Raw genomic sequence first — 56,986 nt, 5'->3', positions numbered from 1 at the left:
GCGCCAGCCACTCGAGCCGCGGCAGCACCTTCCATGCGTCTGCATGTCCGTCGGCGAATGCCGGCCAGTCCTCGCGCGTCGTCCACCAGCCACGCGCATGCGCCGGATCGACTTCCGGCGGATCCTGCGTCGCCTCGCCAGTCCGGTAAAAGAGCCACCCCTTGACGCACATCTGCGGTTCCCACGGACCGCGATGGCCGAGCGTCGCAAACTCTTCGCGCGCGCTGAGCGGCAACTGATGATCGAGCAGATGTGACAGCTTCAGATCGAAGCGATCCTGCAGATTCGGACCGACGTAGTCCGCAAGCCGCGCACGCCCGTCGCCCGCGTGCAGATAGCACTTCACCGCGAGTTCCCAGTGCAGGCGCCGCCCGCTTCCCGTTTCCACCAGAAAGTCGCATTCGCCGAGCGTCACGCCCGCGCGCCGCAGCGCGACGTTGGCTGCCACGAGCCGGGCCGCGGGTCCATTCATCAGAAACCAGCCCAGCAGGCATTCGGCGTAGCGGCCAAGCCGCGTGATGCGCGACGCCGCGATGTGTCGATGCAAGGCCTCCGGCGCGGCGTCGAGTGCGAACAGCCAGTCGATGGCGGCGGCTTCTTCGTCGGTGGTTTCGAACGGAATCGCCAGTCTTCCGACAGGCGGTTGTGCACGCAACAGATCCGGGCTGAACAGCAGCCAGGCCAGATCGCGCACGACCGCGTCGCGCAGGGCGTCGAACCGCGCAGCGGGTGCCACGGCAGGCGCGACCGGAAGAGGCGCGGCGTTCATCAGCTGGCCGGCCCGCCAGCCGCCTTGCGCCACGTATCGCGCGCGAGACACAGATCGGCCCAGGCTTTCGCCTTGTCGGGCAGACTGCGCAGCAGATACGCCGGGTGGTACGTGACGATCACCGGCACGCCTTCGTACTCGTGGACGCGACCACGCAGCGACGAGATGCTCGCGTCCGTCTTCAGCAGGCTTTGCGCGGCAAAGCGCCCGAGCGCGACGATCAGCTTCGGCTTGACGAGCGCCACCTGCCGCTGCAGATAAGGCTCGCAGCGCGCGACTTCGTCGGGCTCCGGATTGCGGTTGCCGGGCGGCCGACACTTGATGACATTCGCGATATAGACGTTGGTGTCGCGCGCGAGCGTCAGCGCGCGCAACATGTTGTCGAGCAGCTTGCCCGCCTGACCGACAAACGGCTCGCCCTGGCGATCTTCGTTTTCGCCAGGCGCTTCTCCGATCAGCATCCAGTCGGCGTTGCGATCGCCCACGCCAAATACCGTGTTGGTGCGTTTCTCGCACAGGCGGCAGCGTTCGCAGGATGCGACGCGCGCGCTCAACGCGTCCCAGTCGAGGGTTGCAATCGACGGTACGTTCGCGTCGACGCTGTTTTCGCGCGCCGCTGCGGGCGCGCCCCCGGGGACGTCGGTTGGGAGATCGTCGAACCATGCGAGATCGTCGGGATCGGGCGTCGTTGCGGGTTGCTCAGGTGCACCGGTTTTGCCCGCTGGCCGCGGCATGTCATGCGGCCCCGTTTCGTCGCGCAGGCGTATCGCGGACTCCCCGCGATCTGTCGATTGCCGCATCACCGGTTGTACGGCAGCGTCAGTTTCCGTAGCCGCTACCGGCTCAGGCTGCCGCCCAATGGCCGGACGCGATGGCTCGCGCGAGGTTTCCTGCGAAATGCTGGCCTCCTGGCGGGCGGGCACGGCTGCCGCCGTCACTGCTTCCGTGGCGGCCGCCGTCGGCTGCCCCATTCCGCGCCGCACCCAGAGCGGCGAGAGTCCGAGCTCTTCCAGAGCGGATTCATGCAGCGCCATCCGCGCCCTCCCTTGCAAACGAAAAACGCATCACGATGGCATCCTCCCGGCCGCGATGCCGCGCCGGATAATAGTTCTTGCGCCGACCGATCGACGAGAAACCGAATTGCTCATAAAGCCGGATGGCGCGGTGATTGGACGGACGCACCTCGAGCAGGAGTCCGTCGAGCTTCTCGGCGCGCGTAATGCGCACCGCCTCGCGCAACAACGCGAGACCCGCGCCCGCACCCTGCGCTTGCGGCGCCACGCACAGATTCAGCAGATGCATTTCGTCGACGACGGGCATCAACACGCAGTAGCCGATCAGCGTACCGGTGACATGCCGCAGACACACGCCGAAATACCCGTTGCGCAACGAGTCGCCGAAATTACCGCGACTCCACGGAAACTCGTAGGCGATTTTCTCGATGGCCGCGACCTCGTCCAGATCGCTTTCTGTCATGGGCGACATGTAGCGGTCGGCCAGTAACACGCCACTCATCGCCCGCCCTCGCCGGCTGCCTGCCGAACCGCGTGCGCGCGCTTCGCAGCCATGCGCTCGGCGGTGGTTTGTGCAACCTTGTCGCGGATGTATTCCGGCGCGGCCTGATCGGCGGGCACGGTGCGGCCCGCACGAAACGCACGAAGCCCGGCCATCGCGACCGGCAGCGCATTCGGCAGCGCTTCTGCGTCGATCACCTGGGCGCGCGCGCCCGCCTCGAGCCGCGCACCAAACGCAGCGGCTGCGTTGCCCGCGAGCGTAAACGGAACATCGGGCAATACGAGCCCGTCGGGAGCATCGAGCGATGCCGGATGAACCACGCGCCAATCGCCCTGTTCGACATCCCAGGCGTAGTCGGCCCAGTAGACTTCGTCCATGCGGGCGTCGAGCGCGGCGAGCACGCGGGTCGTCGACGGAGCGCGCAGCCGCGCGCTCTCGGCGCAGGCGAGCAGCGTGCCGACCGGCACAACCGGCACATCGAGTCCGAATGCGAGCCCCTGCGCGACGCCCGTTGCAGTGCGCAGGCCCGTGAACGAACCGGGGCCCGCACCGAACGCAATCGCATCGCAGTCGGCAAGCGTCAGGCCAGCTTCGGCAAAGAGCTCGCGGATAGCGGGCAAAAGGCGCGTGCTGGACACCGCACCGGTCGCCTCATGGCGCGTCCAGACGCGCGGCGCGGAAGCAGTCGAATCCGTCGGCGACGCGTCGGCGGACAAAAGTGCGACCGAACAGAACTCGGTCGACGTATCAAGGGCAAGCAGCACAGTTTGAGTCATGACCGCTATTGTAATGCGGCGCCCCGTGTTGCCGGACGTGATCCGCGCCGCCCGCCAGCGATGAATTGTCTGGAAGAATCGTTCCAGCCCTGTCACCGGCGTCGCTTGATATGATCACCGGCCAATCTCGAAATGGCATGGAGGATCAAATGAGCGACGTCGACGCGCTGTTCGCGCAAGCCCACGAAGAAGTGCAGCAACTGCCGGAGCGGCCAGGCAACCTGACGCTGCTGCGTCTCTACGCGCTGTACAAGCAGGCGACCAGGGGTGACGTCCACGGCGACAAGCCCGGCTTCACCGACCTCGTCGGCAAATACAAGTACGACGCGTGGGCCGCGCTTAAGGGCACAGCGCAGGACACCGCAAAACAGCAATACGTGGAACTGGTCGAATCGCTAAAGAACGGCACGGCCGCGTGACCAAAAGCGGAGCGGCCGCCTGAACGCGCGGCTTCCTCCCCTCCGCGAGCCACCCTGTGCGGCCTTGACCTCCAGGAATCAGGCAGGACTGGCCGCTGTGCCCGAATCTCTCAAAAACAGTTCTCGAATGTGGCGCAGTGCAGCAAAACCCGATACAATGCTGCCTGCGCTTCACTGCTTTGCCCGGTTTTCAGTCCGGCCGTTGCGGCGCAGCGCCTCGTAGCGTTTTGCTCCAATCCAGTTTAGAACCTGTCCCCTCCTGCCAGCAGGCCTTCTTTCAGGCCGTCAAGTACCAGGCTGGCGACAATGCCAATATCGGCTTGTCGCATCCGATACAGCTTCTAACGAAAAGCTCGCCTTTATTGTTGCGAGCTGCCCCCGTTTTTCGATTTGCTCGCTGCTTCTTTGCTCGCTGAATCCGACGACTTGGGTATGCCGATTGGCGCCGACGTTTTATTCCCTGTGTTTCAAGGATTCTCATGACTTCGAGCAATACCCCCAGCCCGCTGAACGCCATCGCCGATCAAGCCCTCGGTCTCGACACGCCCGCCACCGTTGCTACGCCTGACGCAGCGACCGTTGCAGCCGTTGTCGAAACCGCCGCACCGACCGGCCCGTCGTTCGCGTCGCTTGGCCTGTCGCCGGATATCGTTTCCGCGCTGACGGCCGCCGGCTACTCGGCGCCGACGCCCGTCCAGCAGCGCGCGATTCCCGCTGCCATCGCTGGCCGCGACCTGCTGGTGTCGAGCCCGACCGGCTCAGGCAAGACGGCAGCCTTCATGCTGCCCGCCATCGAGCGCTTCGCGCAGTTGCAAAAGACCCTGGCGGCCCAACCGCGTGAGCCGCGCGCAGCCGACGGCGACCGCCGCGCGCGCCGTCCGCAGCCGGTCGCACGTCCGGCCCTGCTGGTTCTCACGCCGACCCGCGAACTCGCCATGCAGGTGACCACGGCCGCATCGACGTACGGCAAGCACCTCAAGCGCCTGCGCACTGTCAGCATTCTCGGCGGCGTCGCCTATGGCCAGCAATTGATGCTGCTGGCCAAAAACCCTGAAATTCTCGTTGCCACGCCGGGTCGCCTGATCGACCACCTCGAGCGCGGCCGGATCGACCTGTCGCAACTGCAGATGCTCGTCCTCGACGAAGCCGACCGCATGCTCGACATGGGCTTCATCGACGACATCGAAACGATCGTCGCAGCCACGCCTGCTTCGCGTCAGACGATGCTGTTCTCGGCTACGCTCGACGGCAAGATCGGTTCGCTGACGGGCCGTCTGCTGAAGGATCCGGAGCGCATCGAGATCGTCCAGCGCATGGAGCAGCGCACGAACATCGCGCAGACCGTGCACTACGTCGACGACCGCGACCACAAGGATCGTCTGCTCGATCACCTGCTGCGCGATGCCGGTCTCGACCAGGCCATCGTGTTCACGGCGACCAAGATCGACGCCGACCAGCTCGCCGGCCGTCTCGCCGACGCGGGTTTCGAATCGGCTGCCCTGCACGGCGACCTGCCGCAAGGCGCGCGTAACCGCACCATCAAGGCACTGCGCGAGCGTCGCGTGCGCGTGCTCGTGGCCACCGACGTCGCTGCACGCGGCATCGACATCCCGGGCATCACACACGTGTTCAACTACGACCTGCCGAAGTTCGCTGAAGACTACGTGCACCGTATCGGCCGTACCGGCCGCGCCGGCCGCTCGGGTATTGCCGTGAGCCTCGTGCACCACGCCGAACAAGGCGCGTTGAAGCGCATCGAGCGTTTCGTGCGTACCCCGCTGCCAGTCAATGTCGTGGAAGGCTTCGAGCCGCGCAAGTCGGCTCCGTCCGGCAATGGCCGCGGCGGTTTCGGCGGCGGCCGTGGCCGTCCGGCCGGCGGCAACGGCGGCGGCCGTCGCTTTGGCAGCGGCGCTGGCGGCGGCAAGCCGTCAGGTACCGGAAGCGGTGCACGTAGCGGCGGCGGCTGGGCCGGCAAGTCGTCGGGCGGCGGTTCGCGCGAAGGCTACGGCGGTTCGCGTGACGGCGGTTACGGCGCACGCCGCAGCGACGGTCCGCGTACTGCGCGTCGCGGCAGCTAACAGGTTCAACGATAGCTGAGCAGCAGCCGACGGGCGCAGAGGCCGCGGGTCGACCTCGAGCAGAGGTCCTGCGGCACCCACGCCGCCCAGATGGAAGCGTCAGCGGACAGCAGTCTGCAGCCCGCATAAAGAGAACCGGTGCCCGCGCACCGGTTTTTTTTCGTCCTCGTTTTCATCCACGGTTAAATTTCACAATGTGGAAAATTTTTTTGCGTCGTAAAAAATGTTGCTGCGTGGCACAACCAACCCTGTTGCAACAGGGAAAATCTGATTTCTTATTGCGAAATTACATCAATAACACATTGATTAATAACAAATAAAAAACCACGAAAAAGCTTCCTCGACGGCTGTTGCACCGATCCCCATTTGCCTAGACTCTTATATAAGACTTCACGAACAAAGTACCCTGCGAAGAGGGCGTCGCTGAAGACACGAGTTGACTGATCCATTACCCAGGCAATCAAGGAGCACACCATGTCACGTCAAGAGCAAGCACAGCAACTCCAGCAGCAATGGGATACCGATCCGCGCTGGAAAGGTATCAAGCGCACCTACACCGCTGACGATGTGGTGCGCCTGCGTGGTTCCGTGCCCGTCGAGCACACGCTCGCAAAGCGCGGCGCGGAAAAGCTGTGGGAATCGATCCACAACGAGCCGTTCGTCAACGCGTTGGGCGCGCTGACCGGCAATCAGGCGATGCAGCAGGTGAAGGCCGGTCTGAAGGCGATCTATCTGTCGGGCTGGCAGGTGGCGGGCGACGCCAACGTCGCCGGTGAAATGTATCCCGACCAGTCGCTCTATCCGGCGAACTCGGTGCCGCTCGTCGTGAAACGTATCAACAACACGCTGACGCGCGCCGACCAGATCCAGTGGTCCGAAGGCAAGAATCCGGGCGACGAGGGCTACGTCGATTTCTTCGCACCGATCGTCGCTGACGCAGAAGCCGGTTTCGGCGGCGTGCTGAATGCATTCGAACTGATGAAGTCGATGATCGAAGCCGGCGCCGCGGGCGTGCACTTCGAAGATCAGCTCGCATCGGTGAAGAAGTGCGGCCACATGGGCGGCAAGGTGCTCGTGCCGACCCGCGAAAACATCGCGAAGCTCACCGCCGCACGTCTGGCCGCCGATGTGTCCGGCACGCCGACCATCCTGCTCGCCCGTACGGACGCCGAAGCCGCCGACCTCGTGACGTCGGACATCGACGACAACGACAAGCCGTTCCTGACCGGCGAGCGCACGGTCGAAGGCTTCTACCGCACGAAGCCGGGTATCGAGCAGGCCATTTCGCGCGGCCTCGCCTATGCGCCGTACGCCGACATGATCTGGTGCGAAACCGGTAAGCCGGACCTCGAATTCGCGAAGAAATTCGCCGAAGCGATCCACAGGCAGTTCCCGGACAAGCTGCTGTCGTACAACTGCTCGCCCTCGTTCAACTGGAAGAAAAACCTCGACGACGCGACGATCGCCAAGTTCCAGAAAGAACTCGGCGCGATGGGCTACAAGTTCCAGTTCATCACGCTGGCCGGCTTCCACGCGCTGAACTACTCGATGTTCAACCTCGCGCACGGCTATGCACGCACGCAGATGAGCGCGTTCGTCGAAATGCAGCAGGCGGAATTCGCTGCAGCCGAAAAGGGCTTCACGGCTGTCAAGCATCAGCGCGAAGTCGGCACCGGCTACTTCGACGCCGTGACGCAGACGGTCGAGCGCGACGCATCGACGACCGCGCTGCACGGTTCGACGGAAGACGAGCAGTTCTTCGACAAGAAGGTCGCATAACGTCGGGACCGACTGGACAGGCGGCAGAGCGCCTGAGTGGCACGGCAGGCGCAAATCAGGGAGAAGCGGCCCCGCAGAGGGCCGCCGTCAGAACAGAAACGGCAGCGGGTTACGACCTGCTGGCCGGGGCTGAGCTTGTGAGAAACCGTGGCGCAGCATCCCCGCGCCCCGGGTGAGCATAACCCGCGCTGGCCTACCCGCCGGCGCGTTTTACCTTGTCCGTACGAAATCCGTTGTGCGAGGCGCAGGCAACCCCGGTGCCGTCGCGAAACGAACTCATCGGTAGACGATCACTGGAATCTTCGTATGCGTGAGCACCCGTTGCGTCTCGCTGCCGATCAGCAGGCTGCCCAGCCCGCGACGCCCATGCGACGCCATGAAGATCACGTCGCAGCCGTCCCGCTCCGCCGCCTCGATGATGCCGAGATAAGGCGACGGATGCACGCTCGTCCTGCTCGTGAACGCCACGCCGGCGTCGCGCGCGGCCGCTTCGACCTCCTGCAGGTGCAGACGCGCTTCGCGCTCGCTGCGCTCCTGAAAGTCGACGGGCGGCTCGATCACGACCTCGGAAAACGGCGAGTACGGATATTGCGGCAGGCAGGCGTAGGCTGTGACGCGCGCGCCCACCGCTTTAGCCAGGTCGATTGCGCCGTCGATCGCCTTTTTCGACAGGTCTGAACCATCGGTCGGAACCAGGATGTGCTTGAACATCGCGCCCTCCGTCGTCAGCTGCGCCTATCCGGCAGGGCCGTGCGATACGTGCGGATCGGAACGCGCGGCACCTCGAATCGATTGTAGTGCGCCGAAATTGACAGCAAGGCGTGCGTGCGGGTCTGTACCCATATCGAAAACCCGCGCGCGCCACCTTGCCAGCTGGAGCGCTGTACTAGCCCCAGTAGCCCGGATGGCCGTACGTATGTTTCAGAAAATCGAGAAAAAGCCGCACACGCAACGGCAGATGGCGGCGCTGCGGGAATACCGCGTGAATGCCGATCGGCGGCGCGGCGAACTCATCGAGCACCGTGACGAGGCGCCCGGCCGCGATATCCGCGCCAACTTCCCACCACGACCGCCAGGCGAGCCCATAACCTTCGAGACACCATTCATGCAGTACCGCGCCGTCCGAACATTCCATCGTGCCGGAAACCTTGATCGACACGACCTTGTCGCCCTGCTGGAACATCCAGCCGCGCTGCTGGTTGGCACTCGCGCCGAGCGCGAGGCAGTTGTGATGCGTGAGTTCGGCGAGCGTCCTGGGCGCCCCGCGACGGCCAAGATAAGCCGGCGACGCCACAACGACGCGCCGGTTGTCGCCGAGACGAAGCGACACCAGCGACGAGTCCGGCAGCTCACCCAGCCGCACCGCACAGTCGAAGCCTTCGTTCACCAGATCGACCATGCGGTCCGACAAATCGAGCGTGATGGACACGTCCGGGTGCGCGACGGTAAATACCGGCACGAGCGGCGCAACGTGACGCCGTCCGAAGCCGGCAGGCGCCGACACGCGCAGATGCCCGCTCGCCTTCACGCCGCCGGCGGACACGCTCGCCTCGGCGTTCTGCATGTCGTGAATGATGCGCTGGCAGTCTTCGAGGAACGCCGAGCCCTCGAAGGTCAGCGTGATCCTGCGCGTGGTGCGGACCAGCAGTTTCACGCCCAGGCGCTCTTCGAGCGCATCGATGCGCCGGCCGATGATCGCTGGCGCCACACCTTCCGCCTGCGCGGCGGAGGACAGACTGCCACGCGCTGCGACAGTAACGAAGGTTTCGATCTGCTTGAACCGATCCATGGGGTGCCAGCGCAAAAGTTGGGCGCTAAAAACGAAGTTGATCGTCAGATTAGGTATGAGAAAGTAAAAGATCAAGTGATGTTTAGGATCTTTTTAGACCTAAGGCATCACTAATAGAATCGACCCTGACCTCTGAATGGAGCGCACGGCAATGTCGGCCACAACGACACCCTTTCCGAAGGCAGTGATTTTCGACGCGTACGGCACGCTTTTCGACGTGCATTCGGTCGTCGCTGCGGCGGAACAGATGTTCCCGGGCCACGGCGATACGCTTTCGCAGCTGTGGCGGCAAAAGCAGATCGAATACACGCAGTTGCGCTCGCTGTCCGATCTTTCCGGGGCGCATTACGAACCGTTCTGGAACATCACCCTCGACGCGCTGCGTTTCGCCGCACGCAAACTCGGCCTCACCCTCAACAGTGCTGCCGAAAAGCGTCTGATGGACGAATACGCGTGTCTGTCCGCCTTCCCGGACGCGATACCCGCCCTACGGCGGTTGCGCGACAGGCTTGCGCCTGCGGGCGACCTTGCCGATGCGCGCCTCGGCCTCGCGATTCTGTCGAACGGGAATCCGCAGATGCTCGACATCGCCGTGAAAAGCGCCGGCATGACGGGCCTCTTCGACCATGTGCTGTCCGTCGATTCCGTACGCGCCTACAAACCCGCGCCAGCCGCCTACGCGCTCGGCACGCAGGCCTTCGGCGTGAGCCCGCGCGAGATCGTGTTCGTGTCGTCGAACGGCTGGGACGCGGCCGGCGCGAGCTGGTTCGGCTACACGACTTTCTGGGTCAACCGCCTGCGCGCGCCGGCCGAGGAACTCGGCGTCAAACCGCATGCGAGCGGGGCGAGCCTCGCCGACCTGCCCGCTTTTCTGGACACCCTTTAGCCGCCCGACCGAGGTTCAGGCCGCACGCGCCACATCCCTGGCACGTGAGCCCCAGAACCGCACCGTGCCGGGCATTCATTCATCACACATTGCAACGCATCTTTGTAATCCGACCGACCAAGGGAGAAACCATGGCGAATACGCTGTCGCTGCCGCAGGGCATGCAAATCACCGCTGAAATCAAGCCGGGCTTTGAATCGATCCTCACGCCCGACGCGCTCGAACTCGTCGCGACGCTGCATCGCGCATTCGAACCGCGGCGCCAGCAACTGTTGAAGGCGCGTGCCGAACGCACGGCGCGCCTCGACGCGGGCGAGCGCCCCGACTTCCTCGTCGAAACGAAGCACATCCGGGAAAGCGACTGGAAGATTGCGCCGCTGCCGAAGGATCTGGAATGCCGTCGTGTCGAGATCACGGGGCCTGTCGAGCGCAAGATGATCATCAATGCGCTCAACTCGGGGGCGGATTCGTACATGACCGACTTCGAAGATTCGAACGCGCCCAGCTGGGATAACCAGATCACCGGTCATATCAATCTGAAGGATGCGGTGCGCCGGACGATCTCGCTCGAACAGAACGGCAAGTCGTACCGCCTCAACGACAAGGTGGCCACGCTGATCGTGCGCCCGCGTGGCTGGCATCTCGACGAAAAGCACGTCACGGTGGACGGCCAGCGCGTGTCGGGCGGCATCTTCGACTTTGCGCTGTTCCTGTTCCACAACGCGAAGGAACAGGTGGCCCGCGGCTCGGGCCCGTACTTCTACCTGCCGAAGATGGAGAGCCATCTCGAGGCGCGCCTGTGGAACGACATTTTCGTCGCCGCCCAGGAAGCCGTCGGGATCCCGCGCGGCACGATTCGCGCGACGGTGCTGATCGAGACGATCCTCGCCGCGTTCGAAATGGACGAGATCCTGTACGAGTTGCGCGAGCATAGCTCGGGCCTTAACGCTGGCCGCTGGGACTACATCTTCTCCGCGATCAAGAAGTTCAGGAACGACCAGGACTTCTGCCTCGCCGACCGCTCGCAGATCACGATGACCGTGCCGTTCATGCGTGCCTATGCGCTGCAGTTGCTGAAGACCTGCCATCGCCGCAATGCGCCGGCGATCGGCGGCATGAGCGCCCTGATCCCGATCAAGAACGATCCGGCTGCGAACGACAAGGCAATGGGCGGTGTGCGCTCGGACAAGGCGCGCGACGCCAACGACGGTTACGACGGCGGCTGGGTCGCCCACCCGGGACTCGTGCCGATCGCGATGGAAGAGTTCGTGAAGGCGCTTGGCGACAAGCCGAACCAGATCAGCAAGCAGCGCGATGACGTACAGGTCACGCCGAAGGATCTGACCGACTTCCGGCCGGAAGCGCCGATCACGGAGGCCGGACTGCGCAACAACATCAACGTCGGGATTCACTACCTGGGTTCATGGCTCGCGGGCAACGGCTGCGTGCCGATCCACAATCTGATGGAAGACGCGGCGACCGCCGAAATTTCGCGCTCGCAGGTGTGGCAGTGGATCCGCTCGCCGAAGGGCAAGCTCGACGATGGGCGCAAGGTCACGGCTGAACTCGTGCGCGAACTGGCGAAGCAGGAACTCGAGAAGGTCAAGGCATCGATCGCAGGCGAAACGAAGACGTACGATCGCGCCGCGCAGATCTTCGAAGAGATGTCGACTTCCGCCAACTTCACTGAATTTCTGACGCTCCCGCTGTACGAGGAAATCTGAGGTGAATGCATGGACCTGCTGGCGGCCTCGGCCAGCGGTCCTGTGCGCAGGTGACCGGCCCGGCAGGTTCAGAACCGCCGGGCCGACTGGTTTTTTGTTCGCCCCGTTGAAACCCCGACACACCCGCTGCGGGCCAACATCGGGCTATCGCGTGCGACGATGCGCGACCCAGTCCCCGGAAGCGATTTCAGCCAACCCAGCAACGGCGTCTTTAGCGACCGGATAGAAGCGGCACGCCAGCATTGCACCATCGACGTCGACCGTCACATCGCGGCCGAGAAACCGCCCTTCGACACCCGGATAGACATGCTCGATTTCGTCGAGCACGGCAACGAGCGCGTCGTCGATTTCATAAACGTCGCCAACCACCGGCACGCCCTTGTTATCGACGACGAGGCCCGGGTATGAGCCGAAGTCGTACAGCCGGCCTTTCACCGTCGCCGGGCCGATGTAGGTCGGCGCTGCAATGTCGTGGCGCGCGGCAGCCGCGCTGATGTCGTTGACTTCTGCGGCTCGCAACGTGCCGTAGACGAAGACGTTCTGCATTCCCCTCTGTCCTCCCTGTGAGTCACCCAAGCGGCGCGCTCGCCACGAGCACACCATCGATATCCGCATAAACCCATTCCCCCGGACGCACGGTCGAACCCGGCAGACGCACCGTCACGTCGCGTACGCCGCCACCGCGCTTCTGGCTGCGTTGCGGATGCGTGGCGAGCGCAGCGATGCCGATATTGCACTCGTTGAGTTCAAGCGTGTCGCGCACGCATCCATAAACCAGGATGCCGGCCCAGCCGTTCCTCTCGGCAATCTGCCCGAGATTGCCGCCGACGAGCGCGCAGCGCAGACTGCCGCCGCCATCGACCACCAGTACGCGGCCCGCGCCCTGCTCTTCGAGCGTTGCACGCACGAGCGTATTGTCCTCGAACAGTTTCAGCGTCACCGCCTCGCCGCTGAAGCACGGCGCGCGGCCCCAGAGCCGAAACACGGGGTCGAGAACGCGCAGCGTGCCGGCGGCGAGCTGGTCCTCGTTTGCGTCGCACAGGTCTGCCGTTGCGAAGGTCATATGCGTCTCCAAGGTGGATGAACCGGATCGGATGCATTATGCCTCGCCCCGCTTTCATCCCCCTCTAGCCGAATGGCTACCGTTGCCTGTGTCGCGGGTGGTTCGAGCGCGACGCCACTACAATATGAGCACACGTCGCCCCCGGCCCTGCCATGTCCGCCATGAACCAGCCCGCTCCGCCTGCGCTTTCCACACGAGTCGATTTCGCTGACATTCCGCCGGAATTTGCGCCGACACCCACGCATCCGATTCGGGTCCGGTCACGGCCGATGCCGGCTGGTGTACGTATCGCGCGTCACACGCATGCGTGGGCGCAGGTGGCCTACGCGTCGCGCGGCGTGCTGCGCATGGCAACGGTCGGCACCACGTGGATGGTGCCGCCGTCGCGCGCGATCTGGGTGCCACCTTACGTCACGCACGAAGTGGTGATTGTCGAGGATGCGTTCCTGCGCACGCTATACGTCAACGAGTCGGTTATTCCACCAGGGCTCGACGCGTGCCGCGTCGTCGAAGTATCAGGGCTGCTGCGCGAAGTGATTGCTGCGCTCGATTCGCCGGGCCTCACTTCCGCACGCGAGCGGCTGCTCGGCACGCTCGCGCTCGATGAGCTGACGCGCTCTGAACCACTGCCGCTATCCGTACCGATGCCGAGTGAGAAACGGCTGCGGGCGTTATGCGAAGCCGTCATCGCCGACCCGGCCAATCCGGATTCTCTCGAGCGCTGGGCATCGACGGTCGGCGCGAGCACGCGAACGATCGCGAGGCTATTCCGCCAGGAACTCGGCGTGAGCTTCTCGCAGTGGCGCCAGCAGGCGATTCTCGCACGCGCCATTCCGCTGCTAAGCCAGGGGCGCCCCCTTTCGCACGTCGCTCAGGAGCTGGGCTATCAAAGCCAGAGCGCCTTTTCCGCCATGTTCCGGCGGGCATTCGGAGAAAGTCCCCGTGCATTCATCGAACGTGGCGTCGAGCATCGCGACGGCCACGGCAACGACGAAGAAGACAGCGACCTGTCACTGGACGAACAGGATGTGCACCGCGGTCAATTGAAGTAAGCGCGCTAATGCGAAGCTGTGGTCAGACGCGGCGCGACATATGACGGATCGATCCGAACTGTGCGAGACGCGGTCCGGCCAAACGATAGCCCATCCGCAGATAAAGCCGTGCCGCAGGATTGTCGACAAACACACGCAGTTGAAGCTCCCTCAGCCCGCGTGCGCGCGCCCATCGATGCGACATGTTGAGCATGTAGGTGCCCGCTCCCTGGCGGCGATGCCCTTCGGCAATCTGTACATCACGGATGTGCAGCGAGTCGCCTTCCTCGGTGATGCGCAGCACGCCGATCGCTTCGCCGTCCACCTCGAGAATAAAATTCTCCGACTCGCGCCAGCTTGCGAGGAACAGATCCCCACGCCAGACGAGATGATGTCGCTTGTAGTAACCGCCCATGTTGTTACGCGTGAGCGCTTCGGCAAACACGAAGTCATCCATGCTGGCTTGGCGCAGTTGAAAGGCAGGCGTCGGGAACTCGGTCGGATCGAGCATGGCGCAACGGACGGGATGGTGGTCCGCACAACGGTAAGGCAGGCTACGCGCGCTGGCAAGGGCGGTTTGCCCGAAGCGGGGAAAGGAAGCGAAGCAGGGAATGAAAAAAGAAAAAAGCCCGCCGAAAACTCAGCGGGCTTTTTTATCTGGCGGAGCGGACGGGACTCGAACCCGCGACCCCCGGCGTGACAGGCCGGTATTCTAACCAACTGAACTACCGCTCCAGTTTTTTGCATCATGGCTTGTGAGCGTTGGTTATCTCTCTACAAGCTGCATCGCCCGAATCTGTTGGCGCTGTTGATGTCTGGCGTCCCCTAGGGGATTCGAACCCCTGTACTCACCGTGAAAGGGTGATGTCCTAGGCCTCTAGACGAAGGGGACAACGTACGCTTACACCTTTAATGAAAAAGCCCGCTCAAGCGTACCTGAACGGGCTTTGTCTGGCGGAGTGGACGGGACTCGAACCCGCGACCCCCGGCGTGACAGGCCGGTATTCTAACCGACTGAACTACCACTCCAGTCTTTACATCGTACCTTGCAGAGCGTCGGTTAAATCTCTACAAGCCGCACCACTTCAACTACCAAGCGACGCTGATGTTTGGCGTCCCCTAGGGGATTCGAACCCCTGTACTCACCGTGAAAGGGTGATGTCCTAGGCCTCTAGACGAAGGGGACATAATCTTTTCAGACTCTGTCTTGTTTCCGTTGCCGACTCTTGCAAATAACGTTTCGTCAACAGCGAAGAGCGATATTGTAACTGCTTTACTACCGTTTGTGAAGTCTTTTTTGCTACAACTTACCGCGTTTGCGAAAGACTTCAACCTGCTCTGATGGTGGAGGTAAGCGGGATCGAACCGCTGACCTCTTGCATGCCATGCAAGCGCTCTCCCAGCTGAGCTATACCCCCTTGCAGAACAGAAGCGAGATTGTAGAGAGCGAATCTCGATTTGTAAATACCCTTTGAGTCATCACACGCGACTTTTTTTGAGGCCGCGTGTACGCGCTCTTATGCCCCGCTTCGCGTGCGTTTCAGACGAGCGCTCTTTCGATGCGGCTCACCACGACGTCGCGACCAAACAACATCAACACCATATCGATCGAGGGTGTATGCGTCGTACCCGCGACGAGCAAACGAACCGGCATCGCCAGTTGCGGCATCTTCAGCTTGTGTGCGGCAAGCGTTGCCTTCAACGCAGCGGAAATGCCCTCCTTCGTCCACTCCGCCCCCTTCAATGTGGTGACGAGATCAGCCAGTGCCGGGCGGACCACGTCGGTCACGTGCTGCGCCAATGCTTCCGGCTCCGGGGCCGGCGTGCGATAGAACATCGCGGCGTTGTCGGCGATCTCCTTCACCGTCGACGCGCGATCCTTCAAGAGTGCCACCACGGCCACAAGATCCGCGCCCTTCGCAAGCCCAGTGTCGTCGATGCCGAGCTGCGCGAGGAACGGCTTGGCGAGCCCGGCGAGGCGCGCGTTGTCGGCTTCCTTGATGTAATGCGCGTTGAGCCAGTTGAGCTTGTCGTGATCGTACTGTGCGGGCGACTTGCCGAGATGCTCGAGATCGAACCATTCGATAAACTGCTCGCGCGAGAAGATTTCCGCGTCGCCGTGCGACCAGCCAAGACGCGCGAGATAGTTCAACACCGCTTCGGGCAAATAGCCTGCGTCGCGATAGCCCGTCACGCTCATTGCGCCATGCCGCTTGCTCATCTTTTCACCCTGCTCGTTCAGCACGGTCGGCAGATGCGCATAGACGGGCGGCTCGCCGCCAAGCGCGCGCAGGATGTTGATCTGGCGCGGCGTGTTGTTCACGTGATCATCGCCACGGATCACGTGCGTGATCCGCATGTCCAGATCGTCGACGACGACACAGAAGTTGTACGTCGGCGTGCCGTCCGGACGCGCGATGACGAGGTCGTCCAGTTCTTCGTTCGAAATCTCGATGTGCCCCTTCACCGCGTCGTCCCAGGCGACCACGCCGGTGAGCGGATTACGGAAGCGCAGCACAGGCTCGACGCCTGCCGGCGGCGTCGGCAGCACCTTGCCCGGCTCGGGACGCCATGTGCCGTCGTAACGCGGCTTCTCGCCCGCTGCGCGCTGACGTTCACGCAGCGCATCGAGCGCTTCGGTCGACATGTAGCACGGGTACACAAGCCCCTGCTCCACCATCTGCTTCAGCACTTCGCGGTAGCGGTCCATGCGCTGCATCTGATAGTACGGACCTTCGTCGTAGTCGAGGCCGAGCCAGTTCATGCCTTCCAGAATCGCGTCGACGGCTTCGGACGTCGAGCGCTCGACGTCGGTGTCCTCGATCCGCAGTACGAACGCGCCTTTCATCTTGCGGGCGAATGCCCACGGATATAGCGCGGAACGAATGTTCCCGAGATGGATGAAGCCAGTGGGACTCGGTGCAAAGCGGGTACGAACGGGTGTGGTCATGTGCGGTTACTCGAGGGCAGGCGCCGACGCGCGGTCATCATCATGCTGACGCGGCAGCGAAACGTGTCCGGGCTGCAATGTGCCTGCAGGCAACGCAACGCGCGGACTCGAATGACAGAAGCAAGACCGCGATTATACCCGCCGGGCAGTCCCCTCCGCCTTGCCAGTCTCGCGTTTCCGCGCGCCGCGCGCGCTTTGCTTTATGATGTGCGCGCGCCGCATGCTCGCGGCGCAGTACGATCGCCGCCGGCGGTCGTGTTTGCGTGATCGTGACGCCCCGGTAACGCGCCCCCATCGGGTTGCGCAGGCGTCGCTGCTGGAGAAATCGTTGAAACCGTCATCCCCTCGCCTGAGCCGCCGCAGCTTTTCGCTTGCCGCGGCATCCGCCATTCTCGCTGCCTGCACGACGACCGGCGGCCGGCCCGACAACGTCGCGTCCAGCGAAAGCCCCGTCGTGACCGCCTTGCCGCCGCCCGTCGTCAAGCCACCGCGGCCCATGCGTGTCGGCCTCGCGCTGGGCGGCGGCGCAGCGCGCGGCTTCGCGCACATCGGCGTGATCAAGGCGCTCGAAGCGCGCAACATCCAGGTCGATCTGGTGTGCGGCACCAGCGCAGGATCGGTCGTCGCTGCCCTGTACGCGTCGGGCATGAACGGCATCGCGATGAACCGGCTGGCACTTAACATGGACGAGGCGTCGATCAGCGACTGGGCCATGCCCTTTCGCACACGCGGCTTCCTGCAGGGCGTCGCGTTGCAGAACTACCTGAATACGACCCTCAACAACCGGCCGATCGAAAAGATGGCGAAGCCGCTCGGTGTCGTGGCAACCGATCTGAAGACCGGTCAGCCGATCCTGTTCCAGCGCGGCAACACCGGCATCGCGGTGCGCGCGTCGTGCAGCGTGCCATCGGTATTCGAACCCGTGAAAATCGGCGAGCACGAATACGTCGATGGGGGCCTCGTGAGCCCGGTGCCGGCCTCGTTCGCGCGCAAGATGGGAGCGGACTTCGTCATCGCGGTCGATATTTCGGCGCGCCCTGAAACCGGACTCACCCAAAGCTCGTTCGACGTGCTGATGCAGACGTTCACGATCATGGGTCAGACGATCAAGGCCTACGAACTCGACAAGTACGCCGACGTCGTGATTCGCCCGAACCTCGCGGCGATGAGCGGCAGCGATTTCGGTCAACGCAACGCCGCGATCCTCGCAGGCGAGGAAGCCGTGGCGAAGATCATGCCGGAGTTGCAGCGGAAGATGGCAGCGGGACGACCGGTGGTGTAACGGGTTGCATCCGGCGCCCCCTGAGGGCGTCGCGCGGGTACCGACCAAAAGAAAAAGCCTGCTTCGAATGAAGCAGGCTTTTTTTATGCGCCCCGGAACAGAAGGAATCGCTTAGTTGTTGCCGCCGCCAATCGTCGCGTTCACGCGCTGGCGCAGATCCTGCTGCTGGGAAAACGACGTTTCGATACGGCGTGCACCGGTAAAACGCTTTTCCCAGTAGCCACTATCCATATCATCGACACGAATCGTGCTGCCGGTAGACGGGGAATGCACGAACTTGTTGTCGCCGATGTAGATGCCTACGTGCGAGAACGTGCGGCGCATCGTATTGAAAAACACGAGGTCGCCCGGCTTCAGGTCGCTTACGCGAACTTTTTCGCCGACACGGCTCATTTCTTCTGCACGGCGCGGCAGCGCCATACCGAGCGTGTCCTGGAACACGTAGCGGACGAAGCCGCTACAGTCCAGTCCGGAGTCCGGCGTATCTCCGCCCCAGCGGTAGCGCACACCGATCATGTTCAGCGCGCCCACCACTACGTCGCCCGCCTTGCCGGCCATGCCGGACAGAAACGAGCGTGCGCCACTATCGCTCGACGATGTGGCGCCCTGGAGATTCTGGTTTTGCGAATTCGGGGAGGACGACGAGTTCGACCCGTTCTGGATCGAAAATGTGGCGTTCTGGTTAATACTGCCTACTTCATCGGCGAACGCGCCGGGAGCTGCAGCCATCAAGACGCCGATGAACATCCCGGCGACGACGCGCGTGCAAGCCTGGGTCAGATATCGGTGCTGCATTGGTCGGTAGATTTTGCCTAAAAATCAGTGGGATACGGAAAGTTTTGACGATACTAGCCAGTAAGTATTTATCTGTCAAAACAAATAGAAAAATACAATCGGCACACGCACCCAATTGGTGAATGTCAAGTCGCAAATGACGCTTTCAGGAGCTTTCGCGTGTAAGGGTGGGCGGGCGCAGCAAAAATATTCTCCACATCACCGGATTCCACAATAGAACCGTTCTGCATCACCGCCACCCGGTGTGCCATCGCACCGATCACCGCAAGATCATGGCTGATGAAAACAAAACCGAGGTTGTATTTTTGTTGCAACCCGGCCAGCAGCTTGAGCACCTGTTGCTGGATCGACACGTCGAGTGCACTGGTCGGCTCATCGAGAATCAGAAGGCGCGGCTCCAGCACCAGCGCGCGGGCGATCGCGATGCGCTGCCGCTGCCCGCCGGAGAATTCGTGCGGATAGCGCTGCAGCACAGTGCGATCGAGTCCGACCTCGCGAAGCACCGAAATGACCTTTTCGCGACGCCCCTGCGCGTCCAGATGCGGCCGGTGCAGCGCAAGCCCTTCGCCGACGATCCGCTCGATGGTCTGGCGCGGCGAAAGCGAACTGAACGGATCCTGAAAGACGACCTGCATATTCGAACGCAAAACGGTCTGTTCATGCCCCCGAAAGGTCCCGAGCGCCCTGCCCTGGAAATCGATTTCCCCGCTGGTCGTGCGCTGCAGACCCAGAAGCGCCATCGCCAGGGTCGATTTTCCCGATCCGGATTCGCCGACGATACCCAGCGTCTCCCCCTGGCGCACCGACACATTGGCCTGCGCGACGGCACGGAAACGACCCGAACGGAACCAGCCGCCGACGCCCGGCAACTTTGTCGGGAAATCGACCGAGACGTCGCGCGCTTCGAGTATCACCGGCGAAATGGGCAGCACCGGCACGACCGTGCGTTCCGGACGGCTTTGCAGGAGCCGCTGGGTGTACGGGTGCTGCGGCGCTTCGAAGATCTGCTCGACAGGCCCGCTTTCGACCAGCACGCCCTGCTCCATCACCGCGACACGTTGCGCGAAGTGGCGCACCAGATTCAGGTCGTGCGTGATCAGCAGTACAGCCATGCCGCGCTTCTCGGCTTCGTCGCGCTGCAGTTCGAGCAGCAGTTCGACGATCTGCGCGCGGATCGTGACGTCAAGCGCGGTCGTCGGCTCATCGGCAAGCAGCAGACGAGGCCGGCACGAGAGCGCCATCGCAATCATCGCCCGCTGCCGCTGGCCGCCTGAGAGTTGATGCGGATAGCTGTTGACGCGTTTCTCCGGCTCCGCGATACCGGTGCGCGCGAGCAACGCGACGGTCCGCTTGCACGCCTCGAGCCGCGTCACGCCATCGTGCAGCACGATCGTCTCCGCGATCTGGTCGCCAATCGTGTAGAGCGGATTGAGCGCGGTCATCGGCTCCTGGAAGATCATCGCGATATCGGAGCCGCGCAGCCCGCGCATCTCGCGCTCGCTTTTCGCGAGCAATTCCTCACCATTGAAGCGGATCGACCCGCTCACCTGTGCGTCGCTCAGAAGGCGCAGGATCGACAGTGCCGTCACGCTCTTGCCCGACCCCGACTCGCCGACCAGCGCCACGCGCTCGCCGCGTTCGATCGCCAGCGTGACGTCGTTGACGGCGATCGTGTCGCCAAAGCGCACATGCAGACGATCGAGCGACAGCAACGGGCTCGTTGCAGGTTGTTTCACTGCGTCGCTCACTGGTTACCTCCGCCGGCACGCATCGCATCGGCAATGCGGGTATCGAGCGCGTTGCGCAGTGCGTCGCCCATGAACGTCAGCAGAAGCAGCGTCGCCACCAGCACGCCGAAGGTCGACAGCGAAATCCACCACGCGTCGAGATTCGCCTTGCCCTGCGCGAGCAGTTCGCCAAGGCTCGGCGTCGGCGACGGCACGCCGAGGCCCAGGAAATCGAGGCTCGTCAACGCGAGAATCGAACCGCTCATGCGAAATGGCAGGAATGTGATGACGGGTGTCAGACTGTTCGGCAACACATGACGCCAGATGATCTGCCAGTTCGACAGCCCCATCGCGCGCGCGGCGCGCACGTAGTCCTGCTGGCGGTTGCGCAGAAACTCCGCGCGCACGTAGTCCGACAGGCCGATCCACCCGAACAGCGACAGCAGCACGATCAGGAGGATGAAGCCCGGCTCGAAGATCGACGCGAAAATGATCAGCAGGTACAACTCCGGCATCGCGCTCCAGATTTCGATCAGGCGTTGCCCGACGATGTCGGTCCGCCCGCCAAAGTAACCCTGTATCGCGCCCGTAAAAATGCCGATCACCGTGCCGATGACCGTCAGCACCAGCGCGAACTCCACTGAGACGCGAAAGCCATAGAGCAGCCGCGCGAACAGATCGCGGCCCCGGTCGTCGGTACCGAGCCAGTTGTCGCGCGACGGCGGCGCCGGGTTTGGCACCTTCGAAAAATAGTTGAGCGTGTCGTAGTAGTACGGATTCGGCGGGTAAATCGCGATGTTGCCGGGCGTATCGAAGTGGTGCCTGATGTAGGGATCGATATAGTCGGCAGGAGTCGGAAAGTCGCCGCCAAACGTCGTCTCCGGATACGTTTCGAAGAGCGGAAAATACAGATGGCCTTCATAGCGAACGACGACCGGCTTGTCGTTCGACCACAGCGGGCCCGCCAGGCTCGCCGCGAAAGCCACCACGAATATGATCAGGCTCCAGTAGCCCAGCCGCTGCTGCCTGAAGCGCAGCCAGACACGTCGCGCCGGCGACGGCGACACGAAGGCTCGAACCGGTTCGGTGCGGGTTTGTGGAACGGCTCGGCTCAAGGTCAGCGCTCCAGATGTCCGAATTGAATGCGGGGATCGACCCAGACGTAGCAAAGGTCCGAGATGAGCTTGGTTGCAAGACCGATCAGCGTGAACAGATACAGCGTGCCGAGCACCACCGGATAGTCGCGCCGCACGACCGATTCATACGACAGCAAACCGAGGCCATCGAGCGAAAAGAGCGTCTCGATCAGCAGACTGCCTGTAAAGAACGCGCCGATGAACGCCCCCGGAAAGCCCACGATCAACGGCAGCATCGCATTGCGAAACACGTGCTTCCACAGCACACGTCGCTCGGACAGGCCTTTGGCGCGCGCAGTCAACACGTATTGCTTGCGGATCTCATCGAGGAAGGCGTTCTTCGTGAGCATCGTGATGACGGCGAAGCTGCCGATCACCGAAGCGACGATCGGTAGCGTGATGTGCCAGAGATAGTCGAGAATCTTGCCGCCCAGACTCAGTTGCGCCCAGTTGTCGGACGTGAGATTGCGCAATGGAAAGAGTTGCAGGAACGACCCGCCACCGAACAGCACGAGCAGCAGCACGCCCAGCACGAAGCCTGGAATCGCATAGCCGATCAGTACGATCAGACTCGTCGAGACATCGAAGCGCGAGCCGTTGCGCACCGCCTTCGCGATGCCGAGCGGCACCGATATCAGGTAGGTCAGGAAGAACGTCCATAGCCCGATGCTGATCGACACCGGCAGCTTCGACACGACCAGCGACCACACGCTCTGATGGCGGAAATAGCTGTCACCCAGATCGAAGCGCGCAAAGCGCTTGAGCATCAGGAAGTAGCGTTCGAGGGGTGGCTTGTCGAAACCATAGAGCGCCTTCAATTGTGCAATCTGCTGCGCGTCGACACCTGTGTGCGTGCGTAAGCCGAACGGCGCGCCCTGCTCCGCGCCTTTGCGCAGATCGTGCACGGCCTGTTCGACGGGTCCGCCGGGAACGAACTGGATCACGACGAAGGTTAGCGTCAACACGCCAATCAGCGTCGGGATCATCAGCAACAGACGTTTGAGAATGTAGCTCCACATGGGCGGTGATCCGGTGCGCAATCAAGCGGCAATAAAGGCAATAGGTGACGGGCAGACGCTCGAAGCAAACCATCAAGGCTTCGGCGTGAACCACCAGGTCGAGATGATCCAGTCGTTTGCCGAATAGTACAGGGGCAAGGTCTTGGGCCACGTCATGCCGCGCCGGTAAGCCACCCGGTGCGTCGCGCTGTACCAATGTGGAATCACATAATAGCCATGCATCAGCACGCGGTCGAGCGCATGCGTCGCATCGACGAGCTGTTTGCGTGTCTGCGACTGGATCAACGCGCTCAGGATCGAATCGACGACCGACGACTTCAGGCCAATCAGATTGCCGGACCCCTGCTCGCCGGCGGCCTTGCTGCCGAAGCGGTCGATCTGCTCCGAGCCCGGCACCTGAACGTCGGGAAAGCGGATCGTCGTGGCGTCGAAATCGAACGCATCGAGGCGCTTCTGATAGAGCGCGTAATCGACCACGCGGAATCGCGCAACGATGCCCAGCTTGCTCAGATTGCGGACAAATGGCGCGATCACAGGCTCCATCCCGGCGGACGAACCGGAATCGTCGAGGATTTCGAATTCGAACGGTTCGCCTTTCGCGTTGCGCAGCGCGCCGTCGCGATAGGTCCAGCCTGCCTCGGCAAGCAGCGCGCGCGCCTCTAGCAGGTTGGCGCGTAGCGAATCTGGCGGATCTGTGTCCGGCTGCTTCGGTGGCGGGCCGAATACCGCGGGGTCCAGCTGGGCCTTCCACGGATTCAGGAGCGCCAGTTCGCCTGCTGAGGGCATACCTGTCGCCTGCAGATCCGTATTCGCGAAGAAGCTGTCGAGCCGCTTGTACTGGTTATAGAAAAGCTGCCGGTTGAGCCACTGGAAGTCCAGCGCCAGATCGAGCGCCTTGCGCACCCGCACGTCCTGAAACAGCGGCCGGCGCTGATTCAGGATGAAGCCCTGCATGCCCGTGCCGTTGTGCTGCGGGAATTCGCGTTTGATCAGCTCGCCGCTGTCGAACTTCTTGCCTACGTCGCGGCGCACCCAGCTGCGCGCGATGTACTCGACGAATGCGTCGTATTCGCCGGCCTTGAAGGCCTCGCGGCGCGCAATCTCGTCCGAATACAGCTTGTACGTGATGCGATCGAAATTGTTCATGCCGACCCGCACCGGCAGCGCCGCGCCCCAATAGTTCGGATCGCGTCGATAGGTGATGTTGCGGCCATTGTCGTAATGCTCGATCACGTACGGGCCGCTGCCGATGGGCTCCTGAAATGCAAGCTGATCGAACGGGATACGGCTGCCGTCAGGCTTCATCCCCCACTTGCGGGAAAAAACCGGTACGCCGCCCGCAATCAACGGCAATTCGCGATTGCGCTGCCGGAATTCGAAGCGGATCGTCTGCGGGTCGACCACGACCGCCTGCGTAATCTCCGCAAAAATGGACGCGAACTGCGGCGCCGCCTTTGAGCTCTTGAGCGTGTCGAACGAGAACTTTACGTCGTCTGCCGTGACGGGGTCGCCGTTTGAGAAGCGCGCGCGCGGATTGATGTGGAAGGTCGTCGACATGCCGTCAGGCGCGATACGGATGTCGTCTGCCAGCAAGCCGTAGGCGGACGCGACTTCATCGGAACTGCCGGTCGTGAGGCTCTCGAACAACAGGCCGATGCCAGGCGCCGCGTTACCGCGCAGCGTGAACGGATTGAACTTGTCGAAACTCGTGAGGCGGTCCGGGTTGGCCAGCACCAGCGTGCCGCCCTTCGGCGCATCCGGGTTGACGTAGTCGAAGTGCTTGAAGTCGGCCGGATATTTTGGCTCGCCGTATTGCGCGATCGCGTGGACCGCATGGGCCGACGGCGTCGCCAGCAGCGCGCCGACGCCGCACGCGACGGCTAGCGAGCAGACCGCCATCGAACGTGGCAGCGCTTCAAGACCGACACGCGACAGCGTGCGAATCACGGTGCGCCCTGCGGCACGACGTGTGTGCAGCCATCGCGATCCAGTCGTCATAGGGGCCTTGTTGGTCAGGTAGCGGTTGCAATGTGAGAGAATTCTACCCAATAATCCCGCGCGAACCCGCACGTCAGACGTCGCGGCGCGCAGACTTCATTGGAGATTTCATGGGCTTTCTCGCTGGTAAACGAATCCTGCTGACCGGCCTGCTGTCGAACCGTTCGATTGCGTACGGTATCGCGCAGGCTTGCAAACGCGAAGGCGCCGAACTGGCCTTCACCTATGTTGGCGATCGCTTCAAGGATCGCATCACCGAATTCGCCACCGAGTTCGGCAGCAACCTGGTATTCCCGTGCGACGTCGCCGACGACGCGCAGATCGACGCCCTCTTCGCTTCGCTGAAGGAACACTGGGATAGCCTCGACGGCCTCGTCCATTCGATCGGCTTTGCACCGCGCGAAGCCATCGCCGGCGACTTCCTCGACGGCATGACGCGCGAAAACTTCCGCATCGCGCACGACATCTCCGCATACAGCTTCCCCGCGCTCGCCAAGGCAGCGCTGCCGATGCTGTCGAACGATGCAGCCCTCCTCACGCTCAGCTACCTCGGCGCAGAGAAAGCCATCCCGAACTACAACACCATGGGTCTCGCAAAAGCATCGCTCGAGGCGAGCGTGCGTTATCTGGCGGTGTCGCTGGGTGGCCGCGGCATTCGCGTGAACGGCATTTCCGCCGGCCCGATCAAGACGCTCGCGGCAAGCGGCATCAAAGGCTTCAGCAAGATTCTCGAATTCGTCGAAAACAACGCGCCGCTCAAGCGGAATGTGACGATCGAACAGGTTGGCAATACGGCCGCGTTCCTGCTGTCGGATCTGGCGGGAGGTGTGACCGCTGAGATCGTGCACGTCGACAGTGGCTTCAGCAAGGTGGTCGGCGGCATGGCGGGCATCGGCGAGTAACGTTCACGGGCGACGCCTGAAGGCGTTATCCCGGCTCGTTGCGCACGCAACAAAAAAAGAGCCGCCCGGTTGGGCGGCTCTTTTTTGTTTCCGGATATTACGCGCTCAATGCCAGCCATTGTGACGACCGTTGTCGTGGTACCCGCGATCGTAATGCCCCGGATGATGGCGGTACCAGTCGTCATGGGCCCAATAGCGACGACCGTCCCAGTAGCGGTCGCCGTGCCAGCCGATCACGATCGCCGGGCCGCCGTAGACAGGGGCTCCGTATACCGGCGCGGGTTGATAGACGACGGGCGGCGGTGGTGGCGGCGCGTAGACGGGCGGCGGCGCGACGTAGACGGGAGCAGGAATGCCGATGTTCACACCGACGCTCACTCCGGCCATTGCCGCGCCCGACGCGCCAATCGCCAGCGCACCGACCAGAAACGGAACAAGACGAGCGAACTTCATGGATTCACCTTTTAGCGAGTGGGTTTTGCTGGCGGGAATATAACGTAAGGCGGCGAATCGCGCATTTCAAGTTTGTAATAACTGATGCACAAGATCGCAACTTGAGATCACCGTTACGTGTAGTTACACGATTTGCCAATTGGATAGCGCTATGGTGCGCCGGGAAAAGTGCCAGATCGCGATGTTCACTTAAGCATAGGATGGGAGAGGAAAAAGCGCATCATCTCGGCGCTCGCATCCGGGCCGCTCGCGTCCGTGTAAGTGCCGCGCCCGCTTCCGCCAGACCATGCATGCGGCGCTCCGTGGACGATCCACAGTTCGGCTTCGACGCCATCGGCTGAAATCCGCCGCTCGACGGTATGGGCACGTTCATCCGGTTTCTTGCGGCGCACTTGAGCATTGGTGTCGATCGTTGCGTGTGCATCGAAACCCTGCAGTACGTGCAGCGCGTTCGACACGTGCACGGTCGCGTCGGCATCGCCGTGAAAGACGATCAGCGGACGCCTCGGCGCTTCGCCTGCATGACCGGCGTGATGCCTGTCTGCGCCGCGGCCCGCTCGCGCGCGACGGCCGCCTTTCATCGCGGCCAGTGCGGATGGAAGATCGTGCGCGCAACCGTGTGCCAGCCCGGAATGCACGCCGGCCGCCGCGTAGAGTTCGGGATAGGCGCGGATCATGATGGCCGCCATCGCGCCCCCCGCCGACATGCCCGCGACGTACACGCGTGACGGATCGACTGCGTAGTCCGCCATGATCTCGCGCGTGATGCCCGCAATCAGCGACGGCTCTCCTGTTGCACGCTGCTGGTCGGTGGGCTTGAACCAGTTCCAGCATTTCGACGGGTTTGCACCCTGAGGCTGAACCGGATACGCGACGATGCATCGATGCCGCTCGGCAAGCGCATTCATCTGCGTGCCGGCCGCGAAGTCGTCGGCGTCCTGAGTGCAGCCGTGCAATGCCACGACCAGCGGCAACGGGTCGCCGTGATAGCCGCTCGGGACGTACAGCTTGTACTGCCGCCGCCCCGCTTCGTTTGAATACGCGCGCGTGCTGAAATGGCCACGGTCTTCCGCGTTAGCGGATTGTTCGCGCGGTGCGTGCACGACGGGTTCCACCGGTTGCGGAAAGTCGCGCAGGGTCGGCGAAGTAAATGCGATCGCATCAGCGTCACGAATAGCGTGCTCGCCGCGCAACGCACGTTGGATCGCTTCTGTCGCCTCCAGAGGGCCACTCGTGCGTAGCAGTGTCATCGCTTCCTGCATCGAATTCAGAAAGTCTTCGTTGAGCTTCATCGTCGTCGTCCGGTTATCTGGCTGGGGGCTGTGGGGTTGTCGCGTGAACGGCGCTGAACGGCCTAGCTGATCCGGTCAGCCAGCGCCGCCTTCACAGCGGGCGAAGCGTGAAAAGCGCCAAGGACCACGATGCTGTCGATCGTCGCGAGTGCGAGTTCCGCAGACACGTCGCTCGCGATGCTGGCAAGCCCCAGCACCTGGATGTTCAGACGCTCGTTTGCGGCGCGCACCGTTTCCAGGTCGCGTCGGGTGAAGTGCTGCAGGCCAAGAACCAGCGCGCGGCGCGTAACCGTTTCATGAACAACCTGCGCATGCACCGAAAGCTGGTTGCGAATTGCAGTGCGGATCAGGTCAGTGCGGTTTGAATAAAAGCCCTCTTCAACGAGCAGATCGATCTGCCCAAGATCAACCGGGCCCAGGTTGATCGTGATCTTTTCAGTCTCGCCACCCTTCGGGCGCGGTGAGCCGACAAGTTCCAGTTTTCTCATTTTCCATCCTATTGCCATCTCATGGGATGGTTATAGGCTGGTTTCTGCTTTTGTGCAATGCGCAAAACAAGGGACACAAGCGAAGGAAGTGGTCTTGAAGGTGCCGGCACACATACAGCGCAGTCAAGGCGTCGATGGGGTTGCAATCCGGTGATCAGGCGGCCACGTCGGCTGGCTGCAGTTCCTCGCTTGCAGATTGCGCGGCAGATGCGCACGCGCCCACCATGCTCCGAATGGACGTGGCGTAGTGATCGGCGCTAATCGCACTCTGAAGACTCTCACTCCACCTGGCCGTGTCGCCCGCCGGCCACTCGGGGCTCACCGCGACGGCCAGCCCCGTCGCGAGCGCGGCCACGATCCAGATGCCGACGTATAGGCACATGCTGCAGGAGCGCGGCGAGGATGCCCCACAGCAACGGGCTTGGCACGCCGATGAAAAACAGACCTGTTCCGATCTCGAAGCCGACCCCGGCATTCACGCCGAGTTGTGAGACGAAGTATCGGCTGAGCCGCCGCGCAGCTTCGTCCATGAGCGTCATCGTTCGATGCAGATCTCCTGAGCCGAACAGGCGAATCGCGCGATCGCGCAGGTCGTCACGCTGCAGCAGAATGACGACCGTCACGACGAATACGATGAACGCTGTCTCGAGCGGACTGATGGCAGGCGAGGTAACGCGCCGCGCCAGTTCGAGAGGAGTCGGATCACCGCAAGAAACACCGGGGACACGTGTCCAGGTTTGATGCGTCGAAGAAATTCAGCCAGCGACGCGACGAGAAAACTCAGCAGGACCACGAGCGTGATCGGGATCTGCACATCGCGGGCGAAGGCGGATACGCTCCCCAATCGATGCGGAGTCCGACGTGCTGTCCGCTGTGACGTCTAATTTGCTGCGCGTGGCATGTCTTCCATCAGGTCGGCTGCAGCGCGGACCAGACCAGTACCGTGCTCTATATTTCAAACCATTCTTCGACGAAGTAAGAACAGCAATCGCCGTGCCGCAAATCAGCAAAGCGCGCAGCACCCGCGATGAAAACACGGGATAAAGACCCATTGGCAAGCCGAAAAAACAAAAACCCCGTAAGTCCAAGAACTTACGGGGTTTCGCCGCCATCGCTGGCGGAGACGGAGGGATTCGAACCCTCGATCCAGGTTTTGGCCCAGATGCTCCCTTAGCAGGGGAGTGCCTTCGACCTCTCGGCCACGTCTCCCAAACTTTCAGTCGCGCAGGGAGTCAGCGCGACAGAGCCAAGATAATAGCGGGTTCACGAAGCCAGGTCAATTTCTGAAGCACATATTTTGTGCCAGTTCGTCTTTGACCGAAGTGAAACGCGACCTCCGCTCACCCGCCATGCATTCGCAGTGCGCGTTTATGCCTGATCGAGTTCGAACGCCTTATGAAGCGCGCGCACGGCGAGCTCCATGTACTTCTCATCGATGAGCACCGAGATCTTGATTTCCGACGTCGAAATCATCTGGATGTTGATGCCCTCTTCCGACAGCGTGCGGAACATCGTGCTCGCGATGCCGACGTGCGAACGCATGCCGACGCCGACCACCGACACCTTCGACACCTTCGGGTCCCCCAGCACCTGCTCTGCGTTCACGTGTCCCTTCACCTGGGTGGTGAGGATATCCATTGCGCGCTGATAGTCGCCGCGGCCAACCGTGAACGTGAACGCCGTCTTGCCCTCGACGCTCTGGTTCTGGATGATCATGTCGACATCGATATTCGCATCCGCCACCGGGCCGAGGATCTGGTACGCGATGCCCGGCTTGTCGGGCACACCCATCACGGCGATGCGGGCCTCGTCGCGCTGGAACGCGATACCCGAGATGACTGCTTTTTCCATGGTCTCGTCTTCTTCAAAAGTAATCAGGGTGCCCGAGCTCATTTCGACGTCGAGCGACATCAGCGGATCCGTCAGGCTCGACAATACGCGCGTCTTCACCTGATATTTGCCGGCGAATTCCACCGAGCGAATCTGCAGGACCTTCGAGCCCAGGCTGGCCATTTCCAGCATCTCTTCGAACGTCACGTGGTCGAGCCGGCGCGCCTCTTCGACCACGCGCGGATCGGTCGTATAAACGCCGTCGACGTCCGTGTAAATGAGGCACTCATCCGCTTTCAGCGCGGCAGCCACTGCCACTGCCGAAGTGTCCGAACCGCCGCGGCCGAGCGTCGTGATGTGGCCTTCCGGATCGATGCCCTGGAAGCCCGTGATCACCACGACCTTGCCGGCGTCGAGATCGCGCAGTACGCGCTCGCCGTCGATGTCGCTGATGCGTGCCTTGGTGAATGCGCTGTCGGTTTTCACCGGCACTTGCCAGCCGGCGTAGCTGACCGCGTCGACGCCTGCTTCCTGCAGTGCGATCGAAAGAAGACCGACGCTGACCTGCTCGCCGGTGGAGGCGATCATGTCGAGTTCGCGCGGATCCGGCTGGGCGGAAATTTCTCTCGCGAGGCCGAGCAGACGATTCGTTTCGCCGGACATCGCCGAGGGCACGACGACCATCTTGTGGCCGGCCTTGTGCCATTTGGCGACGCGCTTCGCGACGTTCTTGATGCGCTCGACCGAGCCCATCGAGGTGCCGCCGTATTTATGTACGATGAGTGCCATTGTCGTTCTGAACTGGAGGAGTAACCGCGCTGGGCGCGCTGGAGACGACCGCACAACAGGCAACGTTCGGGAACACGATGAAGTGTGGCGGCGTAGATGCAGCGCGCGTGCAGCACGCGCGGAATTTGCCCGTACCTGGCGGAAACGGACGATTGCGAGCGGGGTGCTGCCGGCAACCGGATCCGGAAATGACCGGGATTACGATAAAAACACGGCAAAACCTGATCGGGCAAACAGGTAAACGTACCCGATCAGAGGCGAAAAGACAAGCCAAAATCCTGTATCGGAACGCGACGTAGACGCCTGTGGGCAAAGGATTTGCCCGCTATTACAGGATCACGAAGAAGCTGGCCGACCGGCCGGTCAGGCAATCAGCAGATCAGGACGCCAGTCGATCCGAAAATACCGCGAAGCGACGGAATGCGCCGTCCCGCGCTTTGCAGTCGCTTCGCGATTCACGCCGAGAAACGGCACGAACAACAGATCGCCGCCGACGAAGACGAGCGGCACATCGCGCTTCCATGCCGGCACGCCGCGTTCCTGAAAGAGGTTTTTCAGTGTGCGGCCCGGCGCACCCGGATCGACCCGCATCCGCTCGCCACCGCTGCGCGAGCGCGCGTGCAATGGAGCGCAGGTGAGCACCGCTTCGGGGATCGCATCGGGATCGTCCGCCGGCACCTCGGCGAACACCAGCGTGCCGCGCCATTGCGGCAATCGCCAGATCGAGTCGCCGTGCCATGTCAATTCGCTGGCAGGTCGCGTTTCGAGCGCGGTTTCGTCGATGGGATCGGCGCTGTCGCCGGCTTCCCAGAAAATCTCGCCGCGATAGCTGCGCAGACACTGCCCCGCGTGGTCGACGCGCATGCCGTGATCGTCGTCCGCGTCGCGCAGTTGACGTAACGCATCGGTCAGGCGCGCTGTCGATGCGGCCGGCAAGCCGAGCGTGCGCATCCAGTAGCGCAGCAGATTGAGCGCACGCTCGTCGTTGAGCGCGAGCAATGCATCGCGCGCCAGTGCGCGGCCTTCGTCGCGCTCCGCCACCTGCATGTCGATCCGCGCGAGATCGTCGAGCAGGCGTTGAGCCGCAGCAGCATGACTGGCGGTACGTGCGAGCGCGTCCCGAAAGCCAGGGAAGTGAACAGCCAGTTCGGGCAGTACGTCGTGACGTAACGCGTTGCGCGCGTAACGGGTATCGGCGTTCGACTCATCCTCGATCCAGCGCAGGTCACGCGCATGTGCATAGTGCTCGAGCTGGGCGCGCAGCACGTGCAATAGCGGCCGTGCGCGCGATACCGCGGCGCCGGGCGCCAGCCGTTCAGGCGCCATGGCCGCCAGGCCCGCGAGCCCCGCTCCGCGCAGCAATTGCAGGAGCACCGTTTCCGCCTGGTCATCCGCGTGCTGTGCGAGCCACAAGGTCATGACGCCGTGCTGCACGCACATGGCATCGAGCGCGCGATAGCGCGCGTCGCGCGCCGTCGCTTCGACGCTCATCCCCGGCTCACGCGATACGTCGACATGTTGGGCCGCGAATCCGACGCCGCGCTCACGCGCAAACGCCTCGCATTGCGCGAGCCACGCGTCCGCGTTCGGACTCAACCCATGATGAATGTGCAGCGCCATGCAACGCGCGGCGCCACCCACGCGCACCGCGGCGTCGAGGAGCGCCGTCGAATCAAGGCCGCCACTGAACGCCACCGCCACGCGCGCGTCGGCGGGAAGCGATGCGAACGCCGCGCCGACTGCGTCGAGAACGAGGCGGTCGGCGGGATTATCAAAGGGAGTGGTCACGGCGAAAAGGCGCAATGCGCCCAGGCAATCGTACGCCGGCTCATGCGCCGGGTGTCGTTTCCTTGAACTTGCCGTACGACATCAGCCGGTCGAAGCGGCGTTGGCGCAGGTCCTGAATGCTCATGCCCTGGAACTGGCGCAGCGTGTCGGCCAGCGCACGACGCAGCATCGCGGCCATGCCCTTCGGATCGCGGTGCGCGCCGCCGAGCGGTTCGTTGACGATCTTGTCGATGAGGCCAAGCGCCTTCAGACGATGCGCGGTCAGACCCAGAGCTTCAGCCGCTTCCGGCGCCTTCGCCGCGCTCTTCCACAGAATCGACGCGCAACCTTCCGGCGAGATCACCGAATAGGTCGAGAACTGGAGCATCAGCACGCTGTCGCCCACTGCGATGGCGAGCGCGCCGCCGGAGCCGCCTTCACCGATGATCGTCGCGATGATCGGCGTCTTCAGCTCGGCCATCACGTACAGATTGCGGCCGATCGCTTCAGACTGGCCGCGCTCTTCCGCGCCGATGCCCGGGTAGGCGCCCGGCGTATCGATGAACGTGAAGATCGGCAAACCGAATTTCTCGGCGAGGCGCATCAGGCGTTCAGCCTTGCGATAACCCTCCGGACGCGGCATCCCGAAGTTGCGGAGCGCCCGCTCCTTCGTGTCGCGGCCCTTCTGATGGCCGATCACCATACATGGCTGTCCGTTGAAACGCGCAAGGCCGCCGACGATCGACAGATCGTCCGCGTACGAGCGGTCGCCATGCAGTTCGTGGAAATCGGTAAACAGTTCGCTCACGTAGTCGAACGTGTACGGGCGCTGCGGATGGCGCGCGATCTGCGACACCTGCCACGGAGTCAGGTTCGCATACAGGTCTTTGGTGAGTTGCTGGCTCTTCTTCGACAGCCGCTCGATCTCTTCCGAAATATCGACGGCCGAATCGTCCTGCACGAAGCGCAATTCTTCGATCTTTGCTTCGAGTTCAGCGATTGGCTGTTCGAAATCCAGAAACGTGGTTTTCATTGGTTGTAATCCTTGGACTTACCGGCAGCGCGTATTCTAACCGCGCCCGCCCTTGTCAAAACCGTGTCGCAACTATCGACATCGATGCCCCGATAGCTGAGGACGGCATCGCTCTTTAGTAATCGACCGGCAACGGATCGAGGCTACGCCACATATACCAGGTTGCAACGGTGCGCCACGGTTCCCAGTTTGCTGCGACTTCTCGTGCCTCGCTGCGCGTAACCGGTTCACCACTGAAATAATTGACGCTGATCGCGCGGATCAGGCCGAGATCGTCAAGCGGCAGTACATCGGGGCGCGACAGATTGAAGATCAGGAACATCTCCGCCGTCCACCGGCCGATGCCGCGAATCTGCGTCAACTCGGCGATCACCGCTTCGTCTTCCATCGACTCCCATTTGCCGACGTGCAGCGCACCCGACACGAAGTGCTCGGCGAGATCGAGAATGTACTCGGACTTGCGCTTCGACAGGCCGCACCCCATCAGCTTGTCCTGACCCAGCTTGATGAACTGTTGCGGCACGAGCTTCGGACATGCGCTTTCGACGCGTTGCCATACAGCCTGCGCAGCAGCTACCGAAATCTGCTGGCCGACCACCGAACGCGCAAGCGTCACGAACGGATCGCCGCGGCTTTGCAGATGCACCGGGCCGAATTTCGGAATCAGCTTCTTCAGAATACGGTCGCGCCTGACGAGGTCGGCGCACGCCTTGTCCCAGTAGGGCGGGCGCGTGACGGCCGGCGTCAGTCCGCCAATCTGCACCGGGACTGCGACTTCCGTCGACGTCGATGCGCGTGTCTTGCGCACGACTTCGCCCTCATGCAGCGTGTCGGGCGCGAGTTCCTGCAGGTCGTCAGCGAGCTCTATCGGCAACTCGCCGTTGCCCTTGACACGCGACTTGCGCACCGGCTTCGCCACCTTCCGCGGCTGATGCGACGTGCCGTTCAGAACGCGCCTCGCCGGGCTCTTCTTCGCTGCCGTGGTGCCCGCCTTGCCGGCCGCACTGGCGGCCTTGAGCGAGGGTGTTGCAGTACTGCGTGCGCGCGTCGTTTTCACTGCGACTGTCGCGCCTGTCTGAGACGCGGCCCGTTTAGCCGGCGTCTTCGTGGCCGTTGCCATCCTGCCTCCTGCCTGGCGAGTCGATCAGAGGGAAGTTCGGTGCGCGCTCATACTCGGCGCCACTCGGTCAACCCGCCCGGTTTGTCTTCAAGTGCAACACCGGCTTCGAGCAACTCGGCCCGGATCCGGTCTGCTTCGGCATAGTTCTTTGCCTGCTTGGCCGCGACGCGCTCCGCGATCTTCGCTTCGATCCCGGCCGTGTCGAGCGCGCCTTCGTTCGCGCTGCCCGCAGCCTGCTGCAGATACGCACGCGGCTCGCGGCCCAGAAGGCCGAGCAAACGCCCGAGCGCACGCAATTGTCGTGCGAGCGCGGGCTCGCGCGTGCGATTGACTTCACTCGCCAGTTCGAACAGCACCGACACCGCGACAGGCGTGTTGAAGTCGTCATTCATCGCAACCTGGAAGCGTTGCGCGTGCGCTTCGTCCCAGTCGAGTTCGGCATCGTCGGGCGTCACGTCTTTCAAGGCGGTGTAAAGGCGCGTCAGCGCGCTGCGTGCATCGTCGAGGTGCGTATCGCTATAGTTCAGCGGCGAACGGTAGTGCGCACGGGCAATGAAAAACCGCACGACCTCGGCGTCGAACTTCGCGAGCACTTCGCGGATCGTGAAGAAGTTGCCGAGGGACTTCGACATCTTCTCATTGTCGATCTGCACGTAGCCGTTGTGCATCCAGTAATTCACAAATGTCTGACCGGTCGCACCTTCGCTCTGCGCGATTTCATTTTCGTGGTGCGGAAACTGCAGGTCCTGGCCGCCGCCGTGAATGTCGAAGGTATCGCCAAGCAACGTGCAGCCCATCGCCGAGCATTCAATATGCCAGCCCGGACGGCCGCGACCGTATTGCGAATCCCAGCCGGTGTCGGCCGGCTCATCCGGCTTGGCCTGCTTCCACAGCACGAAGTCGAGCGGATCCTGCTTCGCCTCGTTGGCCGCGACGCGTTCGCCCGCGCGCAGGTCTTCGAGCGACTTGCCCGACAGCTTTCCGTAGTTCGCAAACTTGCGCACTGCGTAGTTCACATCGCCGTCCGTTGCCTGATAGGCGTATCCGTTCGCTTCCAGCTTCCCGATCATGCCTAGCATCTGCGCAATGAAATCGGTGGCGCGCGGTTCGATGTCGGGCCGCTCGATACCGAGCGCGTCCGCATCTTCATGCAGCGCGGCGATGAAACGATCGGTAAGCGACTTGATTGTCTCGCCGTTTTCCACTGCGCGTCGAATGATCTTGTCGTCGATATCGGTGATGTTGCGCACATACGTGACGCGATAACCGAGCGTACGCAGCCACCGCTGCACGATATCGAACACCACCATGACGCGCGCGTGGCCGACGTGACAGTAGTCGTACACCGTCATCCCGCAGACGTACATACGTACGACGCCCGGCTCAAGCGGCACGAAAGATTGCTTGTCACGCGCGAGCGTGTTGTAGATGCGCAGAGATTCCATAGAGACGATGCGTGGGCCGAAAGAAATCCGCATTGTGTTACGTGCATGCTGCGCGCCTTCGCGGTTCACGCGGGGAACGGCATGTACAGCAAAACCGGTGCACCTGGTGCGGCGGTCAGGCTGCATTCAAGGCGGAGACGACCACGAGTGGCGAAAAGACAGTCTGTGGTTCGACGGAACGCGCAGACCTTTTGTTAGAATGGGTCGGAGTATAACACCCTGACCTTAGCCTATGAAACCTTCCAGCGGCCGCGCGCGACGCGCTGCGACCCTCGCCGCGTCAACCCTTTGCGGCGTCGCCTTCATGGTACTGGCGGGTCCCGCCGTGCATGCGCAGGTCACGGCCGTGGCCGACGGCACGCCGCAGATCGACGCGGCCATCGCCCAGAAAGACTGGGCCGGCGCACTGAAGCAACTCAACGAGCGCATCGCCGCGAATCCGCGCGACGTGCAGGCGAAGTTCAAGCGCGGCACGGTGCTCGCGCGCCTGAACCGCGATGATGAAGCCATCGCCGCGTTCACCGAACTCACCCAGGCATTCCCGGAACTGCCGGAACCCTACAACAATCTTGCCGCACTCTTTGCGAAAGAAGGCCGCCTGCCTGAAGCGCGCGCCGCCCTCGAAACCGCCACGCGGGTCAATCCGAACTATGGCCTCGCGTGGGAGAACCTCGGCGACGTGTACCTTCGCCTCGCCGCCGAATCGTACCGGCGCGCGCAGTCGACGGGACACGTGAGCGCCACGACACAGCAGCGCCTCGCCGATATCCAGAAAATCGTTTCGCCGCCGAAGAACGGCAAGCCGGCGCCCAAACCCGTGGCTGCCGTCGACGACTCCACCACGCGCGCCACCCCGAACGTGACGGAAAGCCCGAACTTCCAGTTCGGTGGCGCAACCGGCTCGCTGGCGACTCCACCGTACGCCGCGCCCTCGAAATAGACGCGCAATCCGCGAACCCTTTTTTCACCCTGAGGATTTTCATGAAATGGTTGATGTTGGCGCTCGGCAGCGCCGCCCTGATCGCGAACGCGCCCGCTTTTGCCCAGTCCGCGCCACAGGCCGCGCATCCGTCCGTCCTCTTCAAGACATCGGAAGGCGACATCCGCGTCGAGTTGTATCCTGAGAAAGCGCCGAAGACGGTCGCGAACTTCCTCGACTACGTGAAATCCGGCCAGTACAGCGGCACGATCTTCCATCGTGTGATTCCGGGCTTCATGATCCAGGGCGGCGGCTACACGACGAGCTTCGCCGAGAAGCCGACGCGCGCGCCGATTCCGCTAGAGAGCCGCAATGGCCTGAAGAACACAACTGGCACGATCGCGATGGCACGCACCAGCGATCCGAATTCGGCGACGGCACAGTTCTTCATCAACACCGTCGACAACGCCGGCCTCGATTACCCGAATCCTGACGGCAACGGTTATGCCGTGTTCGGCAAGGTCACGTCGGGCATGGATGTCGTGAAGAAGATCGAAGGTACGCCCACGACGAACCGCGGCCCGATGGGCGACGTGCCGCAAAAACAGATCGTGATCGAGTCGGCAACCATCGTCAGCAAATAAGCGCGCCCCGGCGCGGACCGGTCGTTTCGCCATCCGCGCCCTCCACTCACCTGTCAGTCAAAAGGATCCATCATGGTCGAACTGCATACGAACCACGGCGTCATCAAGATCGAACTGGACGCCGAAAAAGCGCCGAAGTCGGTTGAGAACTTCCTCAATTATGTGAAGGCCGGTCATTATGACAACACGGTGTTCCACCGTGTCATCGACGGCTTCATGATCCAGGGCGGCGGTTTCGAGCCGGGCATGAAGCAGAAGCCGACCGATGCACCGATCACGAATGAGGCGAATAATGGCCTGAAGAACGTCAAGGGCTCGCTCGCGATGGCACGTACGAACGACCCGCACTCGGCAACCGCCCAGTTCTTCATCAACGTGAACGACAACGACTTCCTTAACCACTCGTCGCCGACGCCGCAGGGCTGGGGCTACGCGGTGTTCGGCAAGGTCGTCGAAGGTCTCGACGTCATCGACGTCATCCGGAAGGTGAAGACGGGTTCGAAGGGCTTCCATCAGGATGTGCCCGTCGACGACGTAATCATCGAAAAAGCGATTATTGTCGAGTAATCATAGTATCGAATCACCCGGTTGTTCCGCCGGCCGCCCAGGTTGGCTGAACAACCGGTGAGGCAGTTAAATCAGCCACCCGGATAACGCTGCACCATAACAGGCACCTTCAATGCTGCAAGAAACGCCGCTGCGAAGCGTCGCTGCGGGCGTGCCTGGCGAGGGCAAACGCCCACACGCCGCGCGCCCGTTTTTTTTCCTCTCCGATCTTCATCTGAGCGAGGCAATTCCGCGCACGGTCGCCGCGTTCGAGCACTTCATCCGGTTCACGGCTGAGCAGGCCGATTCGGTTTTCATTCTCGGCGATCTGTTCGAGTACTGGATCGGCGACGACATGCTGGCCGAGCCGTTCGTCGCGCGCATGGCCGCTCTGCTGCATACGCTCTCGGAACGCGGTATCGCGCTCTACATCATGCACGGCAACCGCGACTTTCTGCTCGGCAAACGCTTCATGAAGGCGGCCGGCGCGATCTGGCTGCCCGACCCCTACGTGATCACGGCTTTCGGCACGCGCGTCGCGGTCGCGCACGGCGATGGGCTTTGCACGGCCGATCGCGGGTATCAGCTGTTTCGCCGGTTTGCGCGCAACCGCGCCATGCAGTTGCTGTTTCTGGCGTGGCCGTATAGATGGCGCCGCGCGCTGGCCGAACGGATGCGTTCAGCCAGCCAGCAAGGCCGCTCGCGCCCGGTATCGCCAAAGTATGACGTCACCCGTGAGAGCGTGGCAAAGCTGTTCAGGAGGACCCGCACGGCGACGATGATTCACGGTCATACGCACCGCCCCGCACGCCACAAGGAAACCGACGGCACGCGCTGGGTGCTGCCGGACTGGGACCTCGATCATGGCGAGCGACGCGGCGGCTATCTACGCATCGACGCCGAGGGCATCAAGACCTTGCCGTTGGACTGGAGTCCGCTTTTCCGCTCGGGGGGATAAAACGCGGGTATGCAGGATACGCGCCGCCGACGCGACGACATCCACAGGGCACCGACCCAGCCGGCGCGCTCAACTCTCCGTGACCTTACCTTCAATCGCCGCTGACAGCCTGCGCAGATCGACGAGCGCCGCATCCGCGCCGTGCAGCGCTTCGAGGCTCGCCCCGAGGCGCTCGAGCGCGGCGACCACTTCATCGATACGTTGCGTCTGGGTCGCCGCATGATCGATCAAACCGTGGATCGCCAGCGATACCGGATCGTCCGCATTCGGCGTGATGCCGTACGCGCAAAAGGCGGTGCGCCCGGGTGCCGGCTTCGCTGCTTCGCCGCTCGCCGCAGCCGGCATGATGACCCGAGCCGGATTGCCGACCGCCGTGCCGCCCGCCGGCACCGGCTTGACGACCACGGCATTCGAGCCGATCTTCGCTTCGGCGCCGATCGTGAAGCCGCCCAGCACCTTCGCACCCGCACCGACGATCACACCGCGTTCGAGCGTCGGGTGCCGTTTTGCGCCGCGCGTGAGCGACGTGCCGCCGAGCGTCACGCCCTGGTAGATCGTGCAGTCATCGCCGATCTCGGCCGTCTCTCCGACGACGACGCCCATGCCGTGATCGATGAACACGCGCCGCCCGACGGTTGCACCCGGATGAATCTCGATGCCGGTCAGAAAGCGCGCCATCTGCGAGACGAACCGCGCGATCCAGCGATGCTTCGCCTGCCAGCACGCGTGCGCAAAGCGGTGCAGCACGAGCGCGTGCAGGCCCGGATAACACGTGAGGACTTCCCAGGCGCTGCGGGCGGCGGGGTCGCGCTCGCGGATCGTGGCGATGTCTTCGCGGAGTCTCGTGAACATGGCAATCAGGCTGGCGTGGGGGGAAAACCGTCGCGGCCGGACACCGGCATCGACGGGCTGCTTGCGAAAAACGCGCTTCCGCAGCTTTGCTTATGACGTTTGAGGGATTGTAGGTGGATTGCGCAAAAACTGCCTGGATGCCCTCGTTCCCGGCAAGGTCGTCGCAGGGGGCAGGCGTCACGACGCGCCGCGAAGGCCCGCGACGGAGGTAATGGCCGCCGGAGGCCCTACTTTTCCTGCGGCTTCACCTTCAGCAGGATGTGTTTGGCGATGCCGCGCACGATGTTGACTTCCTCGCGTTCGAGCCCCGAGCGCGCGAACAGCCGTCGCAGCCGCGACATCAGTTTCTTCGGGTTGCCCGGATCGAGAAAATCCAGCGCGATCAGCGCGTTTTCCAGATGCACGTACATACGCTCGATCTCGTCGCTGGCAGCGCGCGAACTGGCGGCAGCGCCCATTTCGAAGCCGCTCTCGCTATCGATGTGGCCGAGATAGGCCATCCGGAGTTCGTACGACAGCACCTGTACCGCCTGGGCCAGGTTCAGCGAACTGTACGCAGGATTGGCAGGAATGTGCGCGAGCACGCTGCAGCGCTCGACGTCTTCGTTCGACAGGCCCGTGCGCTCGTTGCCGAACACGAGCGCGATCTCGCCGTGTACGGCGTGCTCGCGTGCCTGTACCCCGGCTACGCGCGGCGCGAGCTGGGGCGGCCCGTATTCGCGCGCGCGTGCCGTCAGTGCGATCGACCAGTGCACGCCGTTCAGCGCATCGGCAAGCGATGGAACGACGTGCGCCGACGCGAGCACGTCGTCGGCTCCGCTTGCCATTGCGACGGCTTCAGGATCGTTCTGCACATTCGGGACGCGCGGCGCGACCAGCACGAGGCGCGAAAACCCCATCGTTTTCAGCGCCCGCGCCGCGGCACCGACGTTGCCCGGATGACTGGGCTCGACCAGCACGAAGCGCGTCGACGTGAAACCGCCGCCAACCGGCCCGGTGCATTCGGCAGACGTGTCGCGGGAAGAAAGAGAAGACGGATACGGTGATTCGGTCACGGATAACAATTGACGAACTGAAGAACCAATATGGTAGCCCCAACCGCCACCGGGTGATCCGGTTTTGTAAGGCGGCGCGAAAGGTGGCCGGCGCCGTTCACCGCCGGAGCGGGCCAGACTCGGGTAAAATCATGCAATTCGCGCCGTCTTCGAACGTGCGCCCCGCTCTTCTTCAATTCGTCTCCGTCGACGGAACGCGTGCCTGATCCTGTTCAAAGCGTACGTTCCGGTTGTTTACAGCTATTACCGGGCAGCCGCAGCGGCCGTCCGGCACAAGGATTCCGGCTCATGCATCCCATGCTCAATATCGCTGTCAAGGCCGCGCGACGCGGTGGACAGATCATCAACCGCGCATCGCTCGATCTCGACCTCGTCCAGGTCAGCAAGAAGCAGCACAACGATTTCGTCACGGAGGTCGACAAGGCGTCCGAAGCCGCGATCATCGATACGCTGAAGACCGCCTACCCCGATCACGCGATCCTCGCCGAAGAATCCGGCGAATCCGACAACGAGTCGGAATTCCAGTGGATCATCGATCCGCTCGACGGCACCACAAACTTCATCCACGGCTTCCAGTACTACTGCGTGTCGATCGCGCTGGCGCACAAGGGCATCGTCACGCAGGCGGTCGTCTATGACCCGACCCGCAACGACCTCTTCACCGCCTCGCGTGGCCGTGGCGCCTTTCTGAACGATCGCCGCATCCGGGTCGGCCGCCGCGACCGTCTTGCGGACGGCCTGATCGGCACCGGCTTCCCGTTCCGCGAAAAAGACGGCCTCAAGGAATATGGACGCCTCTTCGACGACATGACCGTCGCCTGCGCAGGCCTGCGGCGGCCGGGTGCGGCCGCGCTCGATCTGGCCAACGTCGCGGCAGGCCGCATGGACGGCTTCTTCGAACAGGGTCTCAAGGCATGGGACATGGCAGCAGGCAGCCTGCTGATCACCGAAGCCGGTGGCCTCGTCGGCAATTACACGGGTGACTCGGAATTCCTGCACGTCGGGGAAATCGTCGCGGGCAATCCGAAGATTTACGCGCAGATGGTGCCGATCCTCACCAAATATAGCCGCACAAAGCAGAAGACGGCCTGATGCTCGAACGAGAAAAGCGGCTCCGGCCGCTTTTTTGTTGTGGCTGCGCCACCCTGTGGATGTCTCTCGGTGTCGGATGAGAGCCTGGTGGGTGCGTAGCCCGACGCGGCTTATGCGTTAAAGCGATAGACTGCGCCCTTCAGCCCTTCACCGCCGTCCCGCTCTCGAAGCTTCTCGTTGGGCGCTCCGCTCCGCTTCATGAAAAAAGGCTTCTACACCATCATTGCGGCACAGTTTGTGTCGTCCCTCGCCGATAACGCGCTGCTGATCGCCGCCATCGCGCTGCTCACCGCGATCCGGTCGCCGGCCTGGATCACGCCGCTTTTGCAAATCTTTTTTACAATTTCGTACGTGCTGCTCGCGCCGTTCGTAGGCGCCTTCGCCGACGCGCTGCAAAAGCGCCACGTGATGTTCGTCTCCAACGCGCTGAAGGCGATCGGCTGCCTGATGATGATCGTGGGCGTCCATCCGATGATTGCGTATGGCGTCGTCGGCTTCGGCGCCGCCGCGTATTCGCCGGCGAAGTACGGCATCCTGACGGAACTGCTGCCGGCCGAAAAACTTGTCGCCGCGAATGCGTGGCTCGAATCGGCAACCGTGCTGTCGACGATCGTCGGCACGATGCTCGGCGGCGCCCTCATCAGCACGTATGCGACGAGGTTCGTCGCCCATGCTCACCTGCCGCTGATCCACTCGGCCGCCAATCTTGCGATGCTCGCCGTGATGATCACCTACGCGATCGCCGCGGCGATCAACGTCGGCATTCCCGATACCGGCGCGCGCTATCCGAACCGTCTTGTCGAGCCGGGCAAACTCGTCGGCGATTTTGCGCAGTGCTTCAACGTGCTGTGGGCCGACAAGCTGGCCCAGATCGCGCTCTGGGTCACGACGCTCATGTGGGGCGGCGCTGTCACGCTGCAACTGCTGGTGCTCAAATGGGCCGACGCGAACCTCGGCCTGTCGCTATCGAAAGCGGCCGTGATGCAGGGCGTCACGGGGCTGGGTATCGCGGTGGGCGCGGCGGCTGCGGCGGCATGGATCCCGTTGCGCAGTTCGCTGCGCGTGCTGCCAATCGGCATCGTGACTGGCGCAGTGGCGATCGCCATGGCGTTCTACAGTAAAGGGCTGTTCCCGCCCGGCATGGGCATCAAGATCGGGCCGTTCGTCGCGCCTGTCTATATCGTGCTCGCCTATCCGCTGATGATCCTGCTCGGCGCCCTGTCGGGCTTCTTCATCGTGCCGATGAACGCGATCCTGCAGCACCGCGGCGCGACACTGCTTTCCGCCGGGCATTCGATCGCCGTCCAGAACTTCAACCAGAATCTGGCCGTGCTACTGATGCTGGGCGCGTACGCAGTGATGCTGACGGCAAAGCTCCCCGTGCAGTGGATCATCGTCGTGTTCGGCACCTTCATCACGTTCATGATGTGGCTGGCAAAACGCCGCGGCGCAGTGAATGCGCGCACGGTGGACATGCGCGCGCTGGTCGAGGAATAGCGCGGCGCCTCGGTGGCGCGCATTGGCAATGCGGCCAGGCCATCCGGCCAGGTTCACACGCGGCGCAGGCGAGTTAAACTCACGCCCTGTACACCAACGCAAGACATTCTGGATGGGCACTCCAATCGCAGCAGCTAAAGAAACTGTCGAAAGCGTCGACACGACCGCACAGCACACGCCGATGATGCAGCAGTATCTGCGCATCAAGTCGGAGCATCCGGGCACGCTCGTGTTCTACCGGATGGGCGACTTCTACGAGCTGTTTTTCGAGGACGCGGAAAAAGCCGCGCGCCTCCTCGATCTCACGCTGACGCAGCGCGGTGCCTCGGCCGGCAATCCGATCAAGATGGCCGGCGTGCCGCATCACGCCGTCGAACAATATCTCGCGAAGCTTGTGAAGCTCGGCGAGTCGGTGGCGATCTGCGAACAGGTTGGCGATCCGGCAACATCGAAAGGTCCCGTCGAGCGCAAGGTGATGCGGGTCGTGACGCCGGGTACGCTGACCGATGCCGCACTGCTTTCGGACAAGAACGATGTCTATCTGCTGGCGATGTGCATCGGGCACAACCGGCGAGGTGTTGCCACCACCATCGGGCTCGCCTGGCTCAATCTGGCAAGCGGCGCGCTCCGTCTGACGGAAGTCGCGCCGGATCAGGTGGCCGCCGCGCTTGAACGCATCCGCCCTGCGGAAATCCTCGTTGCCGATACGCCTGCGGGCCCGGAGGACTGGTCTCCCGCAGCCGGCTCCGGTGCGCTCACGCGTGTGCCGGCATGGCACTTCGATGTCGCATCGGGCACGCAGCGCCTGTGCGACCAGCTGGACGTCGCGAGCCTCGACGGCTTTGGCGCACACTCGCTGACCAGCGCCTGCGGCGCGGCCGGCGCGCTGCTCCTCTACGCGGCGGCGACACAAGGTCAGCAACTGCGCCATGTACGCAGCCTCAAGATCGAATCCGAGTCCGAATACATTGGGCTCGACCCGTCCACACGCCGCAACCTCGAATTAACGGAAACGCTGCGCGGCACGGAATCGCCGACCCTTTGCTCGCTGCTCGACACCTGCTGCACGACGATGGGCAGCCGCCTGCTGCGTCACTGGCTGCACCATCCTCCGCGCGATGCCGCGCTCGCCCAGGCCCGCCAGCAGGCGACAGGCGCGTTGCTCGACGCGCCGGTCAGCGCGAGTCTCGATTCGTTGCGCAGCGCGCTGCGCCAGATCTCGGACATCGAGCGGATCACCGGGCGCCTCGCATTGCTGTCGGCGCGTCCGCGCGATCTGTCGAGCCTGCGCGACACGTTTATCGCGCTGCCCGAACTGCGCACGCAGCTGGCACCATTGACTGCTGGCGCGGCGTCGCTTGCGCGCATCCACCTTTCGCTCGAACCGCCGGCGGATTGCGTTGAGCTGCTAAGCCGCGCCGTCGCGCCGGAGCCGGCCGCGATGGTGCGCGACGGCGGCGTGATTGCGCGTGGCTATGACGCGGAACTTGACGAGCTACGCGATATCTCCGAAAACTGCGGCCAGTTCCTGATTGACCTGGAAACGCGTGAACGTGCGCGCACCGGCATCACGAATCTGCGCGTCGAATACAACAAGGTTCACGGCTTCTATATCGAGGTCACGCGCGGCCAGACGGACAAGGTGCCAGACGACTACCGCCGCCGTCAGACACTGAAGAATGCCGAGCGCTACATCACGCCTGAGCTGAAGACCTTCGAGGACAAGGCGCTGTCCGCACAGGAACGCGCACTGGCGCGCGAGCGCGCGCTGTATGAGACGCTGCTTCAGTCGCTGCTGCCGTTTATCGCGGACTGCCAGCGCGTCGCTGGCGCCCTGGCGGAACTGGATCTGCTCGCGGCATTCGCGGAACGTGCACGCGCGCTCGACTGGGTCGCACCGGCGTTCTCTGAAACAGCCGGAATCGAAATCGAGCATGGACGCCATCCAGTCGTCGAAGCTCAGGTCGAGCAGTTCATCGCCAACGACTGCACGCTTTCGCCCGAACGCAGATTGCTGCTGATCACCGGCCCGAACATGGGCGGTAAGTCGACGTTCATGCGGCAGACCGCCTTGATCGCGCTGATGGCCTACGTCGGCAGCTATGTCCCGGCGCGACGCGCGCGGTTCGGTCCGATCGACCGGATCTTCACGCGCATCGGAGCGGCTGACGACCTTGCTGGCGGACGCTCGACGTTCATGGTCGAAATGACGGAAGCCGCGGCCATCCTGAACGATGCGACGCCGCAGAGTCTCGTGTTGATGGATGAAATCGGCCGTGGCACGTCGACATTCGACGGGCTCGCACTCGCATGGGCGATCGCACGGCATCTGCTCGCGCACAACGGCTGCCATACGCTGTTCGCCACGCACTACTTCGAACTGACGCAACTGCCCGGCGAGTTTCCGCAGGCGGCGAACGTGCATCTGTCGGCTGTCGAACATGGGCATGGCATCGTATTCCTGCATGCCGTCGAAGAAGGACCGGCCAACCAGAGCTATGGTTTGCAGGTAGCGCAACTGGCGGGCGTGCCGGGCGCGGTGATCCGGGCAGCACGCAGGCATCTTGCGTATCTCGAGCAGCAGTCCGTCACGCAGGGCACGCCGCAACTCGACCTGTTCGCTGCGCCCCAGTTACTGGAAGATGCGGAAGACGAGCCGGCAATGCCCGAGGCCGCAGCGCCAAACCCGGTACTCGAACGCCTGCGCTCCATCGATGTGGATAATCTGCGGCCGCGTGATGCGCTCGACCTGCTGTACGAACTGCAAGACCTGGCCGGCGCAACGGATGCGGACTGTTGAGCGCACGCGGTATCCACAGCGGCCGCGCCATGCCAGTGCGGCGCTGATCGTTGCGCTGGCGTTCATGCTGGCGAACGCGTCGCCGACTGCGCATGCGGCGGGCTCCCGATACACATTCGCGGTTGTCAGCGGCACACTCGAAAGCCCTGCGGACGAAGCACACACACAACGTCTGCTGGAAACCATTGGCCGCGAGCGCAATGTGTCGTTCATCGTCTACGACGGCAATCTGAAGGGGCCTAAGGAACAGTGCCGCGACTCACTGTACGAGAGTCGACAGACGTTGCTCGAAGCGGCCCGCCCGGCGCTGATCTTTGTCCCCGGCCAGCACGACTGGGCCGATTGCGGCACCGCCCAGGCGGGCGGCTACGACCCGGTCGAGCGTCTCGACCTGCTACGGCAGACGCTCTTCTCCGACGCTTCGTCGATGGGCCAGAATCCGGTTTCGCTCACGCGCGAAAGCGAGGTTTCGCGCTTTCATCCGTATCGCGAGAACGTTCGCTGGCAAGTCGGCGATACCGTGTTCGTCGCGCTCAACGCGCCGTCGCCGAACAACCACTATCTGAACGCCGGCGGTCGCAATGGCGAATTCGAAGACCGCGTTGTCGCCAATGCGTTCTGGCTGGAGCATGCAGCGGAATACGCCAAACGGCACGAGGCACGTGCGGTCGTCGTGTTCATTCAGGGCGATTTCGATCCCGAACGCTATGAACGGCCTGAGCGATTCTCGTGGTTGCGCTTTGCGCGCAACCAGCGCCGCGACGGCTTTCTGGAATTGAAACGAAGTCTCGTGAAGCTCGCGCAGACCTTTCGCGGGCCGATCCTCGTCATTCACGCCGATGACGAGCGGCCGCCCGGCGGCTTCCTGATCGATCAACCGCTGCGCAATGACAAGGGCGTTGAGGTCACGAACCTGACCCGCGTCGCATTCGCGCCGCACGACCGGTTGAATCAGTGGATTGAGGTTGAAGCGGACATGGCGCGGCGGCCGCCATTTCGGGTGAGCGTGCGCGACGTGCCGAAAAACATGCCGCTCCCGTCGACGCTGCCGCCAGCACCGACGCACGAGGAGCCGACACCTTCGATGCCTGAGGTGCCGTCGTTGCCGCCGGCTCCCGACCTGCCACCAGTACAGCAGCCGGCGCCGGCCGGGACGGATGCTTCACCCGCTTCCGCCGGCGCGCCCGCCAGTTCAGTGCAGCGTGGGCCCTGACTTGCGTTCCTCGGCATCGTCGTCATCTTCATCGAGAACTTCGAGGCCATCTGCGCCGTGCGCGTGCTCATGCTGGATTTCGTCCTCGGTAGCTTCGCGCACTTCCTTTACCGACAGCGCGAAGCGCAGGGACATGCCCGCGAGCGGATGGTTGCCGTCGAGCACCACCTTGTCTTCGGCGACGTCGGTCACCGTGTAGATGAGCGAATCGAGGTCTTCGTCACCCTCTTCAGGTGTGCCTTCGAACTGCATGCCGACTTCGAGCGGCTCAGGAAAGCGGTCGCGCGGTTCGATCTTGACGAGATCGGGATCGTACTCTCCAAAGGCATCAGCTGGCTCGAGCTGGATCTGGGTTTCGAAGCCCGGCTCATGACCGTCGAGCTCTTCCTCGATCTTGGGGAACGTGCCATCATAGCCGCCGTGCAGATAGACCATCGGCTCGTCGCTTTCTTCAATCAGATTGCCCTGCGCATCCGACAGCTTGTAAGCGACCGACACGACGGTGTTCTTTGCGATTTTCATTCGATTCTCCAGAATACAACTCACATTATACGATGCCCAAGCGGCCCCTTGACCACCCGCCCGGCGTAGCGCCCGCCCGGATTTCGTCTCCGCTACCGGCACCGCAGCCGGACACGCCCACGCCGCTCCTGGGCAACCTCACCCCGACGCAATTCATGCGCCGGTACTGGCAGAAAAAACCCCTGCTGATCCGACAGGCGATCCCGGATGTCGTGCCGCCACTCGCCCGCGACGAACTCTTCGAGCTTGCCGGCGAGGACGAGGTCGAGGCACGCCTCATTACCCATTTTCGCAACAGGTGGCAGTTGGAACACGGCCCGTTCGCCGCGGATGAACTGCCGTCCGTCAGGCACCGCGCATGGACGCTGCTCGTCCAGGGCGTCGATCTGCACGACGATCGCGCCCGCGCGTTGCTCGACCGTTTCCGCTTCGTGCCCGACGCCCGCCTCGACGATCTGATGATTTCCTATGCGAGCGACGGCGGCGGTGTCGGTGCTCATTTCGACTCCTACGACGTGTTCCTGTTGCAGGTTCATGGCAAGCGCCGCTGGCGCATCGGCGCGCAACGCGACCTGTCGCTGCGGCCGGGCTTGCCCTTGAAAGTTCTACAAAACTTTGAACCGGAAGAGGAATGGTTGCTGGAACCGGGCGACATGCTCTATCTGCCACCGCACATTGCACACGATGGCGTCGCCGAAGGTGAATGCATGACCTGTTCGATCGGCTTTCGCGCGCCTTCGGCGCAGGAGTTGACGGGCCAGTTTCTTTACCATCTGGCAGAACGCGGCGATGCGCCGGGCGGCACCGCAGAGTTGTACCGGGATCCGCAGCAACCTGCCGTCGCCAACCCAGCCATGCTTCCCTCGGCACTGGTGGAGAGGGTTGGCGCAATCCTTGCGAAGGTCCAGTGGAGCGAACGCGATATCTCCACTTTTCTCGGCACGTACCTGAGTGAGCCGAAACCGAGCGTTGTGTTCGATCCGCCCGCCCGGCCGTTGAGTGAGCCACGATTCATCCAGCGTGCCATGCAATCCGGCATCAGGCTCGATCGCAAGTCGATTCTGTTGTACGACGCCCGCCTTTACTTCCTGAATGGAGAAGAAAACAGGCTTGCGGGCGTGAAAAAATGGTTGATTGAACTCGCAGACCAACGTCGTCTGAGTGCGAAACGCTTTGTAACACTCTCGGACGATTCATCGGTGACAGCACTGCTACACGAGTGGTATTGTGCGGGCTGGATACAGGTAGGCGAGCTTGCATAGGTCCGTCTACGTGTTATACCCTGCCGTGAAATATTGTATGAGAAAGACAACGTATTGACCCCGGATTTATCGACGGTCGATACGAAAGTGCCTATAATTTCCGCCCAAGCCGTAGGGAAGATTCACGCTCATGAAGTGCGTCTCCACCAGCGGCCCAGGTCGGTGTTGGAGCACATTACCGGTAATATTTTGCGCTGTTGCTTACCTTTAACCATAAAAGGACGTGATCATGAAGAAATCCCTCCTCGTAGCATCCCTGTTGGCAGCTGTGGCACTGGCTGCATGCAACAAGAGCAGCGATCAAGCAGCTGCCCCGGCTAGCGATGCAGCTGCTGCTTCGGCACCTGCTGCTGCAGCTTCGGATGCAGGTGCTGCTGCTTCGGGCGCTGCTGCTGCTGCGAGCGACGCTGGTGCTGCTGCTTCGGGCGCTGCTGCTGCTGCGAGCGACGCAGGTGCTGCTGCCTCGGACGCAGGCGCTGCCGCTTCGGCCGCTGCGCCGGCTTCGGGCGCAAGCCAGTAAGCTGTAGCGATAGGGTTCGCCTCTGGGCGAAAACCGCGTTGGGAGATCTACCCGACTTCCCGACCGGTAAAACAAAACGCCACGGATTCACATCCGTGGCGTTTTGTTTTATTACCTGGCCGCACAACATCGGGACCGCAGACTTCGCGCGGTCCGGTTCACGCATCACCATCACCTCAAATCATTTCGATGACACGTCGTGCGATTCAGCAAAGAATTCGCGCACGACATCGATCTCCCGCGTACGCCTGAACGGCGGCAGACTCTGCCAGATGCGGCGGCCGTAGGGCTTGTCGACGAGCCGCGTGTCGCAGATCATCAGCACGCCGCGATCCGTCTCGGCGCGTATCAGGCGCCCTGCGCCCTGCTTCAACGTGATGACCGCCTGCGGCAACTGATGGACCGCGAACGGGCTTAGCCCTTTCTTCGTCAGCGCCTCGAGGCGGGCGGACAGCACCGGGTCGTCAGGTGGAGCGAAGGGCAGCTTGTCGATCACCACCAGCGACAGTGCATCACCGCGCACATCCACGCCTTCCCAGAAACTCTGGCTGCCAACCAGGATCGCATTGCCATAGGAACGGAAACGCTCCAGCAGTTCCGTGCGGCTCGCGTCGCCCTGCACGAGCAACGGATAGTCCCAGCCACTCGACTCGATCGTCTCGCGCAGTCGTGTGGCGATACGATCGACCGCGCGCAACGTCGTGCACAGCATGAACACGCCGCCACCCGACGCTTCGATCGCGGGCAAGGCGGCGTCGAAGACGGCGTCGGTGAAGGCCGGGGATGACGGTTGCGGCAGATTGCGCGGCACATACAGGAGGCCTTGGGTGCCATAGTCGAATGGGCTTGGCAAGGTCATCGAGCGACGCGAGTTCAGACCCATCTGCGCCGCGTAGTGCGTGAAGTCGCCTCGCACCGACAGGGTCGCCGACGTGAAGATCCATGCGCGAGGTACACCGGCACGCTGCTTCGCAAAGATCGGCGCCACCGACAGCGGCGTCTCATGCAACTGCACGGTGTGCGAGAACACTTCGATCCAGCGGACCTTTTCGTCAGGATCGGTCGCGCCATCCGTCTTCTCGCCGCTGGCTGCATCGCGCTCGACTTCGGTCGGCGGCGAGGTCCAGCCTGCCAGAATGCCCTGCAGTTCGCGCGCACGGCGCAAACAGGCGCCGATGGACTCGGCGCGTTCCGCATGACCGGCGAGCGCCGTCGCGAGCGCATCCAGTTCGGTTTCCAGTGCTTCGAGCGCCGGGAACAGCGGATGATCGTCGGGCAGTTGCCCGATCGACAGCCTTACCGAGTCTTCCCTGAACGCAAGACGCACATCGCGCGCAGCACGTTCGAGCGCGCCGCCAAGCTGCACCCACTCCACCGCATCGCGCGCATGACCGAGACCTTCGGCGACCGAGTCGCGCGCGAGTTCGAGGAACTGCGTAGTCGACAGCGTCTCGCCGAAAAAGAGCGTCGCCGTTTCGGGCAACTGATGCGCCTCATCGAAGATGATCGTGTTCGCCATCGGCAGCAGTTCGGCCATCCCCGTATCGCGCAACATGATGTCCGCGAAAAAGAGATGGTGGTTCACGACGACGATATCGGCCTGCTGCGCCTCACGGCGCGCCTGCATGACGAAACAGTCCTTGTAATGCGGACACTCCTGGCCGAGACAGTTCTCGCGCGTCGACGTAACCATCGACCAGACCTGCGCCGTTTCCGGCACGCTAGCCAGTTCGGCCTTATCGCCCGTGCGCGTGATCTTTGCGAAACGGATGATGTCCTGCAAATACGAAGTTTCCTGGCGTGAAGGCAGACGGCCGTTGTCCGCGGTGCGCTGCAGGTAGTAGTGGCAGAGGTAGTTCGCGCGGCCCTTGAGCATGGCGATGGATACCGGCACTGCCAGCGCATCGCGCACAGTCGGGATATCGCGCTGGAACAACTGATCCTGCAGGTGCTTCGTACCGGTCGACACGATGACCTTGCCACCCCACAGCATCGCCGGCACGAGGTACGCATAGGTCTTGCCGGTACCCGTTCCCGCTTCGACGATCAGCGTGTTCTCGCTGCCGTCGAGTCCGCTGGCGTCGTCGCCGGCCGCATCCGCGTCGGCGGCGGCCCGGGTATCGCTACCCGGGGACCCCTGCAGCCGGCGCGCGGGACGCTTGTGTGACTCGAACATGGCGGGCTCGGGCATCGCCCGCCCTGACGCCTCCATCGCGGCCGCCACGGCACGTGCCATTTCGATCTGCGACGCCCGCGAACGATAGCCGTCGATCTGCCGGGCAAGCAGCCCATCGGCGGCAAAGATGTCATCGAGTTCGGTGACGCGCTTCGGATTCAGTGCGGGCGCGCCGGCACCGGCAGCGCGTTTGTCGCGTGCCGGCACGTCGTCGCCCGAGGACGTACGGGAAGAAGAAACAAGCGGTGAATTCAAGGCGAGCGATTCCTGCAAAGTCCGGTGCGCGACGGCCGACCCCGGCACCTGCCAGGTCGCGAACTCAGGCGCGCGTATCCGGTTCGAGCTGCAACTGCAGCAAGATTATGGTGTCCTTGACCTTGAGCTTGCGCTTTTTCAGGCGCTGTATCTCAAGGTCGTCGATGCCGGGTTCCTCCGACACCCTGTCGATCAGGCGATCAAGCCCACTGTGCTCCGATTCCAGCTGCAGAATGCGGTCGCGAAGTGTGTCCGCGTTGATGACGTGATGGTGATCGCGCATGCTCGCCTCCTCTCCCGAAGTGGCGAGGGCTGCTTCGTTCAGCCGCTGCGCCTGAGGTTGGTGTCCGGCTTAAAACGCGTTACTGACCCTGCTGCTGCATCTGCTGTTGCTGCAACTGCTGCTGCTTCAACTGCTCCTGCTGTTCCTGCTGCTTTTGTCGGGCCTTCTCAGCGGCCTGCTGCTGGCGCGCCTCCACATCCGCCTTGTGCTGCGCGGCGTCCGTTTGCTTCTGCTGATAGCGCTGCGCGTTCTCGACGCGCTGTTGCGCCTTTTGCGCACCCTGCTGGCGGGCCTCTTCGAGCTTACGCTGGTAATCCGCCTGTTTCTGGTCGTAAGCCTGCTGGTTCGCAGCCGCCTGCGGCGCGCTGATACCGCGCTGCGCCTGGTCGATCGCATGCTGGCGCTGCTTCTCCTGGAACGCCTGTTCGTTCGCGGCGCGCTGCGGGGCCTCCGCATTGCGCTGCGCTTCGTCCAGCTCATGCTGACGCTGCTTGTCTTCGAACGCCTGGGCGTTACGCGCTTCATCGGCCGCGCGCTGCGGCGCCTCGGCCTCATTCTGCGCGCGCCGGATAGCGGCCTGCTGGTCGCGCTCCTGTGCACGCTGCACGCGCTGCTCGTCATCAAGCGCAAGCTGCTGTTTGCGGATGTCCGCCGCAACTTCGCGCATGGCGTCGCGGGCCCTGTTGAGGCAGTGATTCACGAAGAAGCGGCTATAGCACTCATGCTGGGCGACCGCGTAGCGGTAGTTGTTCTCGTCGCTACGGGCGTTGAGTGCCTTTTGGCGTGCGTCGAAATCGTCGCCGGCATGGTCCGTCGACGAGGCCGGGGTAGAGGCTGAATCCTGGTTTCCGGAGGCGCCGGCAGCTGCATCGGCGCGGGCAGCCGATGCGCCCGATGTCACCTGTGGCGGCTTTTGGGCCGCGCTGGCGGCACTATCCTGCGGGTATGCTGGGGAACAAGCCGAAAAGGCCGCAAGCGCCGCCGCAGCAATACACGCGGTGAAACACGCAGAAAGAGGACGAATGCGCCGGCCAGCCGGTCGACGGGAAGGCGCGGCAAACGGAAAGCGGGAGATCGGCAACGTCGTAGATGGGCAACGGAACATGGCTGAAATTCTATCACCCCGCGCCTGAGCGCTCGGGCATTTATGGCAAAATGCCCCGCTTCAGCAACCGGTTGCCGAGAGGCGCGCCTCGCGTGCCGCCTCAAGTGGCCCTGATTGAAACCTGCAGGAATACGACCACCCTATGACGGAAACCGTAGCACTCAAGATCGTACAGCGCATCGCCACCGAACTGACTGTCCAGCCGCGCCAGGTCGCGGCCGCGGTACAACTTCTCGATGAAGGATCGACTGTTCCGTTTATCGCCCGGTACCGGAAGGAAGTGACTGGCAACCTCGACGACACGCAGTTGCGTACGCTCGAGGAGCGTCTCCTGTATCTGCGCGAACTGGAAGACCGGCGCGCGACGATCGTGGCCAGCATCGACGAGCAGGGCAAGCTCACCGACGAACTCCGCGCCGCAATCGAAGGTGCCGACAGCAAGCAGGTGCTGGAAGACCTGTATCTCCCGTACAAACCGAAGCGTCGCACGCGCGCCCAGATTGCCCGCGAAGCCGGCCTCGAGCCGCTCGCGCAGGCTCTGCTCGCCGATCCTGCGCTCGACCCGCAGACCGAAGCCGCCGCCTACGTCGACGCCGAAAAGGGTGTCGCCGATGTGAAGGCGGCGCTCGACGGCGCACGCGACATCCTCTCGGAGCAATTCGGCGAAACCGCCGAAATCCTCGGCAAGCTGCGCGACTACCTGTTCAACCAGGGCGTGGTGTCGTCGAAGGTGGTCGAGGGCAAGGAAGGCGCGGAAGAGGAAAAATTCCGCGACTACTACGACTACTCGGAAACCATCCGGACGGTGCCGTCGCATCGCGCGCTCGCCCTCTTCCGCGGCCGCAATGCCGGCGTGCTGATGATCAAGCTGGGGCTCGGCGAAGAACTCGATGCCCTGGTGCCGCATCCGGGCGAAGCCATGATCGCGCGTCATTTCGGCATCGCGAACCAGAACCGCCCGGCCGACAAATGGCTCTCCGACGTGTGCCGCTGGTGCTGGCGCGTGAAGGTGCAGCCGCACATCGAAAACGAACTGCTGACGAATCTGCGCGACGAAGCCGAGCATGAAGCGATCCGCGTTTTCGCACGCAATCTGAAGGATCTGCTGCTGGCCGCGCCTGCCGGTCCGAAGGCCGTGATCGGCCTCGACCCGGGCCTGCGCACCGGCGTGAAGGTTGCCGTGGTCGATCGCACCGGCAAGCTGCTCGCCACCGATACGATCTATCCGCACGAGCCGCGCCGGGACTGGGACGGTTCGCTCGCAAAGCTTGCGCGTATCGCGGCGCAGACGCAGGCGGAACTGATCAGCATCGGCAACGGTACCGCGTCGCGCGAGACGGACAAGCTCGCGAGCGAACTGATCGCGCGCCACCCCGAGTTCAAGCTGCAGAAGATCGTCGTGTCGGAAGCCGGCGCGTCGGTGTATTCGGCGTCCGAACTCGCTGCGAAGGAATTCCCGGAACTGGACGTGTCGCTGCGCGGCGCGGTGTCGATTGCGCGGCGTCTGCAGGATCCGCTTGCGGAACTGGTGAAGATCGAGCCGAAGGCGATCGGCGTTGGGCAGTATCAGCATGACGTGAACCAGCGTGAACTGGCGCGCTCGCTCGACGCGGTCGTCGAGGATTGCGTGAACGCGGTTGGCGTCGATGCGAATACGGCGTCCGTCGCGCTGCTCGCCCGCGTGTCCGGCCTGAACGCGACACTGGCGCGCAACATCGTCGACTATCGCGATGCGAACGGTCCGTTCCCGTCGCGTGAGCATCTGCGGAAGGTGCCGCGTCTTGGCGACAAGACGTTCGAACAGGCGGCCGGGTTCCTGCGCATCAACGGCGGCGAGAATCCGCTCGACCGCTCTTCGGTGCACCCGGAAGCGTATCCGGTCGTCGAACGCATGCTGGCGAAGATCAGCAGGCACGTCGGCGAAGTGCTCGGCAATCGTGAAGCGCTGGCAGGGTTGTCACCGGCGGAATTCGTCGACGAACGCTTCGGCTTGCCGACCGTGCGCGACATTCTCTCTGAGCTTGAAAAGCCGGGTCGCGACCCGCGCCCCGAGTTCAAGACGGCGACGTTCCGTGAAGGCGTCGAGAAGGTTTCCGACCTGTCGCCCGGCATGGTGCTCGAAGGCGTCGTGACGAACGTCGCGGCGTTCGGCGCGTTCGTCGACATCGGCGTGCATCAGGACGGCCTCGTGCACGTGTCAGCGATGTCGACGAAGTTCATCAAGGACCCGCACGAAGTCGTCAAGGCCGGCCAGGTGGTCAAGGTCAAGGTGCAGGAAGTCGACGTGAAACGCCAGCGCATTTCGCTGACGATGCGCCTCGACGACGACTTCACCGCCAGCCCGGCGCCACGCGGCGGCGGGCAGCAGGATCGCGGCACGAGCCGACCGGGCGGTGGCGGTGGCCGCCCGCAACAGCGCTCACGCGACGCGGAACCAGCCGGTGCGATGGCCGCTGCGTTCGCCAAGCTCAAGCAGCGCTAGGCAACGCGGCGACGCTTCTGCAAACAAAAAGCCCACGCACTGCGTGGGCTTTTTGTTGTGCGCCAGCTTTGAGCCAGGCGCAAACCGTGCGATGACATGCAGAGCGCTCAGATCTCGATTTTGGTCCCGAGTTCGACGACACGATTGGCCGGAATACTAAAGAAATCGGTCGGCTTCGCGGCGTTCTGATGCATCCAGGCGAACACGCGCTCACGCCACACCGACATGCCCGGCAACTGCGTGGGCACGACCGTTTCGCGGGCGAGGAAGAACGACGTGTCCATCATCTCGAACGTCATGTCGTGCGTACGGCCAACGTCGAGCAGCACGGCCTTCACATCAGGTGTCTCATTGAAACCGTATGCGGCACTCACGAGATACAGCCCACCGCCGAAATCTTTCACTGTCACGCGTTCCTCGTCTTTTACGTATGGAATGTCACGCGTGATGAAGGTCAGGAAAATCGTGCGCTCGTGCAGCACCTTGTTGTGCTTCAGATTGTGCAGCAGACTCACCGGCACCAGCGAATCGCTGCCGGTCAGATAGATCGCGGTGCCAGACACGCGGTGCGGCGGGTGTGCGAGCAGGCCCTGCAGGAACGGCATCAGCGGGATACCATCGGCGGCCGTGCGCTCCTTCACGATCATGCGGCCCTTGAACCAGGTCATCAGCAGGAAGAACAGCAGCGCACCGATGCCGAGCGGCAGCCAGCCGCCCTCCTCGACCTTCAGCAGATTTGCGCCAAAAAACCCGAGATCGACCGTCATGAAGGCCGCGATGATCAGTGCAACCAGAATCTTGTTCCAGTTCCACACCTTCACCATCACGACGCAGGCAAGCACAGTGGTGATGACCATCGTCGCTGTGACCGCGATACCGTACGCGGCCGCGAGGTTGTCCGAACTCTTGAAGGCAAGCACGATGCACAGGATGATGAAAAGCAGCATCCA

The 56,986-nt window shown here is 63.0% G+C and carries 49 protein-coding genes, 6 tRNA genes and 1 pseudogene (2 of these 56 only partly in view); 19 read left to right on the top strand and 37 right to left on the bottom strand.

The genetic code is table 11. The features are described from left to right. The 4 genes in view from P3T23_RS21330 to tsaB are tightly spaced (each overlapping or abutting the next) and all read right to left on the bottom strand, a layout consistent with a single transcriptional unit that may run on beyond the window. Window positions 1-769, bottom strand: the 5' portion of a protein-coding gene (locus P3T23_RS21330) for a DUF1853 family protein (RefSeq protein ID WP_429318107.1). It extends 206 nt beyond the left edge of the window; 769 of the gene's 975 nt are visible here — the first part of the coding sequence; it begins with the start codon at window positions 767-769; its stop codon lies off the left edge, out of view. Further along, window positions 769-1,803 (bottom strand): uracil-DNA glycosylase family protein, encoded by a 1,035-nt coding sequence (locus P3T23_RS21325; protein WP_429318106.1) that lies wholly within the window; start codon window positions 1,801-1,803, stop codon window positions 769-771. The genes P3T23_RS21330 and P3T23_RS21325 overlap by 1 nt, the downstream gene beginning before the upstream one ends. Further along, window positions 1,790-2,284: a ribosomal protein S18-alanine N-acetyltransferase gene (rimI, locus tag P3T23_RS21320; RefSeq protein WP_133662831.1), complete on the bottom strand. Its 495-nt coding sequence runs from the start codon at window positions 2,282-2,284 to the stop codon at window positions 1,790-1,792. Before rimI ends, P3T23_RS21325 begins: the two co-directional genes overlap by 14 nt. Beyond that, window positions 2,281-3,060: a tRNA (adenosine(37)-N6)-threonylcarbamoyltransferase complex dimerization subunit type 1 TsaB gene (gene tsaB, locus P3T23_RS21315; protein ID WP_429318105.1), complete on the bottom strand. Its 780-nt coding sequence runs from the start codon at window positions 3,058-3,060 to the stop codon at window positions 2,281-2,283. The genes rimI and tsaB overlap by 4 nt, the downstream gene beginning before the upstream one ends. Before the next feature lie 149 nt (window positions 3,061-3,209). On the opposite strand from tsaB, the gene P3T23_RS21310 reads away from it, so the two are divergent. The 3 genes from P3T23_RS21310 (at window position 3,210) to aceA (ending at window position 7,336) form a co-directional block, all read left to right on the top strand. After that, entirely contained in the window at window positions 3,210-3,479 is a 270-nt protein-coding gene (locus P3T23_RS21310) for an acyl-CoA-binding protein (RefSeq protein ID WP_429318104.1), read from the top strand. Between the two features lie 479 nt (window positions 3,480-3,958). Continuing rightward, window positions 3,959-5,557: a DEAD/DEAH box helicase gene (locus tag P3T23_RS21305; RefSeq protein WP_429318103.1), complete on the top strand. Its 1,599-nt coding sequence runs from the start codon at window positions 3,959-3,961 to the stop codon at window positions 5,555-5,557. 474 nt (window positions 5,558-6,031) lie between these two features. Continuing rightward, a complete protein-coding gene (gene aceA, locus P3T23_RS21300) occupies window positions 6,032-7,336 on the top strand; it encodes an isocitrate lyase (protein WP_133662827.1) in 1,305 nt (434 codons plus the stop codon). A gap of 276 nt (window positions 7,337-7,612) precedes the next feature. Here aceA and P3T23_RS21295 read toward each other — a convergent pair whose 3' ends face one another. Together P3T23_RS21295 and P3T23_RS21290 are read right to left on the bottom strand one after the other, a co-directional pair. Then, window positions 7,613-8,047, bottom strand: a complete 435-nt coding sequence (locus P3T23_RS21295; RefSeq protein WP_133662826.1) for a universal stress protein — start codon at window positions 8,045-8,047, stop codon at window positions 7,613-7,615. Between the two features lie 175 nt (window positions 8,048-8,222). Continuing rightward, window positions 8,223-9,125, bottom strand: coding sequence for a LysR family transcriptional regulator (locus P3T23_RS21290; protein ID WP_429318102.1), 903 nt, complete (start codon window positions 9,123-9,125; stop codon window positions 8,223-8,225). 151 nt (window positions 9,126-9,276) lie between these two features. Here P3T23_RS21290 and P3T23_RS21285 point away from each other — a divergent pair, with 151 nt between their 5' ends. Both P3T23_RS21285 and aceB read left to right on the top strand, forming a co-directional pair. After that, window positions 9,277-10,011, top strand: coding sequence for a haloacid dehalogenase type II (locus P3T23_RS21285; protein WP_429318101.1), 735 nt, complete (start codon window positions 9,277-9,279; stop codon window positions 10,009-10,011). A 131-nt stretch (window positions 10,012-10,142) separates the two neighbouring features. Beyond that, window positions 10,143-11,735 (top strand): malate synthase A, encoded by a 1,593-nt coding sequence (gene aceB / locus P3T23_RS21280; RefSeq protein ID WP_429318100.1) that lies wholly within the window; start codon window positions 10,143-10,145, stop codon window positions 11,733-11,735. Window positions 11,736-11,879: 144 nt separating this feature from the next. Here the strand turns inward: aceB and P3T23_RS21275 are convergent, their stop codons facing one another. Together P3T23_RS21275 and rraA are read right to left on the bottom strand one after the other, a co-directional pair. Then, window positions 11,880-12,281 (bottom strand): gamma-glutamylcyclotransferase family protein, encoded by a 402-nt coding sequence (locus P3T23_RS21275; protein ID WP_429318099.1) that lies wholly within the window; start codon window positions 12,279-12,281, stop codon window positions 11,880-11,882. Between the two features lie 22 nt (window positions 12,282-12,303). Continuing rightward, complete coding sequence (rraA, locus tag P3T23_RS21270; RefSeq protein ID WP_429318098.1) at window positions 12,304-12,798, bottom strand: ribonuclease E activity regulator RraA; 495 nt, start codon at window positions 12,796-12,798, stop codon at window positions 12,304-12,306. Window positions 12,799-12,959: 161 nt separating this feature from the next. On the opposite strand from rraA, the gene P3T23_RS21265 reads away from it, so the two are divergent. Beyond that, window positions 12,960-13,850 carry an AraC family transcriptional regulator gene (locus P3T23_RS21265; protein WP_429318182.1) on the top strand — a complete coding sequence of 297 codons (891 nt, stop codon included), beginning with the start codon at window positions 12,960-12,962 and terminating at the stop codon, window positions 13,848-13,850. Window positions 13,851-13,872: 22 nt separating this feature from the next. Here P3T23_RS21265 and P3T23_RS21260 read toward each other — a convergent pair whose 3' ends face one another. From P3T23_RS21260 to gltX, 7 genes are all read right to left on the bottom strand, one after another. After that, entirely contained in the window at window positions 13,873-14,340 is a 468-nt protein-coding gene (locus tag P3T23_RS21260; RefSeq protein ID WP_429318097.1) for a GNAT family N-acetyltransferase, read from the bottom strand. Window positions 14,341-14,487: 147 nt separating this feature from the next. Continuing rightward, window positions 14,488-14,564 (bottom strand) — tRNA-Asp (locus tag P3T23_RS21255). Between the two features lie 81 nt (window positions 14,565-14,645). Then, window positions 14,646-14,721, bottom strand: a tRNA-Glu gene (locus tag P3T23_RS21250). Window positions 14,722-14,781: 60 nt separating this feature from the next. Next, window positions 14,782-14,858 (bottom strand) — tRNA-Asp (locus tag P3T23_RS21245). Window positions 14,859-14,939: 81 nt separating this feature from the next. Beyond that, a tRNA-Glu gene (locus P3T23_RS21240) sits at window positions 14,940-15,015 on the bottom strand. A 156-nt stretch (window positions 15,016-15,171) separates the two neighbouring features. Further along, window positions 15,172-15,247 (bottom strand) — tRNA-Ala (locus P3T23_RS21235). Window positions 15,248-15,369: 122 nt separating this feature from the next. Next, window positions 15,370-16,779: a glutamate--tRNA ligase gene (gltX, locus tag P3T23_RS21230; RefSeq protein WP_429318096.1), complete on the bottom strand. Its 1,410-nt coding sequence runs from the start codon at window positions 16,777-16,779 to the stop codon at window positions 15,370-15,372. Window positions 16,780-17,107: 328 nt separating this feature from the next. Between gltX and P3T23_RS21225 the strand changes: the two genes are divergently transcribed. After that, entirely contained in the window at window positions 17,108-18,061 is a 954-nt protein-coding gene (locus P3T23_RS21225) for a patatin-like phospholipase family protein (RefSeq protein ID WP_429318095.1), read from the top strand. Between the two features lie 111 nt (window positions 18,062-18,172). Here the strand turns inward: P3T23_RS21225 and P3T23_RS21220 are convergent, their stop codons facing one another. The 5 genes from P3T23_RS21220 to P3T23_RS21200 form a co-directional block, all read right to left on the bottom strand. Further along, a complete protein-coding gene (locus P3T23_RS21220) occupies window positions 18,173-18,856 on the bottom strand; it encodes a C40 family peptidase (RefSeq protein ID WP_429318094.1) in 684 nt (227 codons plus the stop codon). Window positions 18,857-18,981: 125 nt separating this feature from the next. Next, window positions 18,982-20,604 (bottom strand): ABC transporter ATP-binding protein, encoded by a 1,623-nt coding sequence (locus tag P3T23_RS21215; RefSeq protein WP_429318093.1) that lies wholly within the window; start codon window positions 20,602-20,604, stop codon window positions 18,982-18,984. Next, window positions 20,601-21,698 carry an ABC transporter permease gene (locus tag P3T23_RS21210; RefSeq protein WP_429318092.1) on the bottom strand — a complete coding sequence of 366 codons (1,098 nt, stop codon included), beginning with the start codon at window positions 21,696-21,698 and terminating at the stop codon, window positions 20,601-20,603. Before P3T23_RS21210 ends, P3T23_RS21215 begins: the two co-directional genes overlap by 4 nt. Window positions 21,699-21,700: 2 nt before the next feature. After that, window positions 21,701-22,738 (bottom strand): microcin C ABC transporter permease YejB, encoded by a 1,038-nt coding sequence (locus P3T23_RS21205; RefSeq protein WP_429318091.1) that lies wholly within the window; start codon window positions 22,736-22,738, stop codon window positions 21,701-21,703. Window positions 22,739-22,810: 72 nt separating this feature from the next. Further along, on the bottom strand, window positions 22,811-24,637 hold the full coding sequence (locus P3T23_RS21200) for an extracellular solute-binding protein (RefSeq protein ID WP_429318181.1): 1,827 nt from the start codon (window positions 24,635-24,637) through the stop codon (window positions 22,811-22,813). Window positions 24,638-24,846: 209 nt separating this feature from the next. Between P3T23_RS21200 and fabI the strand changes: the two genes are divergently transcribed. Then, window positions 24,847-25,638 (top strand): enoyl-ACP reductase FabI, encoded by a 792-nt coding sequence (gene fabI / locus P3T23_RS21195; RefSeq protein WP_429318090.1) that lies wholly within the window; start codon window positions 24,847-24,849, stop codon window positions 25,636-25,638. A 105-nt stretch (window positions 25,639-25,743) separates the two neighbouring features. Here fabI and P3T23_RS21190 read toward each other — a convergent pair whose 3' ends face one another. The 10 genes and pseudogenes from P3T23_RS21190 to cysS all read right to left on the bottom strand — a co-directional run bounded on the left by P3T23_RS21190 (window position 25,744) and on the right by cysS (window position 35,855). Further along, entirely contained in the window at window positions 25,744-26,091 is a 348-nt protein-coding gene (locus P3T23_RS21190) for a hypothetical protein (protein ID WP_429318089.1), read from the bottom strand. 185 nt (window positions 26,092-26,276) lie between these two features. Further along, window positions 26,277-27,383, bottom strand: coding sequence for an extracellular catalytic domain type 1 short-chain-length polyhydroxyalkanoate depolymerase (locus tag P3T23_RS21185; protein WP_429318088.1), 1,107 nt, complete (start codon window positions 27,381-27,383; stop codon window positions 26,277-26,279). Window positions 27,384-27,445: 62 nt separating this feature from the next. Continuing rightward, window positions 27,446-27,871: a CopG family transcriptional regulator gene (locus tag P3T23_RS21180; RefSeq protein WP_429318087.1), complete on the bottom strand. Its 426-nt coding sequence runs from the start codon at window positions 27,869-27,871 to the stop codon at window positions 27,446-27,448. Between the two features lie 271 nt (window positions 27,872-28,142). Further along, window positions 28,143-28,572, bottom strand: a pseudogene (locus P3T23_RS21175) (AI-2E family transporter); the annotation flags it as partial. Between the two features lie 414 nt (window positions 28,573-28,986). Next, window positions 28,987-29,080 (bottom strand) — tRNA-Ser (locus tag P3T23_RS21170). A gap of 159 nt (window positions 29,081-29,239) precedes the next feature. Further along, window positions 29,240-30,490 (bottom strand): aspartate kinase, encoded by a 1,251-nt coding sequence (locus P3T23_RS21165; protein WP_429318086.1) that lies wholly within the window; start codon window positions 30,488-30,490, stop codon window positions 29,240-29,242. Between the two features lie 363 nt (window positions 30,491-30,853). Further along, the gene (tilS, locus tag P3T23_RS21160; protein WP_429318085.1) at window positions 30,854-32,278 is read right to left on the bottom strand and encodes a tRNA lysidine(34) synthetase TilS; all 1,425 of its coding nucleotides are present in this window, start codon (window positions 32,276-32,278) and stop codon (window positions 30,854-30,856) included. Window positions 32,279-32,318: 40 nt separating this feature from the next. Beyond that, window positions 32,319-33,290: an acetyl-CoA carboxylase carboxyltransferase subunit alpha gene (locus tag P3T23_RS21155; protein WP_429318084.1), complete on the bottom strand. Its 972-nt coding sequence runs from the start codon at window positions 33,288-33,290 to the stop codon at window positions 32,319-32,321. A gap of 115 nt (window positions 33,291-33,405) precedes the next feature. Continuing rightward, window positions 33,406-34,410, bottom strand: coding sequence for a DNA-3-methyladenine glycosylase family protein (locus tag P3T23_RS21150; protein WP_429318083.1), 1,005 nt, complete (start codon window positions 34,408-34,410; stop codon window positions 33,406-33,408). 47 nt (window positions 34,411-34,457) lie between these two features. Continuing rightward, on the bottom strand, window positions 34,458-35,855 hold the full coding sequence (gene cysS / locus P3T23_RS21145; RefSeq protein ID WP_429318082.1) for a cysteine--tRNA ligase: 1,398 nt from the start codon (window positions 35,853-35,855) through the stop codon (window positions 34,458-34,460). Window positions 35,856-36,087: 232 nt separating this feature from the next. Here cysS and P3T23_RS21140 point away from each other — a divergent pair, with 232 nt between their 5' ends. The 4 genes from P3T23_RS21140 (at window position 36,088) to P3T23_RS21125 (ending at window position 38,922) form a co-directional block, all read left to right on the top strand. After that, window positions 36,088-36,795: a tetratricopeptide repeat protein gene (locus tag P3T23_RS21140; protein WP_429318081.1), complete on the top strand. Its 708-nt coding sequence runs from the start codon at window positions 36,088-36,090 to the stop codon at window positions 36,793-36,795. A 41-nt stretch (window positions 36,796-36,836) separates the two neighbouring features. Beyond that, entirely contained in the window at window positions 36,837-37,418 is a 582-nt protein-coding gene (locus P3T23_RS21135; protein ID WP_429318080.1) for a peptidylprolyl isomerase, read from the top strand. 72 nt (window positions 37,419-37,490) lie between these two features. Beyond that, window positions 37,491-37,985: a peptidylprolyl isomerase gene (locus P3T23_RS21130; protein WP_429318079.1), complete on the top strand. Its 495-nt coding sequence runs from the start codon at window positions 37,491-37,493 to the stop codon at window positions 37,983-37,985. Between the two features lie 112 nt (window positions 37,986-38,097). Then, window positions 38,098-38,922 (top strand): UDP-2,3-diacylglucosamine diphosphatase, encoded by an 825-nt coding sequence (locus P3T23_RS21125; RefSeq protein WP_429318078.1) that lies wholly within the window; start codon window positions 38,098-38,100, stop codon window positions 38,920-38,922. Window positions 38,923-38,991: 69 nt separating this feature from the next. Here P3T23_RS21125 and cysE read toward each other — a convergent pair whose 3' ends face one another. Together cysE and P3T23_RS21115 are read right to left on the bottom strand one after the other, a co-directional pair. Beyond that, window positions 38,992-39,774, bottom strand: coding sequence for a serine O-acetyltransferase (cysE, locus tag P3T23_RS21120; RefSeq protein WP_429318077.1), 783 nt, complete (start codon window positions 39,772-39,774; stop codon window positions 38,992-38,994). 227 nt (window positions 39,775-40,001) lie between these two features. Next, the gene (locus tag P3T23_RS21115) at window positions 40,002-40,733 is read right to left on the bottom strand and encodes an RNA methyltransferase (protein ID WP_429318180.1); all 732 of its coding nucleotides are present in this window, start codon (window positions 40,731-40,733) and stop codon (window positions 40,002-40,004) included. 384 nt (window positions 40,734-41,117) lie between these two features. On the opposite strand from P3T23_RS21115, the gene P3T23_RS21110 reads away from it, so the two are divergent. The 4 genes from P3T23_RS21110 to P3T23_RS21095 all read left to right on the top strand — a co-directional run bounded on the left by P3T23_RS21110 (window position 41,118) and on the right by P3T23_RS21095 (window position 47,431). Beyond that, window positions 41,118-41,921, top strand: coding sequence for an inositol monophosphatase family protein (locus P3T23_RS21110; protein WP_429318076.1), 804 nt, complete (start codon window positions 41,118-41,120; stop codon window positions 41,919-41,921). A gap of 198 nt (window positions 41,922-42,119) precedes the next feature. Further along, window positions 42,120-43,418, top strand: a complete 1,299-nt coding sequence (gene lplT / locus P3T23_RS21105) for a lysophospholipid transporter LplT (RefSeq protein WP_429318179.1) — start codon at window positions 42,120-42,122, stop codon at window positions 43,416-43,418. Window positions 43,419-43,530: 112 nt separating this feature from the next. Further along, a complete protein-coding gene (gene mutS / locus P3T23_RS21100; protein ID WP_429318075.1) occupies window positions 43,531-46,218 on the top strand; it encodes a DNA mismatch repair protein MutS in 2,688 nt (895 codons plus the stop codon). Continuing rightward, a complete protein-coding gene (locus P3T23_RS21095; protein WP_429318074.1) occupies window positions 46,205-47,431 on the top strand; it encodes a hypothetical protein in 1,227 nt (408 codons plus the stop codon). The genes mutS and P3T23_RS21095 overlap by 14 nt, the downstream gene beginning before the upstream one ends. On the opposite strand, the gene P3T23_RS21090 is transcribed toward P3T23_RS21095, so the two are convergent. Then, window positions 47,411-47,953, bottom strand: coding sequence for an FKBP-type peptidyl-prolyl cis-trans isomerase (locus P3T23_RS21090; protein WP_429318073.1), 543 nt, complete (start codon window positions 47,951-47,953; stop codon window positions 47,411-47,413). The genes P3T23_RS21095 and P3T23_RS21090 overlap by 21 nt on opposite strands. A gap of 32 nt (window positions 47,954-47,985) precedes the next feature. On the opposite strand from P3T23_RS21090, the gene P3T23_RS21085 reads away from it, so the two are divergent. Next, entirely contained in the window at window positions 47,986-49,215 is a 1,230-nt protein-coding gene (locus tag P3T23_RS21085) for a JmjC domain-containing protein (RefSeq protein ID WP_429318072.1), read from the top strand. 229 nt (window positions 49,216-49,444) lie between these two features. Continuing rightward, window positions 49,445-49,735, top strand: coding sequence for a hypothetical protein (locus P3T23_RS21080; protein ID WP_429318071.1), 291 nt, complete (start codon window positions 49,445-49,447; stop codon window positions 49,733-49,735). A 181-nt stretch (window positions 49,736-49,916) separates the two neighbouring features. On the opposite strand, the gene P3T23_RS21075 is transcribed toward P3T23_RS21080, so the two are convergent. The 3 genes from P3T23_RS21075 to P3T23_RS21065 form a co-directional block, all read right to left on the bottom strand. After that, window positions 49,917-52,166 carry an ATP-dependent DNA helicase gene (locus tag P3T23_RS21075; protein ID WP_429318070.1) on the bottom strand — a complete coding sequence of 750 codons (2,250 nt, stop codon included), beginning with the start codon at window positions 52,164-52,166 and terminating at the stop codon, window positions 49,917-49,919. A gap of 64 nt (window positions 52,167-52,230) precedes the next feature. Further along, on the bottom strand, window positions 52,231-52,449 hold the full coding sequence (locus tag P3T23_RS21070; RefSeq protein ID WP_429318069.1) for a DUF465 domain-containing protein: 219 nt from the start codon (window positions 52,447-52,449) through the stop codon (window positions 52,231-52,233). Window positions 52,450-52,528: 79 nt separating this feature from the next. Then, window positions 52,529-53,554 (bottom strand): colicin transporter, encoded by a 1,026-nt coding sequence (locus P3T23_RS21065; RefSeq protein ID WP_429318068.1) that lies wholly within the window; start codon window positions 53,552-53,554, stop codon window positions 52,529-52,531. A gap of 142 nt (window positions 53,555-53,696) precedes the next feature. Between P3T23_RS21065 and P3T23_RS21060 the strand changes: the two genes are divergently transcribed. Next, window positions 53,697-56,036, top strand: a complete 2,340-nt coding sequence (locus tag P3T23_RS21060; RefSeq protein ID WP_429318067.1) for a Tex family protein — start codon at window positions 53,697-53,699, stop codon at window positions 56,034-56,036. A gap of 107 nt (window positions 56,037-56,143) precedes the next feature. Here the strand turns inward: P3T23_RS21060 and P3T23_RS21055 are convergent, their stop codons facing one another. Beyond that, window positions 56,144-56,986, bottom strand: partial view of a potassium transporter Kup gene (locus P3T23_RS21055; RefSeq protein WP_429318066.1) — the 3' portion only. The gene runs 1,044 nt beyond the window's last position; only the last 843 of its 1,887 coding nucleotides appear in the window; the start codon falls outside the window, past its right edge — the gene reads right to left on this strand; the stop codon is at window positions 56,144-56,146.

The sequence above is a fragment of the Paraburkholderia sp. GAS448 genome (genome assembly GCF_050435685.1).
Taxonomy (GTDB): domain Bacteria; phylum Pseudomonadota; class Gammaproteobacteria; order Burkholderiales; family Burkholderiaceae; genus Paraburkholderia.
This window is presented reverse-complemented; position numbering and strand designations above follow the sequence as displayed.

Bases quoted from the DNA above. Each gene is read 5' to 3' on its own strand.
- P3T23_RS21325 (WP_429318106.1), bottom strand. From the start codon at position 1,803: ATGGCGCTGCATGAATCCGCTCTGGAAGAGCTCGGACTCTCGCCGCTC.
- rimI (WP_133662831.1), bottom strand. From the start codon at position 2,284: ATGAGTGGCGTGTTACTGGCCGACCGCTACATGTCGCCCATGACAGAA.
- tsaB (WP_429318105.1), bottom strand. From the start codon at position 3,060: ATGACTCAAACTGTGCTGCTTGCCCTTGATACGTCGACCGAGTTCTGT.
- P3T23_RS21310 (WP_429318104.1), top strand. From the start codon at position 3,210: ATGAGCGACGTCGACGCGCTGTTCGCGCAAGCCCACGAAGAAGTGCAG.
- P3T23_RS21305 (WP_429318103.1), top strand. From the start codon at position 3,959: ATGACTTCGAGCAATACCCCCAGCCCGCTGAACGCCATCGCCGATCAA.
- aceA (WP_133662827.1), top strand. From the start codon at position 6,032: ATGTCACGTCAAGAGCAAGCACAGCAACTCCAGCAGCAATGGGATACC.
- P3T23_RS21295 (WP_133662826.1), bottom strand. From the start codon at position 8,047: ATGTTCAAGCACATCCTGGTTCCGACCGATGGTTCAGACCTGTCGAAA.
- P3T23_RS21290 (WP_429318102.1), bottom strand. From the start codon at position 9,125: ATGGATCGGTTCAAGCAGATCGAAACCTTCGTTACTGTCGCAGCGCGT.
- P3T23_RS21285 (WP_429318101.1), top strand. From the start codon at position 9,277: ATGTCGGCCACAACGACACCCTTTCCGAAGGCAGTGATTTTCGACGCG.
- aceB (WP_429318100.1), top strand. From the start codon at position 10,143: ATGGCGAATACGCTGTCGCTGCCGCAGGGCATGCAAATCACCGCTGAA.
- P3T23_RS21275 (WP_429318099.1), bottom strand. From the start codon at position 12,281: ATGCAGAACGTCTTCGTCTACGGCACGTTGCGAGCCGCAGAAGTCAAC.
- rraA (WP_429318098.1), bottom strand. From the start codon at position 12,798: ATGACCTTCGCAACGGCAGACCTGTGCGACGCAAACGAGGACCAGCTC.
- P3T23_RS21265 (WP_429318182.1), top strand. From the start codon at position 12,960: ATGAACCAGCCCGCTCCGCCTGCGCTTTCCACACGAGTCGATTTCGCT.
- P3T23_RS21260 (WP_429318097.1), bottom strand. From the start codon at position 14,340: ATGCTCGATCCGACCGAGTTCCCGACGCCTGCCTTTCAACTGCGCCAA.
- gltX (WP_429318096.1), bottom strand. From the start codon at position 16,779: ATGACCACACCCGTTCGTACCCGCTTTGCACCGAGTCCCACTGGCTTC.
- P3T23_RS21220 (WP_429318094.1), bottom strand. From the start codon at position 18,856: ATGCAGCACCGATATCTGACCCAGGCTTGCACGCGCGTCGTCGCCGGG.
- P3T23_RS21205 (WP_429318091.1), bottom strand. From the start codon at position 22,738: ATGTGGAGCTACATTCTCAAACGTCTGTTGCTGATGATCCCGACGCTG.
- P3T23_RS21200 (WP_429318181.1), bottom strand. From the start codon at position 24,637: ATGGCGGTCTGCTCGCTAGCCGTCGCGTGCGGCGTCGGCGCGCTGCTG.
- fabI (WP_429318090.1), top strand. From the start codon at position 24,847: ATGGGCTTTCTCGCTGGTAAACGAATCCTGCTGACCGGCCTGCTGTCG.
- P3T23_RS21190 (WP_429318089.1), bottom strand. From the start codon at position 26,091: ATGAAGTTCGCTCGTCTTGTTCCGTTTCTGGTCGGTGCGCTGGCGATT.
- P3T23_RS21185 (WP_429318088.1), bottom strand. From the start codon at position 27,383: ATGAAGCTCAACGAAGACTTTCTGAATTCGATGCAGGAAGCGATGACA.
- P3T23_RS21180 (WP_429318087.1), bottom strand. From the start codon at position 27,871: ATGAGAAAACTGGAACTTGTCGGCTCACCGCGCCCGAAGGGTGGCGAG.
- P3T23_RS21165 (WP_429318086.1), bottom strand. From the start codon at position 30,490: ATGGCACTCATCGTACATAAATACGGCGGCACCTCGATGGGCTCGGTC.
- P3T23_RS21155 (WP_429318084.1), bottom strand. From the start codon at position 33,290: ATGAAAACCACGTTTCTGGATTTCGAACAGCCAATCGCTGAACTCGAA.
- P3T23_RS21150 (WP_429318083.1), bottom strand. From the start codon at position 34,410: ATGGCAACGGCCACGAAGACGCCGGCTAAACGGGCCGCGTCTCAGACA.
- cysS (WP_429318082.1), bottom strand. From the start codon at position 35,855: ATGGAATCTCTGCGCATCTACAACACGCTCGCGCGTGACAAGCAATCT.
- P3T23_RS21140 (WP_429318081.1), top strand. From the start codon at position 36,088: ATGAAACCTTCCAGCGGCCGCGCGCGACGCGCTGCGACCCTCGCCGCG.
- P3T23_RS21135 (WP_429318080.1), top strand. From the start codon at position 36,837: ATGAAATGGTTGATGTTGGCGCTCGGCAGCGCCGCCCTGATCGCGAAC.
- P3T23_RS21130 (WP_429318079.1), top strand. From the start codon at position 37,491: ATGGTCGAACTGCATACGAACCACGGCGTCATCAAGATCGAACTGGAC.
- P3T23_RS21125 (WP_429318078.1), top strand. From the start codon at position 38,098: ATGCTGCAAGAAACGCCGCTGCGAAGCGTCGCTGCGGGCGTGCCTGGC.
- cysE (WP_429318077.1), bottom strand. From the start codon at position 39,774: ATGTTCACGAGACTCCGCGAAGACATCGCCACGATCCGCGAGCGCGAC.
- P3T23_RS21110 (WP_429318076.1), top strand. From the start codon at position 41,118: ATGCATCCCATGCTCAATATCGCTGTCAAGGCCGCGCGACGCGGTGGA.
- lplT (WP_429318179.1), top strand. From the start codon at position 42,120: ATGAAAAAAGGCTTCTACACCATCATTGCGGCACAGTTTGTGTCGTCC.
- mutS (WP_429318075.1), top strand. From the start codon at position 43,531: ATGGGCACTCCAATCGCAGCAGCTAAAGAAACTGTCGAAAGCGTCGAC.
- P3T23_RS21095 (WP_429318074.1), top strand. From the start codon at position 46,205: ATGCGGACTGTTGAGCGCACGCGGTATCCACAGCGGCCGCGCCATGCC.
- P3T23_RS21090 (WP_429318073.1), bottom strand. From the start codon at position 47,953: ATGAAAATCGCAAAGAACACCGTCGTGTCGGTCGCTTACAAGCTGTCG.
- P3T23_RS21085 (WP_429318072.1), top strand. From the start codon at position 47,986: ATGCCCAAGCGGCCCCTTGACCACCCGCCCGGCGTAGCGCCCGCCCGG.
- P3T23_RS21080 (WP_429318071.1), top strand. From the start codon at position 49,445: ATGAAGAAATCCCTCCTCGTAGCATCCCTGTTGGCAGCTGTGGCACTG.
- P3T23_RS21070 (WP_429318069.1), bottom strand. From the start codon at position 52,449: ATGCGCGATCACCATCACGTCATCAACGCGGACACACTTCGCGACCGC.
- P3T23_RS21065 (WP_429318068.1), bottom strand. From the start codon at position 53,554: ATGTTCCGTTGCCCATCTACGACGTTGCCGATCTCCCGCTTTCCGTTT.
- P3T23_RS21060 (WP_429318067.1), top strand. From the start codon at position 53,697: ATGACGGAAACCGTAGCACTCAAGATCGTACAGCGCATCGCCACCGAA.